The sequence below is a fragment of the Adhaeribacter terrigena genome, assembly GCF_016623615.1.
GTDB lineage: Bacteria > Bacteroidota > Bacteroidia > Cytophagales > Hymenobacteraceae > Adhaeribacter_A > Adhaeribacter_A terrigena.
This window is the reverse complement of sequence record NZ_JAEHFX010000008.1, coordinates 173015-230685: the sequence shown is the minus strand read 5'-3', so window position 1 is coordinate 230685 and position 57671 is coordinate 173015. Positions and strand designations below refer to the sequence as shown.

Sequence of the window (57671 nt, the reverse complement as noted above, 5' to 3'; positions counted from 1 at the left end):
AAACTGTATTTAAAATTCTCACCTGATTTTACGCCGGGAATTTCTACTACCTGTTCTACAATAAACTGACGCACACCGCGCGCATACAAAGCACTTACGTAATCGTGGCCATCGTTAAAAGCGCCTTTTATAGCAAAAAACAACGTGCTGGCCGGCTGGGCAAGTTTGCGGCTATCGGTGAGCAAATGCTGCACCGGCAGATCGTGCACAAATTGCAAAACCGAACCGTGCGTAATAGAGGCAAGCTGCGAAAAAGTAAGCATACAAGTAAGAGAAAACGGATTGTACAAAGATACAAAACGCCGGCCGGTCCGAATATTTTATTGCTGCATTCCTGAAAAACCAAAAAAGCCCCACCGGAAGGCAGGGCTTTTCCCTTAACTGAACTGCTGTTCTATTTCAGAATAACCAGCCGGCGGGTTTCCACCATTTTATCTTTATTCCATAACGTATAGAAATAAATGCCGCCGGCCATGCCAGAGAGATCAATTTCGGTTTTCTTAACAGCTTTTAATTCGGCAGTACCAATCGTTTTTACCGTCTTTCCGATAGCGTTTGTCAGGCGCACTTCATAATCATCGGTGTTATCGAGGTTCAGTTCCAGCTGCACTTTATGCAGGGCCGGGTTCGGGTATACATGCAGCAAAGTTTTTTGTAACTGATCGTCTTTCATACCCGTTGGCGCCGCCGCCACTACCACCGTACCCGACATAGATTGACCGTGAATGGAGCAAAAATAAGAATACGTGCCGGCCGTGGTAAACGTACGGGAGAAAGAAGGGCTGCTGGAAGTGATGGGAGCGGGCGACCAGGCTCCGGTAGCGGATGTCACATCGTGCGTACCGGAAGCCCATTGCCAGGTAACCATATCACCCACATTTATGTTCACCTGTTGGGGCGAGAAGGTATTGGAGCCGCCGGAGCCTACCGTTACAGTTGCATTAGCCGCCTTCAGATTTTCTGCTCCCAGCACCAAAACCAGGAAGCATAATAACGTAAAGATTTTTTTCATAAACTTTTATAATTAAAGGTTAAAATATCTTGTATTATTCTACGGAAGCCAAAAAAAATGAAAGGCCTTATTCGGGTTAATTGCCTGTATATGTGGGCGAACGGGAATTAATGCGGGTTAAACCCGAAAGTGCAAAACCTGAACCGGAAACTGAAGGGCGATACTGGCAAAGGAAACTATTCAGGCAAAAGAACCATTAGTTAACCAACGGGGTATGTAGTACTTTTGCAGGCCTTTTTCCTAGCGTTTACATAAATTTTGAAAACAAATAAATATTACGCGGCAGCTATTGCAGCTTTCGTGATCTGGGGCTTTATTCCGTTCCCGCTCCGCGCCCTTACGCCATACCCCAGCGGCCAGATCCTTTATTTCCGGCTCCTGCTTTCGGTTTTGATTTTACTGCTGCTGGTATTTACCCTGAAAAGAAAAGAAGCCAAAACTACCTGGCTTTTCTACCGGAACAGTTCCCTGCCCGAAAAACGCAAAATGCTGTTACTGACTTTGGCCGGCGGCGCTTTGCTCACCATCAACTGGCTTTTGTTTATTTACGTGATCAACCACATCAGCATACAAACAGCCTCTTTCTCGTATTTGCTGTGCCCTATTCTTACGGCGGTATTGGGTTTTCTTATTCTGAAGGAACCGCTGCGCAAAAACCAGTGGGCGGCTATTAGCCTGAGTTTACTCAGTTGCGGCTTAATTGGCGTGGCCTCGTTTACCAACCTGCTTTTCAGTTTACTCATCGCGGCGAGTTATGCTTTTTACCTCATCTCGCAGCGCGCACTCACCAACCACGATAAAATTGTGCTGCTCACCGCGCAGCTCATTTTAGGCTTTATCATCATCGCGCCTTTTTATAATTACCTGCGCGAAGGCGCCGCTGTTATTCCGGAACTGCAGTTTTTCGGGCCGGTGCTGGCGCTAAGCGTGGTCTTTACGGTTTTGCCGCTTTTCCTGAATTTATTTGCTTTGCAGGAATTAAAATCGGGCACCATCGGCATTCTGATGTACCTCAACCCGATCATTAACTTTTTGCTGGCCTTTCTTTATTTCGGCGAAGAAACCACGGTGCAGCAAGGCCTGGCTTACGCCCTCATCTTTCTCTCTATTATATTATACAACCTGCAGCTGGGGCAAAAAAAAGCGGCCAACCTTTCCTGATATCTTTGGAAAATGTGGCCGCCCAAACCGTGGGGTTGTAGTAAGACAACGTGCTGGTGTAATAAAAAAACGCTATGTTTTCAGCGTGGAAAACTGCTTGCGGCAGATCAGACTGCATGGCGCATATTTTTGATCCAGTAACCGATAGACTTTACCGATTTTACCGGGAGTTTCGAGATCGCAGAGGTTTCGGCCTGCGCGTTGTTTTCATTTACATGTTCAGCGTTTTCGTGCATTAAAGTGGCCATTGCCACGGTACGCCAGCTGCGGAAGTTTGATGAAAATGCCATTTTTTTTCAGGTTAGTTAAGTGAATTTCGTTTTTCTGACTTAACGACCTGTTATTCTAAAAGTTGGCTAAAACGGCTCCTGTAGCGGTTTTTCGAATCTCTTCCCGCTAAAATGCTATGCTTTTCCGCTTAAAAACCAAAGCCCAGCCTGAAACCGGTGCGCACTTTCTGGCCTTCCTGAAAACCGGTATAGAAATCGGCACGCAGAATTTTAAAAATGTGCTCCAGCCCCACGCCCAGCTCCAGGTAATTTTTCGATTCGCGCGTGTGCAGGTAATTCAGGTTCACTACTTCCTGCAATTTCCCTTTCCTGATAAAGGGCAGCTTATTGAGAATAAACCCGTTAAAATGATGGCTGAAATGCCCTTCGAAATACGTGTGCTTGGTGCTGTATAAATAATAATCTAAAAGCTGGAAGCCCCCGAAGTCGCCGGCGTAAATAGTGCGGTTCCCGGTGAAATGCCGGTAATCCATGAGCCACATTTTATCGGAATTCAGATACGTGCCGCCGGTAAACCAGTATTGCGAACTACCCAGCAAACCCAGGTCTACGTTATCGCTCACCAAAGCCGCCACCCGGTCGAAATCTACGTCGGAGCCGAAAACATTTTTAAAGCCTTTGGTATAAGCCACCGCAAACGTAGGGTATTTGGAAGCCAGGTTTATTTTACGGTCCGGCCGGCTGATGTATTGCTGCCCGGGCCGCCAGGTTAACTGCATGCTGGCGGTAAAAGCCTGATTCCTGCCAAAACCGGCATCGGGCAGCTCGGCTACCACCGGCCGGTTGGGCGTAAACTGACGGCTTTCGCGGTCGCTGAACGTATAAGTGGTGGCGTTAAAAAGTTCGTGGCGGTCGGCAAATTCGGCGGTAGCAATAAGATTCAGCCCGTTTATGATCTCCGACTTTTCTTCCAGTTTCACATACCGTTTTTCGTAGAGTTTCAGGTAATTGCGCTCGGCCAGCAAAGTATAAACCGAATTCCAGAACGTGGTGATCGGGTTATTACTATTGAACTGACTCACAAATTTCCCGCCTTCGGCCGTAAACGTGGCGTTTTTGAGCGGCTTATAATACCAGGTCGTTTTCAGGTTGGCATACAATTCTTCGCTGCTGAAACCGTAACGAAACATGGGCGCCACTTCAAAATAACGGCGGTTTTCGAAGCTTTTCCGGTACACAAACCCGGGGTTCAACACCACGCCTTCCACGGTATTATATTGCAGAAAGGAGTGGTATTCCAGCGGCGCCAGCAGCGGATCGGTGCTGAAAGTCTGTTTCGAAAATGAATGGTAATACGTATAACCGCCGAGAAACAAACTCGAAAAGCTGAATTTATTCCGCACCTGATCCACAGAATCTTTATAAGGCTTCGATTCGATAATGGCAACTAAACTATCTTTGGTTTTATAATCCGAAATTTCTTCCTCCGTAAGGGGTATCGGCCGGATATCTTCCCAGTAAACACTGTCTTTCTTATTCGCTTCTTCGGCTACCGAAAGGATCTCGTTGTTAAAATGTTTCTTATCGAAAAGCGGTTCTGGTCCGGTTTTTTGTTTCGTTTTGCGGGTTACTTTTTTGCCCGTTTTCCCTACCGTTTTGGTTTCTTCCGCAGCAGTTTTCAGCTCTTCAGCTATAGCGTTTTCTGAATTTTCTACCGCTTTAGCCGCCAGCACATAAGCAGCCGGCTGCGCCTGGTACTGCGAATAGATCACGTTTACGTAACCGTTGCCTTTAAAACCCAGCCCCGAAAATTGCAAGGTCAGTTTTTTAGAGATCGGCAGCCACACGCCGGAATTTGCGATGGGCGCAAAAACCTGCTTCATATGCGCCGAATCTAAAAACTCGAGCTGGGTATTTTTACTGAGCCCCAGGTCCACGCTATGCAACCGCCAATCGCCGTCTACCAGGTAAATGTAGCCTTTAAAAGCCGGGTCGTTTTTGCGCAGCGGCGTTACTTTAATTTTATGCACAAAGTGACCGTTTTCTTCGGAAGTACCGATAAGCTGATACTTGTAAAACAGGAAGGCGTTGGCAGCAATGGGCGACACAAAACCGCGCGGCGTAAGGCCTTCTACTTTTATTAAATTCTGGTAAAAGTCGAACTCAAAATCGGTAGCCTGGTTAAAACTAACGGTTTTTTTGCTGCCGCTCATTTTAGAAGAAAGCAGTTTTTCGCGGTATTTATCCGGCTGCTTAAAACTCAGCTCCGAAACCGATTCGGAAAGATAAATAATGCCTGGTTTTATATCGGTTACTTTCACCAGGCCCAGCACTTTCTTCGGCACTTCGGTTAGGCGTTGCAGGTTTTTTATATACACCCGGCATTTATAAGCTTCGGTTTCTTTCAGGTGATATTTTCGCTTGCCAATGGCCGCCTTGATCATGGCATAGGCCGGGTCTTTGGTGCCGGCTTTAATCACTACTTCTTTCAGGTTCAGCGCTTCAGACTGCAAACTTACGTTCCGCTCCACTACATTTTCCCCCATCACAATTTGTTGCACCTGGGGCTTGTAACCTATAAACTGAAAAACGATCTCGTAAGTACCCGGCGCTAACTTTAACTGGTAAAAACCCTGTTCGTTGGCCGTAGTTCCGTTGGTAGTGTTGCGCACATAGATATTGGCAAACGGCAGTGCTTCGCCTGTTTCGTTTGTAATGTGGCCTTGTAATACCCCGGCTAAAGCAGAGAACTGAAGGAGCACAAACCCAATCAGAAAAAACAACCTTTTTTGCTTCATATTTTTACTTCTGATTGTCGGTTTTGGTGAACTTAATTAAAATATATTGAGTTAGCGGAGTGCAAAAGTGTAAAAAGTGTAAAGGCTATTTTTATAAAAATACCCAGTATCAGGTATTGTCAGAAACAATATTATTATTCTAGTATATGATTAGTAAAGATTTCATTAACCTTTTTAAAAAAATGCGTATTAATCCTTACAAAACAACAAGGTTAACCAGTTGCACCAATATGCTCACTTCATGTTAAGAGAAATTGAAATGTTTTCACACAATACATAATTTTTCAAACATAATTAGACTTTTTCAATTTATTTTCCAAATGAAACATTGGACAGATAATTATAAGTATTACTTTTGCAAAGATTTAAATATAAGAACTTTACTTATTTACAGCACAATTTTATAATGGACTATTTTAAGCGGTGTTCTGTAAAAAAATATTCAAAACTGATACAACCAAAAGTGCTTATGCGCTGTCTTCGCTTTTAATCTTCCCGGAGTTTCCGGAATGGTTAATCCTTCAGAGCCCTCTCTCACCGGCAAAGAGTATCACGCCACAACATAAAAGCAGATTGCTGCCTTTAAAAGCAGATTCAGAACTGTACGCAAATTATTAATACGTAAATAAAATTCACCCTTAATATGAAACAAATCTTACAATTGAACTTAAAAAATCCGGTAAAATGGGGCTTAGCCATTGCTGGTATTTTATGTTTAGGATTAAGCCAGGCTAACGCCCAGGCAGGTTATCAGTATCAGTCCAGAACGAACGGAGCCTGGAGCGATTACAGAACCTGGCAGCGCTGGCAAGGTACTGGTAATATTACCATTGAACAATTACAGCCCGGCGATCCGGTGCCTGATCATACTGCCAGCTCAATTTCTATTAAAACCGGCCACATCGTAAATGTTGACAATACTACCACTACGGCCGACGAATTAACGGTAGAGGCCGGTGGAACACTGGTAATTGACTACAATCAAAAGCTTACTATTCATAACGGCACTTCTCCTGGCCATGATATGACCGTTTACGGTACTGTTATTTCCAAAGGCAGATCTGCCAATGCAACGGAAAACATTGGCCGCAATAATGCTGCTACGATCTTGTTTGCCGGTTCAGCTGTTTACAAGCACAATCCGGACGTTAAGATAGGAGTTGTTCCAACGGCTACCTGGGATGCTGCCTCTACTGTAGAATTTATTTACTCCGGCACTACCATTGGCGGGGTTGTAGCTCCGGCTAACGGCTTTAATCAAACTTTCGGCCATGTAAAATGGAACACCCCTTCCATCACTTCAAACATTGATCTGGGTGGCCAGCTTACTACTGTTCGCGGTAACTTCGAAGTCTTATCGACTGGTTTTAACGCAGCAAACAATCCAAACTCATTGATCCTAGGCACCAGCGGCACCCACACCCTTACCGTGGATAGAAATATGATCATTTCCAATTCAAGCGATGTGGTTTTTTCTACTCAGGGAGCTCCTGCAACCGGTACCTTAGTGCTTAACCTTGGTGGGAACCTTACCGTTGCTACCACTGCCAAACTAAGAAATAACACCCTTGGCAGCCCGCTAAAAGTTAATTTCAAGGGTAATGGTACATTAAGCACGCCTACGCTTACGAATATGAACTTTGAAGTTACCCCGGCTGCCACTATCACGCTGGCTAATAACTTTGCAATTGCAACCGGACAGAATTTCAATGTTTTTGGCCGTTTGAATACAGGTTTGAATGCAATAAACGGCGGTGGTAATTTCACCCTTGAAAATGGCGGCATTTTAGGCATAGGCCTTGCAGCAGGGATCTCAACTTCAGGAGGCAATATCCAGAACACGGGTTCCAGAACCTTTTCGACTTCCGCTAACTACGTTTACGATCGTCAGAACTTTGCTCAGAACACCGGCGATTTATTACCTGCTACCGTTGCTGGTTTAACCGTTAACAATCCGCTGGGGCTTACTTTAACCAATCCGGTTGCTGTAACCAGAAACCTGACCTTAACCAAAGGCCTTCTCAGAACCGGAACCAATGCACTGACCCTTTCAAGCGGCATTGCTATTTCCAGCGCCGAAAACTCAAGTTATGTGGAAGGCCCGGTAGCTTACGAGATCGCAACGAACGGCCTGCATAATATCACCTTCCCGCTAGGAAGCAACAGCCTGTATCGCCCGGTAAGCCTGAGCTTTAACCAGAGCACTGCTACGCCAACTGTTTATACAGCTACTCTTATGGGCGGGCAGCCTGCCAGCAGAACTATTCCGGAAGAAATTACCCACGTTTCCAAACTGCGTTATTACAACATTTCAAAAGGAACTGGCTCTGCAATTACGAACGGCTACGTTACCTTTACATTTGCGGCCGACGATATGGTAACGGACCCGACAAAACTGGCGCTTGCCAAATCTGATGGAACTGACTGGAAATTCCTGGGTGGTACCGTTAATGGCCAGACTATTCAGTCAACCATTCCGTTCGATTCTTTCAGCGATTTCGCGCTTGCCAATGCCAAGAATGGCCTTAACCCGCTTCCGGTAGCATTAGTAAGCTTCAAAGCTGAAAAAACCAATCAGGCCGTAAACCTGAACTGGGAAACGGCTTCTGAAAAAAACAACGATTTCTTCGCTGTAGAGCGCTCTGCTGATGGCCGCAACTTCGAAACCATCGGACAGGTGAAAGGCACCGGCAACAGCAATGCTTTAATAGCTTATGCTTTTGCTGACAAGAATCCGGTAACTGGTGTTTCTTACTACCGCCTGAAGCAAACCGATTTCGATGGTAAGTTTGAATATTCAAAAATTGTAAGCGTAACCTTCGAAGGCAAACTTAATTCTATTGCGATCACAGCGTTCCCTAACCCGGCAAACAACGTGCTGAACGTGAAAGTAGCTAACCTGACCGAAAAAGCTACTTTAGAAATTACTGACGTAACCGGCCGTAGCTTAAAACAAGTTCAGATCAACGCTGCTGAAACAAATGCTCTGAACGTAGCAATGTTGCCAAAAGGCTTGTATCAGATCCGCGTAATTTCAGAAAATGGTACAACCGTTTCTAAATTCCTGAAGCAGTAAGCTAAAACGCTATACCTTTTTATTAAAAAACCCCGACTTCTAAAGAGGCCGGGGTTTTTACTTTTTAAGCCCGAAAGCATACCGTTTTTACTCCTTTTGAAAAGATACAAATGCAACCTATTCTTTTTTGGTGCTTCACAAGCCAAGCTGTAGAAACCGGGCCCGCAGTTAATATCATTCGCAGTCAGAAGATGACAGCGTTTTCATGCTACAGAAACCTGTTAAAAATCTTTAAAAAAATCGCCCGAAATCATAAAGAACAAGAAAGCTAAAAGCCTGAGATTGCAATTAGAAAGGCACCAGGTGAACGCCGCCAATTAAAACCGGCGCGGTAGAAATGCAAAACGGTAGGCTTTTGAGCCCTAAAACTCCTCATCAATCCCCTTTCTGCTTTGCGTTTTGCCCGGTCACTCTTTAAATTTTCAAATAAATTTTCGTTTCGGGGCATATTATTGCGGCAATTTAAAAAGCAGTCCCTAACTTTGGGCAATTTATACCTATACCACTTATGCCCAGAGATACCAGTATTCGTTCCGTTCTAATTATTGGCTCCGGCCCCATTGTAATCGGCCAGGCCTGCGAATTTGACTATTCCGGCACGCAGGCCGCCCGCTCGCTTCGTGAAGAAGGCATTGAAGTTACGCTCATCAATTCCAACCCGGCCACGATCATGACCGACAGCATTACTGCTGACAACGTGTATCTGAAACCGCTGGAGAAAAAATACATCATCGAGATCCTTGAAAAGCACAAGATCGATGCGGTGCTCCCAACCATGGGCGGACAAACGGCCCTGAACTTAGCCATTGACTGCGAAAATGCCGGTATCTGGAAAAAGTACGGCGTGCGCATTATTGGTGTAGATATTAAAGCCATTGAAACCACCGAAGACCGCGAACAATTCCGCCTGAAAATGCTGGAACTGGGCGTGAACGTTTGTAAAGGCAATACGGCCCGTTCGTTTCTGGAAGGCAAGGAAATTGCGCAGAATATTGGTTTCCCGCTGGTAATTCGCCCTTCTTATACGTTGGGTGGCGCCGGTGGCGGTTTCGTGGAAAAACCTGAAGATTTCGATAAAGCGCTGGCCGCCGGTCTGCACGCTTCGCCAGTACACGAAGTATTGGTTGAGCAAAGCATTTTAGGCTGGAAAGAATACGAACTCGAACTTCTCCGCGACAGCAACCAGAACATCATCATCATCTGTTCCATCGAGAACTTCGACCCGATGGGCATTCATACCGGCGACTCCATTACGGTTGCGCCGGCCATGACCTTACCAGACACCGTTTATCAGAAAATGCGTGACCTGGCCATTAAAATGATGAACGGCATCGGGCAGTTTGCCGGTGGTTGCAACGTGCAGTTCTCGGTAAATCCGGAGGACGACACCATTATTGCCATCGAAATTAATCCACGCGTTTCCCGTTCTTCGGCCCTGGCTTCTAAAGCTACCGGCTACCCGATCGCGAAAATTGCCGCCAAACTGGCTATTGGTTACAACCTCGATGAACTGAAAAATCAGATCACCAAAACCACTTCGGCTTTCTTCGAGCCGGCCCTGGATTACGTGATCGTAAAAATCCCGCGCTGGAACTTCGATAAATTCAAAGGCACGAATAAAACGCTGGGCCTGCAAATGAAATCCGTAGGTGAAGTGATGGGCATTGGCCGTACCTTCCAGGAAGCCTTACAGAAAGCCTGTCAGAGCCTGGAAATTAAGCGGAACGGCATTGGTGCCGACGGCAAGGAAATGACGAATTACGAACAGCTGATCGATAGCATGACCAATGCCAGCTGGAACCGTTTGTTCAGCATTAAAGATGCCATGAAATTCGGCATTCCGACCAATACCATCCGGAAAATAACCAAAATTGACCCGTGGTTCCTGAACCAGATCGAGCAGCTGAACGAAATGGAAAAGGAAATGGGCAAATATACGCTCGATACGCTGCCGGAAGGCATGTTGCGAAAAGCCAAACAACAAGGCTATGCCGACCGCCAGATTGCCCATATTCTGCGCTGCCTGGAAAGCGAGGTTTTCAAAAAACGTCATGAGTTAGGCATTCAGCGGGTTTACAAAATGGTGGACACCTGTGCAGCCGAATTCGAAGCGAAAACGCCTTACTACTACTCTACTTTCGAGGGTGAAAATGAAAGCGTGGTTTCGGATAAGAAAAAGATCATTGTGCTGGGTTCCGGCCCGAATAGGATTGGCCAGGGCATTGAGTTCGATTACAGCTGCGTGCACGGCGTTTTAGCGGCCAAAGAATGCGGCTACGAAACCATCATGATCAACTGTAACCCGGAAACCGTTTCTACCGACTTCGATATTGCGGATAAACTGTACTTTGAGCCGGTTTTCTGGGAACACATTTACGACATCATTCTGCACGAAAAACCGGAAGGCGTAATTGTGCAGCTCGGCGGACAGACCGCTTTGAAACTGGCCGAAAAACTGGACCGTTACGGCATCAAAATCATCGGCACCAGCTTTAAGAGCCTGGATTTAGCGGAAGACCGCGGTTCGTTCTCTACCTTGCTGAAAAACAACAACATTCCGTATCCGCCGTTTGCTTCCGTAACTTCTGCCGAAGAAGCCATTGAGCTTTCCAAGCAACTGCGGTTCCCGCTTTTGGTGCGCCCGAGCTACGTTTTAGGCGGTCAGAGCATGAAAATTGTGATCAACGAGCAGGAACTCGAAGCGCAGGTAGTAGACATTATCAAAGACAATCCGGGCAATAAAGTGCTGCTCGACCATTTCCTGGACCGCGCCATTGAAGCCGAAGCCGATGCGATCTGCGATGGCGAAGACGTGCACATTCTGGGCATTATGGAGCACATCGAGCCGGCCGGTATTCACTCCGGCGATTCTTATGCCGTACTGCCTCCGTTCGACCTTTCGGACAACGTGATGAAGCAAATCGAAGACCATACGAAGAAAATTGCGCTGGCTTTGAATACGGTGGGCGTGATCAACATTCAGTTTGCCATCAAAGACGAAGTGGTTTATGTGATCGAGGCCAACCCGCGGGCTTCGCGTACCATGCCGTTCATTGCCAAAGCTTACCGGGAACCGTACATCAATTACGCTACCAAAATTATGCTGGGCCACGCCAAAGTAAAGGACTTTACGTTCAACCCGCATAAAGAAGGTTACGCTATTAAAGTGCCGGTTTTCTCTTACAGCAAATTCCCGGATATTGAGAAAGAACTTGGTCCGGAAATGAAATCTACCGGCGAAGCGATCTACTTTATTGATGATCTGCAGGATGATTATTTCCAGAAGATCTACGCCGAGCGGAATTTGTATCTGAGTAGATAACCCCACCCCAACCCCCTCCCCTAAAAACCGGGGAGGGGCTTTTATAGCTCTAAAATAATAGCCCGGCTACAAAAGTAACTGGGCTATTATTTTTTAAAGCAAGCTGGAAATTAGCAGAAATCAAAAGCGCCCCTCCTTTTCAAGGAGGGGCTGGGGTGGTTGAACGCTACCCGCTACTTTATCAGGCGTCAGGCGAAGTTACTCCTCCCCTACGTTTAGCTTTTTCGCCAGCACGTGATAAGCGCCTTTGGTTACAATTTTAGCGGAAGCAGGAACACTTTCCGGCAATTTCACTTCGGTGTAGCCATTTTTAGTGGCGCCAATTTCTACCGGTACCATTTCAAACGTGCGGGCGTTTTTCGCTACGAAAATCACGTGTTTACCTTCGGCCTGCACAATGGCATCTTCGGGCAAGGCGGGAACGGTTTGGGCGTTAATTTCTACCAAAGCCGTAACGTACATGCCGGGCAGTAATTCCGGGTCTTCTTTATCCAGATGCGCATGCACGCGGATGGTTTTATCGGCTTCGATGCTGCGGCCCACCAAATAAACGGAAGCGGGAATTTCGTGGCCGGGAAGGTTGGGAAACGTGAGCTTTATTTTCTGGCCCTGCTTTAGTTTGGCAATGTCTTTTTCAAAAACGGTGAGTTCGGCGTGCATATGTTCGGTATTTACCAGCTCAAACAACACGTCCTGCGGGCTTACAAATTTGCCGGTGTTCACCAGCACATTTTTCACGAAACCGTTAATGGGCGAATAAATGCGGATGGTGCTGGAAATGTTGCCGGAAGTAAGCTTGTTGGGGTTGATGTTGAGCAGTGCCAGCTGTTCTTTTAAAGCGGCGGCGCGGTTACGCAATTGCTGATATTCGGCGGTGGTTTGCTGAAAGGTTTTCTTCGAGCTGACGTTTTCTTCGCTAAGTTCTTTTTGACGCGCAAATTCCAGTTCCTGGTAAGCCAGCTTGCTTTTGGCGTCTAAATATTCCTGCTGTAGGGTTACGTATTCGGGGTTTTGCAGTACGGCTAAAATTTGCCCTTTCCGCAGTTTCATACCCTGCAGCAGATCCGTTTCCTTAACAAAACCGCCCAGCGGCGCACTCACGCTGATCAGGTTTTGCGGCGGCACGTCCAGCATGCCGTTCAGGCGGAGCACCGTGCTGATATTTTTCTGTTCCACCTGCCAGAAAGCAATGCCGGAGCTTTTAAACTGCGCATCGGTCAGCGTAACTTCGTTCGGATTTTCCGGGGCAGCAGTGGTTTCGGTTTCGGCGGGTTTCTCTTCTTGGGGGGCGGAATTGCAGCCCGAAAAAAAGCTTAGGAAAAGAAGCAAAAAAACCGGAGCCAAAGCAGCAACTTTTTGAGTTTTCAGGAAAGGTAAAAAACGGTATCGCATAGGGGTAAAAAGTCTAAAGTTGGCCGCAGATAAATTCCAGTTCGGTTATGGTTAAGTTGTAGCGCAGCAAGCGTTCCAGGTAGGTGGTTTGAATTTCGAGGGCCATGCGCGCGCTTTGCAGGTATTCCACGTAGCCGATTTCGCCACTCCGAAAACTTTTTTCGGAAAGCCGCAATACCAGTTCGCTTTGTTTCAGGGCCGATTGTTCGTAATAATTCAGGGCAGTTTTTTCTTTCTCGAAGGCCTGCAAAGCCTGCGTTAATTCGCCCCGGAGCGTATGTTGCTGTTGCACGGCCAGGTTTTCGGCTTGCTTCCGGTGAAATTTGGCGGCCTGCACGCGCGCGGCGTACTGTCGCCACCAAAGCGGCAGCGCAATGCCCGCTGTGATGCCGTCGAAGCGATCGGATCCGGTAAAGGTTTGCTCCACGCCGTTCACGGTCATCGGCCCGCGGAAACTCTGGTTGAAATACCCCACGGTAAGGTCAGGTAGCGCTTTGGCTTTTTCCAGGGAATACAGTTTCTGCTGCACTTCAATTTGCTGCATAGCTAAACTCCAGGCCGGCGTCTGGCGCAAAACGGAAGTATCGGGTACGAACGTTAAAGGGCGTTTGGGTAAAGCTGGAAGTTCAATTTCTATCGGTTCAGAAGTGTTCAAAAGGGCTTGCAAACGCGCCTGCCAGGCAGAAATATCGGCTTCGTTCTGCGGAATCTGCGCCCGGATGTGCATGAGCTGGGTTTCGGCGGAAGCTTTTTCGAGCAAATACGTTTCGCCGGTCTTAAAACGAATTTCCGCGGCGCGGGCAGAAAGCGCATACAAACTGTCCTGCCGCAGCAAAAGCTGGCCGACTTGCTGAAAATAAACCAGCTGGTAGTACGCGTTTTTCACGTCGTAAACCAGTTCCTGCTGCGTGCGCGCCTGCCGCAGTTCGCTTTGTTTTATTTCGGCGCGCGCCAAACCCGCCTGCCGCGCCAGCATGGTCGGGAACGGAATGCTCTGCGAAACATCGAAACGGGTATCGTTCAGCGGCGTATTTACTTGTCCGTATTCTAAGTCGAAACGGGTTTTACCTAAGTCAGAAGAAGCTTTTTTTAACGAACGTTGCGCCTGAATTTCCATTTCGGAAGCGCGTAAGCCGGCATTTTGTTTTTTGGCCAGTTCAATCAGTTCTTCGAGTTTTAAGGGCTTTTTCCCTAGCGTTTTTTGACTTTGGATTTCGATTTGCGCCTGGCTTTGCGTAGCAAAAACGCTAGCGAAAAGCAGTAAAAAACTCAAAGCCACCGGTTTCTTCTTACCGAAATGCATGCGTTCGAACAGGATGTACAAAATAGGCAGTACAATCAAAGTTAAAGCCGTAGCCGAAATAAGTCCGCCAATTACCACGGTGGCCAGCGGTTTCTGCACTTCCGCGCCCGAAGAACCGGAAAGCGCCATCGGCATAAAGCCCAGCGACGCCACCAAGGCCGTCATGAGCACGGGGCGCAAACGGACGGACGTTCCGGTTAAAACTATGCGGTGCAGATCTTTCATGCCGGCAGCTTTAAGTTGATTGAAATAACCTACGAGTACAATTCCGTTCAGAACCGCTACCCCGAATAACGCAATAAAACCCACGCCGGCCGAAATACTGAACGGCATGCCGCGCAGATACAACGCCAAAACGCCGCCAATGGCCGACAACGGAATGGCCGTAAAAATAAGCAAACTGTGCTTGAAAGATTTAAAGGCAAAGAAAAGCAGCACAAAGATCAGCGCCAAGGCCAGCGGAACGGCCACCGCCAGGCGGCTGCTGGCTTCCACCAGGTTCTGGAACTGCCCGCCATAGGTTATATAATAGCCCACCGGCATTTGTATTTTCTGGTTTATGCGTTGCTCAATTTCCTGCACCAGGCTTTGCACATCGCGGTTACGGACGTTAAAACCTACCGTAATCCGGCGTTTGGTATCGTCGCGCTGGATCTGGATCGGGCCTTCTTTAAAGCTAACTTCGGCCACGGCCGTGAGCGGGATCTGGTTACCGTCGGGCAGCGTTACGGTTAAATTCTGCACGTCTTCAATGCGCTGGCGGCTGGCTTCCTCCAACCGCAAAACCAGGTCGAAACGCTTTTCCCCTTCAAAAACCAACCCGGCAATTTTACCCGCAAAAGCGCTTTCTACGGTGGTATTCACGGTTTCTACGGTTAAACCGTAGCGGGCCAGCTGGTCGCGGTTCAGTTTTACCACAATTTGCGGCAAACCGGTAACCTGTTCCACATACAAGTCGGTGGCACCGCTGACTTTCGAAACTTCCTGCCCGATTTTATTCGCCAGGTTAGAAAGTTCATCGAGGTCGTCGCCGTAAATTTTGATCACCACGTCCTGCCGCGCGCCGGTCATCAGTTCATTGAAACGCATCTGGATGGGTTGCTGAAAACCAAAGGAAACGCCCGGCAATTCTTCCAAAGCTTTACTCATTTTGGCGGCCAGTTCTTCGCGGCCGGTAGCCGAGGTCCATTCCGATTTATCTTTCAGCACCACGATCAAATCGCAGGATTCTACGGGCATCGGATCGACGGGAATTTCGGAAGAACCAATTTTGCCTACCACTTCTTTTACTTCCGGAAAATTCTTCAGCAAAATTGCCGCTGCTTTCTGCGCCGTTTCTACCGTCTGCGACAAGGAACTGCCGTTTACCAGCCGGGTTTCCACGGCAAAATCGCCTTCGTCTAAAGTAGGAATAAATTCCCCGCCCATTCTTAAAAACAGCAAAAGCGCTACCGCAAACAAACCGGCGGCCATTCCCAGCACCAGAAATTTGAAACGCAAGGCTTTTTTGATGATGGGGTGATACCAGGTTTGCAGTTTTTCGATAAGCCGGTCGGAAATATTGCGTTTGTGCTCGGTATGTTTGCTCAGGAAAAGCGCCGACGCCATGGGCACGTAGGTAAGCGAAAGCAAAAATGCCCCGATAATGGCAAAAGCCACCGTTTGCGCCATGGGTTTGAACATTTTTCCTTCGATGCCGGTGAGAGACAAAATAGGCAAGTAAACGATCAAAATGATCATCTGGCCGAACGCGGCAAAGTGCATCATTTTCTTCGCCGACTCCGCTACTTCGCCATCCATTTGGGCCTGGGTCAGCTTTTTAACGCCGGTATGGTACTGTTTTTTTATAACAATGCCGTGAATCACGCTTTCCACGATAATGACCGCGCCGTCCACGATCAACCCGAAATCGATCGCGCCCAGACTCATTAAATTGCCGGAAACGCCGAAAACGTTCATCATGGAAATGGCAAACAGCATGGAAAGCGGAATTACCGAAGCTACTACCAAACCCGCCCGCAAATTTCCGAGCATGAGCACCAGCACAAAAACCACGATCAGCGCGCCTTCGGTCAGGTTTTTAATTACGGTCTGAATGGCGTTGTCTACCAGTTTGGTGCGGTCGAGGTAGGGTTCAATGATCAGGCCTTCGGGCAGCGTTTTCTCGATCTCCGCAATACGCATTTTTACTTCCTGAATTACTTTGGAAGAATTCGCGCCTTTCAACATCATCACGATCGCGCCCACCACTTCGCCTTCGTTGTTATAAGTCATCGCGCCGTAGCGCACCGCGTGGCCGAACCGTACTTCACCCACATCGCGGATTAAAACAGGCGTACCGTTCGGCGTATTTTTCACCACCATTTTGCCTACGTCGTCCAGGTTTTGGGCCAGGCCTTCGGTGCGGATAAAATAAGCGTTGGGTTTCTTTTCGATGTAAGCGCCGCCGGTGTTCTGGTTGTTCTGTTCCAGCGCATTATATACATCCGAAATACTTAAGCCCAACGCCCGTAACCGACCCGGATTCAAAGCAACTTCGTACTGTTTCAGATACCCGCCAAAACTGCTTACGTCGGCCACGCCTTTGGTTCCGAGCAATTGCCGCCGCACGATCCAATCCTGAATACTGCGCAGTTCGGTCGGGTTGTATTTGCTTTCGAAGCCTTTTTTCGGCCGAAGAATGTATTGGTAAATCTCGCCGAGGCCGGTGGTTACCGGCGCCAGTTCCGGCGCACCGATTCCCGGTGGGATCTGGGCTTCAGCTTGCTTCAGGCGTTCGTTTATCTGGCTGCGCGCCCAATAAATATCGGTTTCATCAGTAAATACAATGGTTACGATAGAAAGCCCGAAGCGGGAAAAGGAGCGAATCTCAGTAATGCCCGGCACGGTGGCCATGGTAACTTCCACCGGAAACGTAATAAGCCGTTCCACTTCCTGCGCCGCCAGACTCGGGCTCACGGTAATTACCTGCACCTGGTTGTTGGTAATATCCGGTACCGCATCAATCGGCAGTTGCGTAACCGAGTACCCGCCACAGCCGATCAAAGCCGCGATCAGCAGCCCCACGATCAGTTTGTTGCGGATGGAAAAGTCGATGATCTTGTCAATCATGAGGGTATTGATTTATACCGTAAAGGTATATGAAACAGCGGCCGAAGAAAATAACACTAAACATAACAGCCTAATTCAGAATTTGTCTAAACCCGATTAGTGCATCTGTTAGCAGCAAATTTAACCACCCCCGAACCCCTCCCTGGAAAGGAGGGAAGCTACTTTACACGATTCCTGTAGCGACAGGGCTTGACCTGTCCGCACGCATTCTGATCAGGTGATGCCGATTCTCTTTTCATTTGGTTCTGAAAGCAATTCACAGATTCTTGTTCATCATCAAAATCCATAAAATCGTGTTCAGATAATTTGACGCAATAACGTGCGGGCAGGCCAAGGCCAAGCCCTGTCCCTAGGTGGGTTTTACTTTTCCACCCTTAAACCCTACCGTTTTTTTCACGCTTTGCCCAAAAAAGCCCCTCCCTGGTTTTTAGGGGAGGGGTTGGGGTGGGGTAAATTTCTTACCTTTGCCCAAACGCTATATTCTTTTCATTTGAAACTACTGCGCAAACTTCTGGAAAACATGCTGGGCTTTAAGGGCTACCTCCGACTGGTGAGCAAGACCTACATCATTATGGTGGGCGCCGGCCTGATGCAGAAAAAATATCCCGAACTTTTCTTTTTAAAAAAGATCATCCGGCCGGGTTTTACCTGCATCGATATTGGCGCAAATCTGGGTTATTATTCTACTTTCCTTTCCAAACTGGCCGGGCCGAAGGGAACAGTTTTAGCCGTGGAACCCATACCGTTATTTCAGCAGATCTGGACCGATAACGTGAAAGCCAGCGGCGTAGATAATCTAAAATTGTTGCCATATGCTTTGGGAAGCGAGAATACAACGATCCAAATGGGCACGCCGGAACGCAACGGCTTGCTGCATCACGGCATGACCAAAGTGGTAAGCAGCAATGCCCAGGAAAAATACGCGCACTTTTACGACGTAGCCATGAAAGTACCCGACGAACTGTTTTCGGGTTTGCAACGTTTAGATTTTGTGAAGTGCGATGTGGAAGGGTTTGAGTTTCAGGTTTTCAGCAACATGCAGCAAACGCTGGCCCGGCACCTGCCACTTATTCAGACCGAACTGAACGGTGACCACAATCGTGACAGCGTAATTGCGTTATTAGAAAAGCTGGGGTACCAAACCTGTGTCCTTTCGGCAGAAAATGAACTGAAACCCGCCCGTGGCGCAGAAATTGCAAACCACCACGGCGACTTTTATTTCAAACCAGTAAAGCATGCTTAAGTTTATAATAGTAACTTTTTTCATCATTATGTTCATCCGGCTGGTGGCGCCTTTTTTGCTGCGCTGGCTGGTGAAATACCTGTTCAAAAAACACGTAAGTAAAGGCACTTTCGGCGCGCCGCAACATCCTTTCGGCGATTCGCAGCAGCACCGCTACCAAAAGCCAACCGGCAACGTGCGCGTAGATTATATCCCCGAAGAGCACCAGAAACCAAAGAAGGATTTTGACGGCGGACGGTATGTAGATTATGAAGAAGTAAAATAATAGTTCTATCTTTCAGGCGTTTTTATCCGGACGTTTTTGAACAGACATGAACCGTACCTTTTCCTTTAAACACCACCTGTTGCCTCACATCATTGCGGTGCTCTTTTTCTTCGGCCTTTCGGCTACCTATTTTTCACCCATCTTATTCGAAGGCAAAGCGTTGCCGCAGAACGATATTCTGCAGCACCGCGGCAGCTCGCAGGAAGCAACTGCGTTCCGCGAAAAAACCGGCGAAGAAGCCCTCTGGACCAATTCTATGTTCAGCGGCATGCCCACGTACCTCATCAGCACCAAATTCCCCGGCGACCTGATGAAGTTTGCGCACCAGGCCATTACTTTCAACTTGCCGGCCATGGTAGCCAACGTTTTCCTGGCCTTGGTTTGCGCCTATATTCTTTTTGTAGCCTTGGGCATGAGCACCTGGCTTTCTATTGCGGGGGCCATTGCGTTTGCCTTTACTTCCTACAACCTCATTATTCTGGAAGCGGGCCACAACACCAAATCATTAGCCATTGCTTATATTCCGCTGGTACTGGCCGGCCTCATCATTACGTTCCGGAAAGGCCGGCGTAATTTCTGGCTGGGTGCCGCATTTTTTGCCTTCGGTCTGGCCATGCACATCCGCATGAACCACTTGCAGATCACCTATTATTTGTTGCTGATCGTACTGATCTTCGGAATTGTGGAACTCATCTACGCTATAAAAGAAAAGTGGCTGGGCGAATATTTCAAGCGGGTGACAATTCTTGCTTTGGGCGCGATGCTGGCCGTGGGGGTAAGTTTCGGGCGGGTGTATGCTACTTACGAGTATGGCAAATATTCTATCCGCGGAAAATCGGAAATTAAGCCGCTGGAAAATGCCGGTGCTACGGCAACCGGCAGCGGTCTGGACCGCGATTACGCCTTTAACTGGAGCTACGGCGTGGGCGAAACCATTACCCTGTTAATTCCGGATTTTTACGGCGGCGCCAGCACTTACAGCCTGAATGACAAATCGGAAACCTACCAGGCTTTATTGCAGGTGGGTGCTCCCGAAGGCCAGGCCCGCGACATTGTAAAGAACATGCCGATGTACTGGGGCGACCAGCCGTTTACGAGCGGTCCGGTTTACGTGGGTGCTATTATCTGCTTCCTGTTCGTGCTGGGCTTGTTTCTGGTAAATAAAAGGATCCGCTACTGGCTTTTAGCCGCCACCATCCTTTCTATTCTGCTGGCCTGGGGCAAGAATTTCGACGCTTTTAACTATTTCATGTTCGATCATTTCCCGGGTTACAATAAATTCCGGGCGGTTTCCATGGCCTTGGTTATTGCGCAGGTAACGATTCCGTTATTGGGTATTCTGGCGCTTTATGAAGTGCTTTATGGCCGCAATAAAAACGTAGATTATACCAAAGCGGTGCTTTATTCGGCAGGCATTACGGCCGGGTTTGCGCTGCTGGCCATGATCGTGGGCAGCATGAGCGACTTTATTGCGCCGGCTGATGCCCAGCTGCAAAGTTCCGGTTTCCCGGTTCAGGTTATTAATGCTTTGCGCGAAGACCGGGCCGGTATGATGCGCGGCGATACTTTCCGGACCATTATTTTTATTTTACTGGCCGCCGGGGTGCTTTATTTCTACCTGAAAGGCAAACTTTCGGCTACCGTGGCTTCGCTGGTGGTGGGCGCTTTAATTTTAATTGACCTTTGGAGCCTGGATAAACGCTACCTGAAACACGATGCTTTCCAGCGTCAGATCATGGAAACGCATTTTCAGCCAAGCCCGGCCGATCAGCAGATCCTGCAGGATAAAGACTTGAGTTACCGCGTGATCAATCTGCAGAATCCGTTCAACGATGCGCGCACGTCTTATTTCCATAAATCGATCGGCGGCTACCACGGAGCCAAGCTGCGCCGCTACCAGGACCTGATAGACCGGCACATTTCGCAGAACAATTTTAAGGTGCTGAACATGCTGAACACGCGCTACTTTATTACTGGCGATCCGAAAATGCCGGTGCAGCGCAACCCGGAAGCCTTGGGCAATGCCTGGTTTGTAAGCTCCGTGAAGCCGGTAAACAACCCCGACGAAGAAATTGCCGCCCTGAAAGATTTCGATCCGAAAACGGAAGCCGTGGTAGATATTTCAAAATTCCCGGTAACCAACCGCAGCTTTAACGCCGCCGGCTCTACCGTAAAACTGACTTCGTATTCACCAAACGAACTGACTTACGACGTAAATGCGGCACAGAACGGCCTGATCGTTTTCTCGGAAATTTTCTACCAGGATGGCTGGAACGCATACATCGACGGTAAACTCACGCCGCACCTGCGGGCCAATTATGTACTGCGCGCGCTGGAAGTTCCGGCCGGTCAGCATAAAGTAGAATTTAAATTTGAGCCGAAGGAATATACCATTGGCAATACCCTAACGCTTATTTCTTCCATCTTGCTTTACGCGGTAATTATCGGTGCCATTGTGTTTGCCGTAAAAACCAAGCCGGAAGAAAACCAGCCCATCGTGTAAAAAATGCTATGCTTTTTAAGTTAAAAACCGGTTGGCAGAAGCCGGCCGGTTTTTTCTTTTGCCTGGCAACTATTTCCGGGTTTTTCACCCCGAAAGCATAGCGTTTTTAGCAGTACCTGCCAGATTAAATTAGATTGCCACGGTAATATTATTGTGTCATCATTATAGCGTCATCCCGAGCTCGTCGAGGGATCTAACGCGCACCGCACCTGCCCGAAAACTAATTATAAATCTGGAGCAACAGGAATTCCTTGCCGCGCTCGAATTCCATAGCAGTACCCGTAAGTTTCTTCGACAAGCTCAGATTGACCCACTTTAAAATTTAATATTGGTTTAGACTTTTTCACCCGAAAACCCTACCGTTTTTATGACTGTTTCAGCGCAAGTGCTTTCAGATTTTTTCCGGAGAACGCCGCCGGTGCCGGTACAAAAACTGGAAAGCGAACTGCTGCATGGGAAACAGATTGAACTTTACGTGCGGCGCGAAGACCTGCTGCATCCGGATGTTTCGGGCAATAAATGGCGCAAGCTGAAACACAATTTGCTGGCCGCCGCCGAACAGCATTTTGAAACCTTGCTCACCTTTGGCGGCGCTTTTTCGAATCACATTGCGGCGGTGGCAGCTGCCGGCAAACTTTTCGGCTTTAAAACCATTGGCCTGATTCGCGGTGAAGAACATCTGCCTTTGAACCATACTTTGCAGCAAGCTACCGAAAACGGCATGCAATTGCATTACCAGGACCGGGAAACTTACCGCCGGAAAAATGAGCCGGATCTTCAAGCCCGCCTAAAACAGCAATTCGGCCATGCTTATCTTATACCGGAAGGCGGCACGAACGCGCTTGCTTTAAAAGGCTGCACGGAAATAATTTCGGAAATAAAAGTAGATTTTGACGTGCTGTGCTGCGCCGCCGGAACCGGGGGCACGGCGGCTGGTTTGCTTTGCGGTTTAAACGGCTCGAAAGCATTGCTGGCTTTTTCCGCGCTGAAAGGCGATTTTCTGCAACAGGAAATTGATGCGTTCACGCAGATCTGCTCCGGCAGAACGTACCGGAACTGGCATTTGCAGACTGCTTATCACTTCGGTGGTTATGCCAAAACCAAACCCGAGCTTTTTGCTTTTATCCAGGAGTTTGAACAGCAATTCCAGATCCCGCTGGAGCCGGTATACACCGCTAAAATGTTCTTCGGTTTGTTTGAATTGATCAGACAGAATCATTTCCCGGCGGGCACTAAAATTATGGCGCTTCATACAGGAGGCTTACAGGGGAATGCAGGCTTTAAGAAGGAATTTAATTTTTAGTTTTTGGGTTAAAAAAGATAGCGTTTTGCGAAAGAATTTCCTGCGCTGCCCACTCTTTATTTGTTTCTGCGTAATCAGCATTTAAAAACTATCCATGTTCCTTTACCGCCTCATCCGTACCTTTTTGCCGCTGCTTTTACTGGTTTTGCTGGCCGTTTTTCTCTGGAAAAAATTCCGGCCGGAATCGCTGTTTAAGTCTGAGGAAAAAGTAACCGTTTCGCACCACACCGTACTTACTAAAGTAGAAGCGCTGGGCAAAATGGAACTGGTACGCTACAACTTTAAAGACGTGGTAGAATACAAAAAAGGCATCATGTTTCTGCCCGATTCGCGCAGCGTTTTAATCGTGTCCGGCGAAGCGGTAGGCTGCATCGATCTGCGCAAACTCACCGAACAGGACCTGGTTTTTTCCGGCGATTCGCTGCTGACTGTTTACCTGCCCAAGCCCGAGATCTGCTACTCCAAAGTAAACCACGAAAAATCGAAGATCCTGCTCATGGAAAACACCTATTTCCGGGATGCGGAACTGGTAGACGAAGCCTATAAATACGCCGAAAAAAATATTGCCCGCACCGCCAATCATTCCGGTATTCTGCGCCAGACGGAAGCAAACGCGCACAAGATCCTGAAGCCGCTGCTGGAAAATTCTTCGGGCCGGAAAGTAATTATCAGAAAGCAGTCTGAAAAAATGCAGGTGCCTACCATCCAAAAGCGCTGAAAGTCAGGAATGGGAACGGTTACTGTTAAAATTTCCGGGCTTTAATTTCCCTTCCCTTCCAGTTCTTTTAAAGCATCCTGAATCAGGTCGGTTTCGTAGCCTTTGGTTTGCAGGAAATAGGTAATTTTTTGCTTGCGCGCAAAGGGGTTGCTTTCTTTTTCGGTGCGCATTTTCTTTTCGGTTAAATGCAGCAGATTTTCCCAATACACTTCCGGATCAATTTCTTTCATCCCTTTTTTAATGCAGTAATCGGAAATGCGTTTCCCTTTTAAACCCTGCAGGATTTTGCGCCGGCCCCATTTTTTTAAGCCGTATTTTCCGCGCACATACGAAGCCGCATAACGCTCTTCGTCGATCATTTTTTCGGCGCAAAGCTTCACGATCAGCTCTTCCACGTCGTCGGGCTCCAGGCCGTAGGTATAGAGTTTATCGCGCACTTCCTGCTGCGTGCGTTCCTGGTAAGCGCAGTAGGCGGCGGCTTTGAGCAGGGCTTCTTTGGGCGTGTAAGTTTTATTTTTCTTCGGCTGTTGCACTTTTTGGGGTTAAAAAGATAGCGTTTTTACGCGGCTTATTCAGAACAAAATTCTACGGCCAAACATTCGATTCCACAGCCCGGAATCCGGTTTATTTTCAGTTGCCGTTATAGCGTTGCGCCGGCAAAAAACGGTAGGATCCGGGGCGAAAAAAGTGCCGGTTAAGTTAATCGTCCTGCTTTATTTCGCCGCTCAGAATTTTACGCAGCACTTCGGCCAGCGGCTCATATTCCTGGAAACCCTGCGTGAGCAGATACAGCTTTTCTTCGTGCTCTACCACTATCGCCGGGAAACCGGTAATTACCCAGTTCTTGGCCAGTTCGAAATCGCTTTGGGCCTGTTCGCGGTATTTTTTCTGCTGAAATTTCAGGCGAAAAACGTCTTCGGGCAAGCCAATTTCTCGGCATAACGGAAAATACGTTTCAACTTCGTTCAGGTCATGGCCTTGCACGTAATGCAGCTGCTGGATTTCGTGCGCCAGGTGAATTTGCTGATCGGAAGCCTGTTCCTGCAGAATCTTCAGCGCAATGGCCGGCGGCAGCGAATTGCTCACGTAAGTTTCGGAAGTTAAAATGCCGTTCACGTACGGTTCGCCAAACTTTACGCCCGAAACCTGCTCTACGCTCGGCACCGAACGTTTGATGTAAGTAGCCATTTCCCGGATCGGGCCCACGCGTTCGCCGGTGATCATGCCGCCGTTTACCACTTCAAAATTGAACTGATTCTGAAATCCGGCGTGAAGCTTTTGCATGACCGGGGCAAACCCAAAGCACCAGCCGCAAAGCGCGTCGTAAATATAAAAGAGAGTAGGTTTCTGCATAAAAAACAGGTTTGAAAGGGCCCAAATTTAATCATTAAAAACGGGAAAGCGTTTGCGGCAGTGGAAATTACAGATCGGCCGGGCCACAGCCATTTTCACGTTTTTAGCATCCAATTTCCGGCGCAGAAGTTTCCGGTTATCCTGTAATTGGTTCGGTTCGCAAAAAAAATTGGACAATTTTAAAAGAAACGGGATTTTAATTAAAACTCTGGCACTATATATCCGTTTATATATCCGACTGAAAAGTAACAGGTTAGCGTGCTTTCTCCATAAAAAAAGGACTTTTACTTGCCGCCGGCCGAATTGTTTCACTAAATTAAATTAAGAAAATGGCATCAACCAGAAGAACTCAAACCAACATTGTTCCGGAAGCTGTATCTAAAGTAGTAAGCAAAGTTGTGCGGAAAGTAACGAAAGCAGCAGACGGCATGACCGGTAAAAAATCTGCAAGTTCGGCCTCTACCGCTAAATCCGGAACCAAAAAAGCCAGCACCACAACTGCTAAAACCAAAACGGCTGCAACCAAAACCCCTGCTACCAAAACGGCAACCACCAAAAAAGCAAGCACGGCAAAAGCAAGCGCTGCTAAAACGCCGGCTACCAAAACTGCTTCGGCTGGTAAAACAACTACAGCGCCTAAAAAGGCAGCTACCGGTACCACCCCCAAAAAAGCAACCGCGGCAAAAGCAACTAAACCGGCCGGCACGACCAAAAGTGCAGCTACCAAAACCACCACCACGGCCAAAAAAACCAGCTCTGCCAAATCTACCGGCGCAAGCAAACCAGCCGCTAAAAAAACTACCGGCACCACTACCAGCCGGGCTACCGGCACCATGGCCAAAAAAGCAAGCAGCAGCGGCGCCACAACCCGAAAAACCGGGGGCACCACCGCTTCTACCAAAAAAGCTGCCTCTTCTGCAGGCAGTAAAAAAACGGCAGCTAAGTAGTTTTTACTACTCCAACTTCCGATCCATGAAAGCCGGGCTCCAGGAGTCTGGCTTTTTTTTATAAACCGGCCCGAAACCCAACTCTAAGGCCCGTTTTTCGTTTCAGCAAATATTCAAAATCACCTAACTTAACAGCGTAAAAACCTAAATCCTATGACAAAAGGAAAAGACAAAAAAGAGCATAAAGAAATTGCCGATGTAATTGCCGATGCCGTAGGCGATGCTGCCCGCGACACTACCAAAAAACTGGTAAAAACGGTAGAGAAAAAAGCCGAAAAACTGGTTAAAAACGTGGTACCTGGTTTAGGCGAAGAAAAGAAAACCACTAAAAAAGCATCGGCTAAAAGCGGCGATAAAAAAGAAACCTCAGAGAAAAAAAGTAGCAAAAAAGATTCTGATAAAGATAAAAAAGCAGGCAAATAGATTTTAAAGCCGCATACAAATCTATAAGAAATGTGGCTTTTACCATAAAACTAAACAAAGCCCCGGAGTTTGCTCCGGGGCTTTGTTTGTAAACGCTATGCTTTACCCTGGCAAAACTCTGGCCGCAAAATTGCACTTATTCTATTGCAAAACGTTTTAGTAAAAGCAGATACAAAATTCTGTACCTCCACCGTTTTTTAAGAAAGGCAACGCTATGAATAAGATCTTCACCCAATATGTAACCGCATTGTTCATCGGTTTTTCGGCGCTTGCGTTTTTCCCGGAAAATGCAAAAGCGCAAACCTATAAAAGCCCTGCTAAAACCCGCGGCGCCCGCGATATTGTAAAAGAAATAATTGACGTGGTAGGCTTAACGCCCCGGTTTGAAATGCGCGAAGCCGAAATTGATAACGCCGCCGCTGTGATCATGAACGGTCGCCGCTATATTCTCTACAATACCCGTTTCCTGAACCAGGTGAACTCCGCTTCCCGCACCGACTGGGCAGCAGTAAGTATTCTGGCGCACGAAATTGGTCACCATTTAAACGGGCACACGCTGCTGAAAGGCGGCAGCAACCCAACCGATGAACTGGAAGCGGATGAATTTTCGGGCTTTGTACTACGGAAAATGGGCGCTTCTTTAACCGATGCCCAGGCAGCTATGGCCGTGCTTTCCGATGAATATGAAACCCCTACGCACCCCGGCCGAAAATCGCGTTTAACAGCTATCAGCAACGGTTGGCGCAATGCCAACAGCCAGATGCTGGCCGGCAACAATTCCGTATCTGATAAACCAGTAGCCATTGCCACCCAAAAGCGCACCCCGCAGCTTATTACCAGCGAAGAGGTGGAGCCAACCTTAGACAGCCGTTTTATCCTGACCAAAGTAACGTTTAAAAATGCCCCGCGCGAAGAGTTTTACATTACCACGTACGGCAATTTAGTACGGGTAAAAAACAAGCAACTCGAAATAATCGGCAAGCTGGCGCAGACCAATAACGAGCAATTCCCGTTCGTTTTTAAAAGCGATAAAATAGACCCGCTTTTTGTAAGCAAAACCGGTAAAATCTATAACCGCAACGGCAAAGAGTTAGGCTGGCTTTCCTGAAATAAACGGTAGGGTTTCAGCCTCCAAAACTAAAAAGCTGCATTTTATGGTGCAGCTTTTTTTGTGTTCATTCAGGCAATTTCACCGGTCTTTCAGGAATTTTACCGGCAGCCAGCTCCAGCAAAACATCGTAATACCGCCGCTTCAGGATCTTCGCTTTCAGCCAGGCATAAAAACTGATGGATTGAATATCTTCCTGTTCCGGAGGTAAAAACTCCAGCTCTTTTTCAATCAGTTCTACAAAATAAGGCTGTTCCAGCAGATACGGATCTTCTATCAGTTTTTTCAGCAATTGCAGGTACCCGCGCACGTTGTGGTAAGCTTCCTGCGCCAGTAAAGTTTTAAAACTGCGCTCCATGATCCGTACTTTATTCATGGCCAGTTCCGGGTTTTGCAATTCCAGCTGCAAAATGAGTTCACCCATATTCTTTTTCAAGACCCACTCCTTGCCCATTTTAGTTTCGCAGAATTTATCGGAGTGCGGCAAACGCATCAGGATCAGGTTAGCTTTTTTGTAGTTTTCCTGCGCGAAATACAAAAAGCTCAAGCCAAATTGCGCCGTAAGCTGGTCGCGGATGCTGAGCAGATTTCCCTGCTTTTCGATCAGCTCCTGCATCAGTTCCGAAGCTTCTTCCAATTGCTCTAAAAAAGCCAGGTTTGCCGTTTTTAAAAAAACGTAGCGCGGGTAAAATTGCAGCATTAGGCTCTTGGTATTGGTTTTCAGTTCGGCATAAATTTGCTCCAGGTAAGCGTTGCTCTGGCTGAATTTGCGGTTCCGGTAAAGTACGTGCGCGATCATGTAAAGCAGGTTCAGTTTATAGTGCAGCTGCGCTTTGGTAAAACCGCTTTGCTCTTCCAGTTGCTGGAACTGCGCAATAATATACGGCTCGAACTGGTAAAAATCTTTCCGGGCCAGCACCGCGCTGCGGGCAATGGTCATGAGTTTATAAAAAATAGAAGGCCGCCGGCCCGCCACTTCGGTGAGCTGAAAATCAGAAAGCACTTTTTGAATGATCGCATCGAAATGCAGGTCGCGGCCCTGCGCGCGCACCTGGGTGAGTTGCTCGCGGATCAGGCTGGCCGCAATGTTGGCGCGCTCTTCTTCGTCGGCCGCCAGCTTGTTTTCGTTGCGCTTCTGAATGATCTGGTGCAGGTTATCGGCAAATCCGCTGTCGGCTTGTTCTATCTGCAGGTTGTAAATATTATTCAGCAGATCGAATTTTTCGTTTTCCTGAGCCAGCTTTTCGGCTTTGCGCAGCAGGTTCCAGGCCAGGCGGTCGGCGCGGGCCTCAAACAAATACGAAGCCAGCGAAACCATGCCCATAACCGACGAAACGGAAGTACTATCTTCTTCCATGCGTTTAAGCAAAATGAAGTCCGAAAGCTGGCGCATGAGGCGCTTGCGAAGCGCGTAGTAAGCCATGCTGTTTTCGGCTTCCGGGTAAATTTTACGCTGTAATTCCGCCGGTTTTAACTTTTTAATTTGCTGCAAAGCCTGAAACAAAGCCACATCCTTACGGTCATTGTGTCGCTGCTGGCGCTTCATAAAATCCAAAAACTCCCTTTTCTGATCAGGAGTCAACGTATCGATGGTAATTTTGAGATCATCCATATAGAAAAAGCCAGGCAGGTAAAATAAACTACCAATATAAATAAAATTTTCTTTCCGGAAACATCTTATTTACAAACCAATATTCTACTGATTTTCAATGATTTAAAACTCAAAAACCCTACTCCCCAAAGTCTTATTTTCCTGATTTGTGGTTTTACTTTCCCTTATACCGCGCCGTATCTTTATCCGGAAACATTACAAAACGGTATCATTTAAATGCATAAAACTATGAAAAAATCTCTACTACTAAGTTTATGTTTGCTGGCATCTTTAATTGCCGCCGCGCAAGACGTGATCACCAAAAAAGACGGTCAGGAAATTCCCGCTAAAATCCTGGAACTTACGCCCGACCTGGTTATTTACAAACGCGCCGATAATCCGGAAGGGCCAACTATTTCGGTTTACAAGCACGAAGTGTTTATGATAAAATATGCCAACGGTGTGAAAGATATTTTAACGCCGCAGCCGCAAGCCAAACCCCTGCCAGTTGCGCCGCGGCCGGCGCCGAAAGAAGTAAAAGTGGCAGACCCGCCGCAACCCGAAGAACCGGCTCCTTACCAGATGAAACTGAACGGTCCGCGCTTTGGCGTAACCTACATTACCGAAGGCAAACTAACCAGGCGCCTGGCCGAGGAATTTGATGCTACCAGCCCCGTTATTTCGCAATTTGGCTGGCAGTTCGAAACCCAGATCTTTAACATTGAGGGCGGCCCGACCGGACTGGTAGAATTTATTCCGCTTATCGGCGGCTTAGACCAGGGGGCATTTTTACCAAGCGCCAGCCTCATGTTCGGTCTGCGCGGCGAATCGGGTATGGAGCTTGGTTTCGGACCAAACATATCGCCTGCCGGCACGGGCGTTGTACTGGCACTGGGTACTTCTTTCACCTCGGGCAACGTGCATTTTCCGGTAAATTTTGCAGTAGTTCCGTCTAAAGATGGAGCAAGATTCAGCCTTATGTTCGGCTTTAACTACCGGAAAAGATGAGCGGCGGGCCGGCACTTTTTAAGCCGTTTTTCATAGCGTTTTGAAACATTTCAGCGGCATTGAAAGATGTTTATCAGGTTCGTTATCTGGAAAAATTTGCTTTTTTTTAACCGCCGAAACATTTAATAAACGGTGCAATTACCTTATCTTGGCCGGGCAATTAATCGCCAGTCAAATCATCTAACGCATGAAAAAAATATTGCTGCTTACCCTTACCATTTTTGGTTCTTTTTTCGCTTCTGCCCAGGATACCTTAATTAAAAAAAGCGGCGAAGAAATATTGGTAAAAGTGCTGGAAATTACCCCCGACCTCGTAAAATACAAACGTTTTGATAACCCGGAAGGCCCGGTAATTTCAACCCGGAAAAGCGATCTTTTTCTGCTGCGTTATGCCAATGGCGCCAAAGAAGTTTTTAATGAACCGGCGTCAGGCGCCAAACCAATTCGCCAGGCGCCCGCTGAACCGCTCTATATTGCCCCGCACCCTGATGAACTGGCGCCGGAACAAATAAAGCTGAACGGCCCGCGCATTGGTTTAACCCTGATTGCCGAAGGCGAACTGAGCCGCAAACTGGACCGCGAATTTGAAGCCAGCCGCCTTTTAACGCAGTTTGGCTGGCAATTCGAAACGCAGATCTTTATGAGCGACCGCGGCACTTCCGGTTTGCTCGAACTTATTCCCCTGATCGGCGGTCTGGAGCAAGGGTTATTTTTACCGAGCATCAGCGGCATTATTGGTTTAAGAGGTAAATCAGGTTTTGAAGTTGGCGTTGGCCCGAACGTATCGCTGGCCGGAGCCGGACTGGTTTTTGCCACCGGGGCCACCATAAAATCTGGCAATATGAATTATCCGCTGAACTTTGCTTTTGTACCTTCTAAAGAAGGCGCACGCTACAGTTTCATGGTTGGGTTTAACTACAGAAAGAAAAATCAATGAAATTAAGATTCCTTTTCCTGAGCCTCCTTTGGTTTACTGCCTCCGGCCTTGCCTTGGGGCAGGATAAATTACTGGACCGGAACGGCAACGAATACCTGGTAAAAGTGCTGGAAATAACCCCGGATTCTGTTATTTACAAGCCTTTTCCGGATTCCGCCTCTATCAACACATACGTTATACCCAAAGCTGCGGTGTTTATGATCACCTATCAGAACGGGGTTAAAGATGTATTTCTGGAAAACCTGCCGGAACCCGAAGTGCAGGCTGTCGCGCTGGACAAAGATGCCCTTTATAACCTCGGAAAAACGGATGCAATAAAATATTTTAAACCAAGAGGCGCTTACTGGGGCACGCTGGGAGCAACGTTGCTTTATCCACCGGTCGGGCTGGGCGTAGGCGCTGTAATTGCCGCCACCCCTCCTTCCCGCCACAACATGGAAACCAACAACGTTACATTGCTGGATAACCCCCATTACACCGAAGGCTATAAACAGCAGGCCAAAAAGAAAAAACTGGGGAAAGCAGCTGCCGGCTTAGGCACAGCCGTAGGGATTTATGCTGCTTTTTTTATTTTAATTATTGCAGCCTTCGTACAATAAAGGTAAAAAACGCTACCCTTTTTGAGCTGAAAACTAAAAAAGCTGCCTGGCAAACCGGGCAGCTTTTTTTGCTCTGATCCTTTACCGGCGTAACTGTTACCGGCGACGGGTAGATCTTTTCTTAGCCGGATAGCGGCGGGAAGAATACTTCTTTTTAGAATAATATTTTTTGCTCGAACTGTTGGAAGGTCCGTATTTAACCGGTTTGCTAGCTTCAACCGCTAACTGTTCCTGGTACTTGCGCGGCACTAAAAGATCGCGTTCAGCTTGCTCGGCAGGCGAAAGGCTGGCTTCAAGCTTTTGAGGATCGTGGTTTGGGGATTCAGTTTTGGAAGCTTCGCTGCCATTTCCCTGCGAAAACCCTGGTGTAAAGGCCAGCATGAAAAGCAGCGAAAAAAGGTAAAATGCTTTCATTATCTGATAATAATTTGGTTAACGGATTCAAAATTAAACTTTTCGAATGAAAATTGCACTAAAAAATTACTTTTTTTTCCTTTTACCCCCTTTATTGCGCCGTTAACCCGCTTTTAAGGCCCTTTTAGGTAGTTGATTGTTTCAGAAAAGCACAACTTGTTCAATCATCTTCTACCGGGAAACGTATAAAAAAAGCCGCCCGGTTTTCCTTAATCCCGGGCAGGCTAATATCTATTGTAAACTAAAAAGAAAGGAAAAACGCTATGCCAAGAGGAGATAAATCTGCCTATACCGATAAACAAAAGCGGCAGGCCGAACACATTGAAGAAAGTTACGAGAAAAAAGGCTTAAACCATGAAGAAGCCGAAAAACGCGCCTGGGCCACGGTAAACAAACACGACCACGGCGGCAAAAAAAGCGGCTCCGGTCGCAAAAGCGCTTAATTTTTTAAGTAACGTCACAAGAACAGCTACATTTATAAAACAAAAAGCCGGCTCTTTGCTCAGAGCCGGCTTTTTCATGCCTGTTATTCAATATGTCAGCGGTTACTGCTAAGAAGATTATCCATACCACGGGCGGCAGCGGCGGCGGCTAAACCACCCAAAAAGTACCAGGCCACCGTCATGACTTTGGTTTGGGTGGTGCGGCCACTTGGCGCCGTGCCCAAACCCATTGGCCCGGGAAGCACCACGCCCCCTAACCCACCGGCCAACCCAAGCAGGGAGCCGCGAAGCCAGGCATTTCTATTGCTGCCCACCAGGCTGTAGTACAAAGCATTGGCCACAATATCGCCAACCATGGTTATACCGAACAATTTTTCTTCGGCAGGTGGTTCGGCGTTGGCGGCGCGCATGGTTTGGGCAATTGCCCGCATGCCCAGCAGATCCATCCGGGGCGCATCCGGGTGCAGGCGGCGCATGGTTTCGTGCACCAGCGTCAGGGCACAGGCACCTGCCAGGCCACCGGCCAGTGATATCAGCACGCGGTTACTGGCAGCGCCGGTACTCTTTTTCCGTTTATTCTTTTTCATAGTAAGTTTTTTATGGCTGGGTAAATAAGTGCAGGAATAATAATTCTTATCTCTGGCTGTTCCCTGGCTGTAAAACCCGATCGGAACCTGCTCTAATAACGCGCCGGCGGCATTCAGGTTTTCGGAGCCGGTTTTTCATCTTTGCCGAAAGGAATCAAACTGATGTCGCCGCTCCGCTCAAAGAAAGCATCCTTCACATTTGTCAGGTCTTGCATTTTACTTTTCCGGCAAGCTTCGTACAGATCGTTCAGGCTTATCTTTTCCTGTTCCATTTTATTCCAGAGCAGGTTGCCATCTTTAATAAGCTGCGTTTCCCTTCCCTTCACATATTTCCCGAAGCCCTTTATATGAAACGAAGTCATGGCCAGCAGCCAGTGAAAACCGACAAGCAAAAGGGCTGTGAAAAGAGTGGCAAAAAACGGCGAATTACCGGTAATGGCGCGGCTTAAAATGGAACCCAAAATAATGGCCAGAACAAGATCCAGTGCGGTACTTTTGCTGAAAATCCGCCGGTCGCCGTAACGCACCATAAACAGCGTTAACAAAAACACAAGAATACCGCGCACCCCCATTTGCCACCATAAAATGTCCTTAGAATCCGGACCGATCAACGTGTTCAAAAAATCGAGCATAGAAATTACCAGATTTGAGAATTGTACCGAAGGTTTAAAATTAATGCTTCCGGCCGCAGACCCGCGGAAGAAAACGCTAGGCTTTTAGCGCGAAAAACTCTTTAAAGTTATAAGCTGCCACTTATCTCTGATCGCATAATTGAGGGTAAACCCATGGAAACATGCCAGCTACAGAAGTTTAAAAAGTTTGAAATTTTACTTTAACGAAACATTTTGGTAACCTGATACCCAATAAATTACGTAAGTAAGCCTAAAGTTTTAAAAAAATAATACATTACAATATTAGTATATTCATGGAGAAGGCCACTTTTGCAGCGGGTTGTTTTTGGGGGGTAGAAGCCATTTTCCGCCAATTAGACGGGGTAAAAGCTACCTGCGTTGGTTATATAGGGGGCATAACCGAAAACCCTACCTACGAAGAGATTTGTTCAGATAAAACTGAGCACGCCGAAGCAGTAGAGATTACCTATGATCCGGCACGCATTTCTTATCAGGATCTGCTTGACGTTTTCTGGCAACAGCATAACCCTACCACCCTCAATCGTCAGGGGCCGGATATTGGCGCACAATACCGTTCAGCCATATTTTACCACAACCAGGCGCAGAAAGAAGCCGCCCAGATATCCAAAGCTTTGCTTCAGCAATCCGAAATTTACCGGAACCAGCCTATTGTAACCGAGATTTCGGCGGCCGGGGTATTTTATAAAGCCGAAGAGTACCACCAGCAATACCTGGAAAAAAGAGGCTTTACGAATTGCATAAACGTACTTACCAAATAAATGAAGCCCGGGCTCGACTATTAAAGCAGGCGCAACCATAAATACAAGAAAGCCCGGCGCTGTAATAGCGCCGGGCTTTCTTATGTAAGTTAATTCCTGAAAAGCTTATCGCTTAAGTCTGCCGGCAATGCCGCTGAAGTTCATTTTTGAACGCTTCGATAAATAACCGGCGCCTAAAACCAGCAAAGCACCGCCAATTACTTTTTGCGTAGTGCTAAGGCTATTCACTTTTTTAATTGCCATATCACTATATTGCTTTATTTTTTCCGGAATTTGACCGTTGCCTAACATGCCGGTTAAAGCTTCCATATTAAAAGCATTGCTTTTATTAGAAGCAGAAGCAGCATTTTGCGCTGAAGACTGAGCCTGGTTTGGCTTGTTCGTTTTATTTTCCATAATTTTTGAAAGTTAAAGGATGAAAATTAGCCGGCCTTTTTAAGCTAAATTTTGCAGTAAGCCCGGAATGCTATACCGCTATTTTACAGGTTTAGGTTGCAATTATTTTTCATTTTTCTAATACTGAGTTTTTCGCCTCAAAGTGCTACCGTTTTTTCTAAATAGTACACCTGATTCGAAACGACTAGCCGAACCTGCGCGCCGGGCTTGCGTAAATTGCTCTTACGGCAACGCACTCAAAGCCAAGCCGATGTTTAACTTTACTGATTACAACTATGAAAAATCATAAGAACGAAAGTGGCGAACGCGGTCACCGGAATCATTTAGAAGGCGAAGGAACAAAATCAGACCGTCAGGGTGGCGGGCCAGGCGAACGCAGCAGCATGGCCGGCGAACAGGGCGCTAAAGCCGAAGAAACGAACACGGGCATCCGCTCGCATACCAGCGCCGGCGATGTGCATGGCGCCGGCAGTTTAAAAGATGGTTCCAGCAACGACCAGACGCCGGAAGAACGCGGCACCGGGCTGCACCTCGGCGACGATTACCGCATACATAAAGTAACAGGTGAGCAGGATGAAACCGTGCGTCGCCAGACCGGAACCACCAACCACGAAGGTGGTAAATCCGATGGTTCGGGTGGCGGTAAAAGCAGCGGTGGTGCCGGGCACGGGTCGCAGGAACATAAACATGCTCCATCTACATACAACGACCCGCACAGAGGCAATAACCCTTCTGCCTGGGTAAAAAACAACGCTAAAGGCAGCAGTGGCAGCAGCGGCACTTCCGGAAACCCGGAAGATTATGAAGGCTACGAAGGCGGCACGCCTCCCGCAAAACTAAAAAGCGGCGGCGACCATCAGCACGGCGGCGAATTCCCGCCAAGAACCCGCCAGAACCCGAATGAAGAAGGCAGTTCGGCGGGAAGCCACTAAACGTAGATTAAACCACTAACCGTTATAGATTAAACTTTCAATTAAAAAAGTCCCGGAATTTCATACCAGAAGTTCCGGGACTTTTTTGTGCTTAAATCCTAACGTTTTCCCGGTTCCGGTGGGGCCACTTCGGTTTTACGTTTGTGCTTATCGTAGAAATAAAATATCAGGAAGGCGGTAATTCCAATGGCGGAAAGCCAGATAAGGCCGGTGGTAAGGCTTTTTGAATCGTTGCCGATGAAGGCGATAAGGGTAATAAGCGGCACGACTCCGGCGGTGGTTGCTCCTAAAAATTTCCAGAAACCCAGGCCCGTAGAACCGGCTACAAAGCTGATCGCATCATTAGAGATAACCGGAATTACGCGCGCAATGGCAACGGCCCAATAACCGTAGCGGTCTACCTGCGCTTCCACTTTTGTAGCCGCTTTCACGCCCAGTAATTTGTGCACCAGCGCCACTCCGGCCCAACGCCCAACGCCGTAGCCGATTATAGAAGCCAGCATGATGCCCGAAAAAGCAATTAAACTACCCCAAACCGGACCGTAAACCAGGATGGTAATAATGATGATAGCCAGCACATTTACCACCACCATAAACATCTGCACGATCATAAAAAGAATGATGACCAGCGGCCCCCAATAGCCAAATTGTTCTACCCAGGCTGATATTTTCTGCTGGTCGCCGGTCTTCAGCACCGACCAGGCTTCGCTTAGAAAACCGGCAAAGGGCGGCCAGAAAAAGTAAAGCGCAAACACGGTTCCTACTACGCCAAGCGTAATGTATAAAGGCAGTTTGCTCGATTTTTCTTTATTTTCAGGTTTCAAAACAGAATTGGTTTGTTACGGGAGAAGATCGCAGCATTTTACGGGTTTTTGACCAGAAAAGGATACCATTTTTTATTTCCGGCCTGGTTTTATTTGGTTTGCTGCAGCATTTGCAGGCTGGCTCTGGTTTTACGATAACGTTTCTTTTCCAGACGAAAATCTGGCGGCGGCGATAGATTAGTAAAATATTGGAGGCCGTCGGCGCGTAACGTTGCAGATGCAGTTTCGAAATTGTCGTCGGAGAGTTTTACCAGCAGGCGCGCAAACGCATGGTCAGCCAGTTTATAGTGCCCTAATTCCGCCCGATAACCGGTATCGAGATCGTAGTCTTGCAGGTTCGGCAAACTTTCCGGCAGGTTCTGTAATGAAAGCTGGTAATCTTGCAGGGCAGTCGCAAAACTTATGGCAAACAAGCTTTCGGCTTCGGGCGTGGGAATTTCGAAATGGAGCGGTTCCAGGATCCCGATCTTGGGCACAAACCGGAAAACCGCCGCCAAGATCCGCGCCGAAATGCCCGGCTCATCGTTTTTCCGGCTAAACAATTCGTTAAAACTGCTTTTGCGTAGCAGATGCGCTACTTCCTGGTCGGCAGCGCTGCCTTCATTTTTCATAGCATCTTTATCTACCCACTCCCAGCCAATTTTGGTGACCTGCGGCAAAACTGCTTTCACCGCAATTTTGAAAACGAACGCTGCCAGCGGCACATACACAAAAGTTTGTTTCAATTTTAGCCCGTAGGTTTTATAAAAAGCACGTTCCAGTACTTCCCCGGCTACTTTAAAGCCAATAAAATCGCGGTAAGCCTGAGGCGCATAATTACCGCGCGCCGCCTGCAACACATCAAACCCGAATTCCATACGCATATGTGCCACCGGATCTTCTTCGTAAGTAACCACTTCGCCAAAGTATTTGCGGGTTTCAGGGTAAATCAGCGGTACGCTTCGGTTGGTTCCTAGTTTATGCCCCTGAATATCGCCGTGGTAATGCGCCAGCGCGCCCAAAGCAAAAGCCAGTTCGTTGCGGTTCGTTGCTTCGGAAATAAGGTTTTGGGTAAAATCACCGGTTCGTACGTAATGCACTAAGTCGGTAAAAAAGCGGCTTCCAAAGGGATAATACCCCATATCGGGCATAATGGCGCCGCCGTAAGCATACGCGTGCGCATCTTTTAGTTCCTGGAGCGTTGCGCCCGGAAACCGCTTTTCCAGGACCGGTACCAGTTCTTTTTCCCAGGCGGCATCGATCATGGCCTGGTGCGTAAGGATGGAATAAGCCCGCAATTCTGTGCAGGAAGCCTGCAGCAAAAACAGCAAAAAGCAGAGGGTAATTTTTAGGTACAAAGCAATTTCGTTTGTACTGCTGCTTACGAAATTGCTGCAAGTCTGTTTTTAACCCCGTACCGGCAGTTTTGAAAGCTAAATCCTTACCGTTTAGAAGTAGTTTTTCAAGCTAAAAGCATAGCGTTTTCAGATCTTATAAACATCGGCCTGCACCCCGTTATCGCTGAGTTTACGTTTATCGGTGGGGCTATCGAACACAATTAACACGTGGTTATCGTCGTAAAGCGCCATGCCTTCTGCTTTATCCTGGCCGGAAGTTTCGCCTGAACCGTGCGGCACGTCAAATAAGCGCTCGAGTTCTTTCCGGTGCACAATAGCCGCTTCTTGCTGCTTCATTGCATCTTTCCAGCGGTAAACCGAAATGGTGCCATCCAGATCCATAGTTGGGCCCGCCAGAATGAGCAGATCGTTTTTCACTACCCGCAGTTCCCTGATTCCCATGCCTTCCAGGTGTAAAAAATGTTTTTTATAGAATTTACCGTCTTCGCCGATCGGTTTCAGCTTGAATTGTTCCGACTTCGATTCCTCAATCTCCACTTCCAGGATCATAGCCCAGCCCCGCAAAACCGGACCGCGCAAACCGATGTAGATTTTCTCTTTACTCAGGGCTAAACCTTCAATATCGAAGCCATTGTCTTTGCCCGGGATCTGCATAAAAGGCTTCAAATGGATATCGGAAGCCAGCACCTGCATGAGTTTGTTTTTCTCGCCGGAGCTTACCAGCTGCGAAGCGTGCAGTTTTACGTTCGGAATATCGGGATGGGCACAGGATTTATGCAGCTCGAATTCGCCGGTTTCGCGGTTTCTGATCATCGGAATCCGCGCCAGCAAATACCGGCTCGGATCATCTTTCACTTTCGCCAAGCGCTTAATCTGCTTTTCCGGTGGATCAGATTTTTTTGGTTTTTTCCGTGCCAGGCTGTGCGAGCCTACCAGCCACAAATAATGATCATCGAACCCTAAACCTTCCACATCAATTTCGCAGTCAGCGCCGCCGGGTAATTCCAGGTATTTTTTCAGATCGAAAGACTGATGCTTGCCGAAGGTTTGTTTATCGGTTTTCGTCAGCCGCTCTAAACTGCTTCTTTCATCGCAGGCGATCCAAAGACTATCTTCCAGAATAATGGCCGTGGAAAGCCCGTCGCGCACGTGCTTGCCGGCGGCATTGATGCTGTATTTCCCGTTGAATTCGAGATTGAGGTGTTTTTTCATAGGTTGCATTCTACAAAAGCCGGTTTGGCTTTTTGAGTGTAATTGCATACCGTTTTTGCAGCATTTGGGTTGTTGCGCTCCTCGCCTTGAAAGACGTGACAAGGCAGGGCTATAGTTTAGGGTTTAGGTCCTTTACCTGAAAAAAATAATTTTCACGGTTTCAACCCGTACGCCCCGGCTGCCTTTAAAACGCTATCGTTTTAGACCCAAAAAGTCAGGGCAAAAAAATACCTCCCGGAATGGCAGTACCAGGAGGCATTTCAGTAAAAGAAAGCTGATGATGTTTAATCTGAAACCATTTTCAAATTTTCACATCTTCAAATTTCCAAATCTGTTAAATATGAATGGCGCGGTTTTCCGTAGCGGCTAAACACGCTTCTTTCATGGCTTCGGTATAGGTTGGGTGCGCGTGACTCATGCGGGCAATGTCTTCGGCAGAAGCCCGGAATTCCATGGCTACAACCGCTTCCGCAATTAAGTCTGCAATCCGCGGCCCGATCATGTGCACGCCCAGAATTTCGTCGGTGGTTTTATCGGCTAATACTTTCACGAAACCATCGGTATCCATGGAAGCTTTGGCGCGGCCGGAGGCTTTGAACGGGAACGAACCGGTTTTGTAGGCGCGGCCTTGTTCTTTCAGTTGTTCTTCGGTAAAACCAACGCCAGCTACTTCCGGCCAGGTATAAACCACGCCCGGGATCAGGTTGTAATTGATGTGCGGTTTCTGGCCAGCCATGTATTCTGCCACCAGCACGCCTTCTTCTTCGGCTTTGTGGGCAAGCATCGCACCACGCACCACGTCGCCAATGGCGAAAATACCCGGTACGTTGGTTTCCAGGTGATCGTTCACGGCAATCATACCGCGTTCGCCCATCTGTACACCGGCTGCTTCCAGGTTCAGGCCTTCGGTGTAAGGTTTACGACCGATGGAAACCAGGCAGTAATCGCCTTCGAAGGTAACCGTTTCGCCTTTGGTATTTTCAGCGGTTACTTTCACGTTCTGGCCATCGTTGGTAGCGCCGGTTACTTTGTGCTGGAAGAAGAATTCGAAGCCTAAAGTCTTTTTCAAAACGCGCTGTAGTTCTTTACCCAAAGCACGGTCCATGGTCGGAATGATGGAATCCAGGAACTCTACTACCGTGATTTTAGAACCTAAGCGGGCATACACCGAACCTAGTTCCAGCCCGATAACGCCACCACCAATGATGATCATGTGCTTCGGAGCTTCTTTCAAAGTTAAAGCTTCGGTGGAAGTAATGATGCGTTCTTTATCTACCGGCAGGAAAGGCAGCACGGTAGGCTTGGAACCGGTAGCGATAATTACTTTCTCGGTTTCAATTTCCTGGGCTTCGCCGGCTTCCGGCATTACTTTGATCTTGTTTTTGCTTACGAAAGAACCCAGACCGTTATAAACATCGATCTTGTTTTTCTTCATTAAATAAGCAATCCCGTCGTTGTTCGATTTAATAACGCCGCTTTTGCGGTTGATCATCTGCCCCAGGTTTACTTTCAGGTTATCCAGCTCGATGCCGTGCTCTTTAAAGGTATGCGAAGCGTTGTGGAAATGCTCCGAAGAATCTAAAAGCGCTTTGGAAGGAATACAACCTACGTTTAAGCAGGTACCACCCAGCACCGAATATTTTTCGATTATCGCGGTTTTCATTCCCAGCTGGGCGCAACGAATTGCCGCCACGTAGCCACCAGGTCCGGAACCGATTACAGTTACATCGTATTTCATTTTTTTACTTTTTAAAAGATTACTCTTTTTAAATATTTATCTGATAACTCCCCCTTTGAAGGGGGCAAGGGGGATGTTTCCGCGTGCTAAATCTGCAAGAGTAAACACCCCTGTGGTCCCCTCAAGGGGACAGTATCTGTAAAAATAAGAGGAGGAAATTCAGCGAACCTTCTTCCCTCCTCTTTCTAAACATTTCTAACTTACACGCCTAATAATAAACGCATTGGATCTTCCAGCAATTCTTTCACGCGTACCAGGAAGCTTACCGACTCACGGCCATCGATAATGCGGTGGTCGTAAGAAAGCGCCAGGTACATCATTGGGCGAATTTCAACCTGGCCGTCGATGGCAACCGGGCGTTGGATGATGTTGTGCATACCCAGAATAGCTGATTGTGGCGCGTTGATGATCGGTGTAGACATCATGGAACCGAAGATACCGCCGTTGGTGATGGTGAAAGTACCGCCGGTCATTTCTTCGATGCTTAATTTACCATCGCGGGCTTTTTTGGCAAGGCGCACCACCTCTTTTTCGATACCGTCCAGACTTAAGCTTTCGGCGTTGCGGATAACCGGAACTACCAGGCCTTTTGGCGAAGAAACGGCAATGGAAATATCGGCATAATCGTTATAAACGATCTCGCCGTTATCGATCATCGCGTTTACAGCCGGCCATTCCTGTAAGGCAACGGTACAAGCTTTGGTGAAGAACGACATGAAGCCTAAACCAACTTCGTGTTTTTCCTTGAACTTGTCTTTGAACTTGTTGCGGATGTCCATGATCGGCTTCATATCTACCTCGTTGAAAGTAGTAAGCATGGCCGTTTCACTTTTCACCTGTACCAAACGACGCGCTACGGTTTTCCGCAGGCTGGTCATTTTTTCGCGGCGCTGGTTACGCGCTCCTGCCTGGGCAGCTGGCGCAGCAGCCGGAGCCGATGTTGCAGCAGCAGGTTTCGCAGCAGCGGCCGGAGCAGCTTGCGCTGGTTTGGCTTGCGCGCCCATGGCATCTTCTTTGGTAATTCTACCGTCTCGGCCGGAGCCTTGAACGTCAGCAGCGTTAATGCCTTTTTCCGATAGAATTTTTCCGGCTGCCGGGGAAGGCGTTCCGGAAGCGTACGTTGCCGCACCGGAAGTAGCCGCCGCCATTGGCTGGGTTTGCGCCGGAGATGCCGGAGCACTTGGGGCAGCCGTTACGCCCGCCTGAGCACCCGAAGTTTCAATTTTGCAGATAACTGCACCAATCTCGATCGTAGAACCTTCCGGCGCTACAATTCTTAAAATACCGGCGGCTTCAGCTGGAAGTTCGAAAGTTGCTTTATCTGATTCCAGTTCGCAAAGAACCTCGTCCATGGCTACCTGGTCGCCGTCGTTTTTCAGCCATTTGGAAATGGTAACTTCGGTGATCGATTCGCCCACGGCTGGGATTTTTATTTCTTTCACGCCACCGCCAGTTGCTGGAGCCGAAGCGGGAGTTTGTGGCTGGTTTTGCGCACCCGTAGATGGCGTTGCTTCCGCTACCGGCGTGCTTTGCGGATCGGAAATCGTTTTCGTTTCAGTTGGAGCCTGGCTTGGAGCAGCAGCAGTTGCGCCTTCGCCTTCAATGCGACAAAGGATTCCGCCAATTTCTACCGTATCGCCTTCCTGCGCTACAATTCTTAAAATACCGGCGGCTTCGGCTGGCAGCTCAAAAGTCGCTTTGTCCGATTCAAGTTCGCAGATGATCTCGTCCATGGCAACCTGGTCGCCGTCTTTTTTTAGCCACTTGGCTATGGTTACTTCGGTAATGGATTCGCCGACAACCGGTACTTTTACTTCTAATGACATATATTTTGCTTTAGAATTAATTCGTTTCTTTTTGCTGAAAGCCTTCCGAAAACGCTACACTTTTTGAGGTAAAAACCATAGCGTTTTCCAAAGGTATTTTTCTGTTTTTTATGTCGCAAGTTTGAGCGCAGCGGTAACTTGTGATTTTCATTCTCCGGAAGTTTGCAACTTCCGTGTTTGTGGTTTTCCGCAAGTTACAAACTTGCTTTTATTTAAAGGTCCAAGTTACCGTTACGCTCAAACTTAAACCATAGGCAGCTAATTAAAGCGTAAAGGCGCGTTCTACAATTTCGCGTTGCTCTTTCTGGTGCACTTTATTGTAGCCGGTTGCCGGAGAAGAACTTGCCTTACGCGAGATTCCATCTACTACTTCGCTGCGCATGGCGTTGAGGATGTACATCCAGGCGCCCATGTTTTGCGGTTCTTCCTGTACCCAATAAACTTTTGCGTTTTTATACTTGCTGAGTTCAGCGGCCAGTTGCGTTTTCGGGAACGGGTGAAGCTGCTCCATGCGGATGATGGCTACGTCTTTGCGCTTGGTTTTCTGTTGCTCTTCCAATAAATCGAAGTACACTTTTCCGGTGCAAAGCAATACCGTTTTCACCGATTTTGCAGTAGCGTATTCATCGCCGATCACTTCGCGGAAACTGCCTTTGGTAAACTCTTCAATTTTAGAAGAAACCAGCGGATGACGCAGCAACGATTTCGGCGACATGTTTACGCATGGCTTGCGGAAAGGCAAGGCCAGCTGGCGACGCAGCATATGGAAGAAGTTAGCCGGCGTGGTGATGTTCGTTACGAAAATATTGTATTCGGCAGCAAGTTGCAGGAAGCGTTCCGGGCGGGCATTGGAGTGTTCCGGCCCTTGGCCTTCGTAGCCGTGCGGCAACAGCATTACCACCCCGTTCATGCGCTGCCACTTCGATTCGGTAGAAGTAATGAACTGGTCGATCATAACCTGCGCGCCGTTGGCGAAATCACCGAACTGGGCTTCCCAGATAACCAGGGCGTTCGGGTTGGCCATGGCATAACCGAATTCAAAACCTAAAACGCCGTACTCGGAAAGCAGGGAGTTGTAGATATGAAGTTGCGCTTGTTTTTCGGCGATGTTGTTCAGGCTGGTATATGGGGCGCTGGAATTGGCATCGTGGAAAACGGCGTGGCGGTGCGAAAACGTTCCGCGCTGCACATCCTGGCCGCTTAAGCGAACAATTTTATTTTCCAGCAGAATAGAACCGTAGGCTAATAATTCCGCAGCTGCCCAGTTCAGGGTTTTGCTGCCGAAGAACATATCCTGGCGCTCTTTCAAGAGTTTCTCGATCTGCTTCAGCGGTTTATAACCTTCCGGAACTACCGTTAAGGCTTTACCAACCTGATCGATCACTTCCTGCGAAACGCCCGTTTCCGGCGATTTCTCGAAGTCTTCGGGTTTGGAGCGGCGCAGTTCCTGCCACTCTTTTTCCATGCTCTGGTAGTTGTACGGCAGCGGTTTTTGCTTTACCATATCCAGGCGAGCCTGAAGCATATCGCGGAACTCCTTGTCCATTTCCTGGGCTAGTTTCGCATCGATCTCGCCGCGATTGATCAGGATCTCGTTGTAAACTTCGCGCGGGTTCTTGTGGCGGGAAATCAGGTTGTATAGGGCCGGTTGCGTGAACTTCGGCTCATCGGCTTCGTTGTGGCCGTGGCGGCGGTAGCACACCATGTCCACGAAAATATCGGCGTGGAACATCTGGCGGTATTCGGTGGCCAAACGCACGGCAAAAACCACCGCTTCCGGATCGTCGCCGTTTACGTGCAGCACCGGCGCGTCGATGATTTTGGCTAAATCGGTTGAATAAATAGACGAGCGGGCATCTTCGAAATCGGTGGTGAAACCAACCTGGTTGTTGATCACAAAGTGCAGCGTACCGCCGGTTTTGTAACCTTCCAGCTGGCTCATCTGCGTTACTTCGTAGCCAATTCCCTGGCCGGCAACCGCAGCATCGCCGTGGATCAGGATCGGCAGGATCTTGTTGTAATCTTTGCCGTACATGGTATCCAGTTTCGCGCGAACGAAACCTTCCACCACCGGGTTCACCGCCTCTAAGTGCGATGGGTTCGGAGCCAGTTTCAGATTAACTTTATTGCCGGAAGTGGTTTCAACTTCGCTCGAAAAGCCCATATGGTACTTCACGTCGCCATCGCCCATGGTCAGATCCGGAACGGCGGTGCCTTCAAATTCGGAGAAGATCTGCTCGTAGGTTTTGCCCATGGTGTTGGCCAGCACGTTCAAACGACCGCGGTGCGCCATCCCGATTACCACTTCCTGAACGCCCAGTTCGGCACCTTTCTGAATGATCGCATCCAAAGCCGGAATGGTGGTTTCGCCACCTTCCAGAGAGAAGCGTTTCTGGCCTAAGAATTTAGTGTGCAGGAAATTTTCGAATACAACGGCTTCGTTCAGCTTGGAAAGAATGCGTTTTTTGTATTCGATGCCCGGGTTAAATTTTAAGGAGTCTTTTTCAATTTTTTCCTGGATCCAGTTTAGCACTTTCGGGTCGCGGATATACATATATTCGAAACCGATAGTGCGTTCGTAGATCTTCTGCAACGAAGAAACAATATCTTTTAGCGTTGCCGCCCCGATGCCAATTAAATTACCTGCCTGAAAAGTGGTATTTAAGTCTGCATCTGTAAGGCCGAAATCTGACAGCTCGAGCATGGCCTGACGGTCTTTCCGCTCGCGAACCGGGTTGGTTTTAGCGCGCAGATGGCCGCGTGAACGGTACGCCTGAATAAGCTGGAAAACTTTAATTTCTTTGTCGGAAATGCCCGGCGCGCCGGCCGCTGCCGCTGGCTTAGCTGCTACACCCGCTTCCTGACCGTTCTCGGCCGGATAAGTTTGCGAAAACTCGAAACCTTCAAAGAATTTACGCCAGCCGAAATCTACGGCTTCCGGGTCCTGCTGATACGCTTTATACAGCTCATCGATGTAGGCTCCGTGCGCATTGGCGATATATGAATATTGGTCCATGCTGGATTGAATAAGTAGTGATTACAGGCAAAGATACTAATTACCTATATTAGTTTAAAATACATATTCGCATTCACGAATAAACCTGTATTTCAACATATTAAAAACATAGCTGGTTCTAATTTCAACTCAAAAATATAATTCTGCGGAGTTAAGCCTAAACGCGCGGCGATCCGGTTTCAGGAACATAGAACAAGCCGGGCCGGAATCGGTTTGAATATAAAAATAAAAAGGTGCCAGGCACAAATACCTGGCACCTTTTGTAAACTTCCGGGTTCAAACGACCTCTTAAAAAGCAATTCAGAAAAACTTCCGAAAATATTTTGAAGTGAGAAAACGGTAGGGTTTAAGACTAAAAAACCCGGAACCTTAAATATTGATGGCGCGGCGCTTTAAATGCTGAAACTCTTCTTCGGTTAAAATGCCTTTCTCGCGCATTTGCACCAACCGCTCAATGGTATCCAGATCCTGGTGTACCGGGTTGGTATTTGGAGCCGAACGGTCGTAGAATTTGCGTTCGTCGAAATATTCGTGTTTATAAAAATCGGCGGGAATGGGCAGGTTGCTTTGCTCAGTTACCGGTGCCGGCTGCCTGTTCGGGTTGATCATGGTTTCGCGCAGCAGGCGTTCGTATTCCGGCACCACCGCGCCGCCGGCGTAAAGCGGGTAGCGCGGCAAAGTCATCTGGTCGAGGTGGTTTACGTACACTTTATCGCCGTCTTCCTGCAAACGCGCCGACCCAATGGGCACCAGCAAATGATGATCCGGATTATCATGGATCAGGCTGCTGTCGATATCCACATCCAGGTAACGGACTTTCATCAGCGTTTCATCCACGATCAGGTCATCCACGACGCCTAGTTTGCGGCCGTCGGCGCCATACACTTCCCAGCCGCGCACGTCGAGGTTATCTTTAGCTACTTTAAAATTTTTCAGGGATTTGAGCGGCGAAAGTGTTGCGCCCGGGTCGCCGGAGAAGTTGGTATTATCGGTATAATGCGTGGTCATGGTTTCGATTTTTCGTATGTTCGGGATTCGTATTATTCGATTTTTTTCTGATGCCTCTTAAGCAGTTTTTCAGCCTGAAACCCTAGCGTTTTTTGACTAAAACTGCTTTCATTTTAAACTGCTAAAGGAAAATTCAGGCAAAAGTTCAGGTGCGGTAGATCGGTCCTTCGTGGGTAAGGAGCATGCCTACGGGTGCTTTTTCCAGCGATCTGTCCTGTTCGTATTGGGTAGTATCCTGGAAGAAGAATTTGTAAACCGCCCAGCCAATTAAAGCCAGCAGAATTAGCAAAAGCAGCCAGCCCCAGCCGGATTTTTTTTTGCGTTCAATGTTGATCTCAGCCATAGTTTTAGGTTGTATGAAGAAGCTATGCCGCGGTTTTGGGTTTAAAAACGGTAGGGTTTGCGGCTAAAAAAGTACTGTTTCTACGGGTGAAAGGCGAAGGGGTTTTTTATCGATTTGAAGATTCGAAAATTTAAAGATTTGCAAATGCACCGGTTTAAGAAATTCTGAAGATAAAATAATTGGCTCCTGTTTCCGATTGGCAAAATCCGTTTATACCTTTATCATGGAATTGGTTTTCAGGGATAACTTTAATTTTTAGAAAGCAGTATCGGAAAATCATTTTAAAATATTCAAATTTCAAAATCTTCAAATTGTAAACATGCGCCGTCAGCCCCTTCGTTTTGGACTTTATAACTGGTTTCCGGAGCACGGTTATACCTATATACACCCGGCCAACCGCCGTGATTTTGAAGACATAGAGCCGGCCGGAAAAGTGTTTGAGCTGCTGGAAACCGCCAATGGCTGGCTTTTATTGCGCTACCAGGACCGGCAGTACAAAGTAAGGCCAGAGCTTTTCGTGGAAACAGACCGCCCGCCTTTCCGCTACGGCGATTGGGTGCGCGTAGTAAACCAACCCGAATTCCCGAAATACCCCGCCGAAATAAACGATGTACTCTGGAACGAACGCGAAGGCAAAGCTTATTACGCTTTAGTAATGCGAAAACGGAAGCTACCCGGCATTTTCGGCGAAGAAGACCTGGAGAAAGTTTAGATTAGATACAAGTATCAGGACATAAGATTTAAGACAACCAAAAAAGTCAGGTATTTATGCCTGACTTTTTTAGTTTAAAACTATATTATTTTCACGACTTTTTAAGCTTGAAAACATATCGTTTTTCTTCGCATTCCCGATTAACTCCGCCCGCTGAATTACAGAAGCGATGACCGGGGTAACAATTCGCTTAAACCTCGTATAAAACCCCATACCGAACGTCTTAAAATTTCTGACCTGTGGAGTACAAAGACTATTACAAGATTCTGGAAGTTTCTAAAACCGCTACGAAAGACGAGATCAGGAAATCGTATAAGAAGCTGGCGCGCAAATACCACCCGGATGTAAACCCGAATAACAAGGAAGCGGAGGAAAAATTCAAAGCCGTTTCGGAAGCCTACGAGGTTTTAAGCGACGAGGAAAAACGCAAGAAATACGACCAGCTGGGCGCCGACTGGAAGCGTTACGAACAAGCCGGCGGCGGTCCGGGAGGTTTCGACTGGAGCCAGTACGCAGGCGCGGGCGGACCAGGCGGCGGCCGTTACACGCATTTCGAAGGTGATTTTGGAGGCACCGATTTCTCCGACTTCTTCAGCTCGATCTTTGGCGGTATGGGTGGCGGACAAGCTCGCGGCGGCCGCCGGAGCTCCATGGCTTTTAAAGGCCAGGATTTCACCGCCGAATTGCAGATGCCTTTGGAGGAAGCGTACCGCGGCGGCAGTAAAACCCTGACCGTGAACGGCAGAAACCTGCGCATCAACATCAAGCCAGGCGTGGCCGACGGGCAAACCATCCGGCTGAAAGGCCAGGGCGGCCCGGGCATGAACGGTGCCGAAAACGGCGATCTGTACATTACCTTCCGCATTGCCCCAGACCCGAAGTACACCCGCAAAGGCAACGATCTTTATGTGGATGCCCCGGTTAGCGTGTATAAAGCAGCTTTGGGCGGCGAAGAAGTAGTGGATACGCTCGGCGGCAAGATCAGAATTAAAATTCAGCCCGAAACCCAGAACGGCAAAATGCTGCGCTTAAAAGGCAAGGGGTTTCCGGTGTATAACCACCCCGGCCAGCACGGCGACCTCTACATAAAAACGGTACTGCATTTGCCCGAAAAACTCACCGATAAAGAAAAAGAGCTCTTCCGGCAACTGGCTGAACTACGAGCTTGATTGCTGATTGTTAATTGTTAACTGTTAGTTGACTTTTTTCCTGTAAAAGCATAGCGTTTTGCCATCTGACAATGCCCGCCGCCTATTTCTAATTTTGAATTTCTAATTTCTAATTAAAGGGACCATGAACTACATCGCCATAGAGGAATTTTGTTCGCACCACGGCGTTCAGGTTACGCTCATCCGGGAATTTGCCGATTTCGGGCTGGTGCATTTGCAGGAACAGGAACAAAAAGCCGTGCTGCCCGCCGAAGAAATCGAGAAACTGGAACGCCTGCTCCGGCTACATTCCGAACTGGGCATAAACAAAGAAGGCCTGGAAATTATTCTCAACATGCGCGACCAACTTCTGAACCTGAACTCCGAACTGGAAACGATCCGCTACCGCCTGCAGCAAATGGAAAAAGAGCAGGATCTGAAGTTGTTTGGATTGGGAGATAATGTGAACGATCTGGAAGGGGAAGTGTAAAATACAAAAGCACAGCCTAATAGCTATGCTTTTGTATTAAAATAGCAGTTCATTTAAACGCTGAGCTTTACTTGCAAATCGGTTTTAGAGGCTTCGTTTTTGCCAGTTAGCATGAACAAAGTACCGGCGATCAGGAAAAAGGCAGCTTCAATTACCAGCCATTGCGTTCCGAAAGCGCCTAAACTGCCTTCCGCGAAAATAGTAATGGTCCGCGAGAAAGCGTAAAAACCCCAGAGCAGCATTAAAAACGCCAGGCCTTTGCGCGGTTCTTTCAGCATGAGATAGATCAATGAAATTACCAGCGTCATCCCTACCCCGCCGTAAACGCCGCGAATAGAACTGTAAGCATCGGTGTTTTCTAATTTTACCTGCACCAGATCCATAACCGCCTGCGGACTGAAGAACGCCATGACACTTACCGATAATAAACTCAAAGCCGAAAGCAGGATAAATCCTTTGGCGGCCAGCAGCATTGTTTTTTGCTTTTTCATAGTTTGTCTGTTTTAAAGTACATCGCAAATTTCCTGCAAACGGCAGTTGTAAACATTGACGAAAATCAAGATTTCTTCACCTTCAGAATTTCCGGCAATAACGTTTCGGCAAAATTTTCAGCCTGAAATATGCTGGGAAAAACGATAGGGTTTAGCACTTAAAAAGTCGGGACAATATTCTCTTAAAACCTGCCATGTTACTGGAGATCGGTAAATTATCTGCACGAAATCGCTTTTCTTTGCCACAGTCAAATTAAAGTTTGCGTCTTTTACTTACCGGCTTTAAAACGCTATTGCCTTCTATGAAAAAACTGCTGCTTGTTTTCCTGTTGCTTTTTCCGCTGGTTTCGATGAGCCAGAGCGCTTTCGTGAAAACGATTGACGGGATGCATTTTGGCAGGAACACGCGGATTTTTCAGACCAACGACCAGGGAATTGCGGTCTTTTCCTTAGACAGCCTGAAACTTTACAAATTCAACAGCTGCGGCAATCCGGATTGGGCGAAGCAATATAAAATTCCGATCGGTTTTTATGCCGGCAGCGCTATTAAAACCCGAAACGGCGGTTTTGCGCTCCTCAACCGCATTCCAAGCGCCAATCTTTACCATTCGGTGGTTACGTTATTAGATGCGAACGGCGCCATAATCTGGAGCAGATCGTTGGAAGACCCGGATTATATTCAGTACCCATACACCATCAGCGAAGACAGCAACGGCAATTTTGTGGTGCTGGCCAATGCTTCGCCCCTAAACCAGCAGGGCTTTTTCAACACCATAACCAAACTTGATGCGAACGGCAATTTTCTCTGGACCAAGTTCTACAGTTTCGGACCGATCTGGGGCGGGGCCATTGTAACTTCCGACGGCGGAATTCTGGCGCGCATTGGCAGCACGCTGTTTAAAATCGACCAAACCGGCAACCTGGAGTGGGCCAGCGGTTTCGGGAATACTACTAGTTATTTGGCACCCGTGGAAGTAAGCGACGGCTATATTTTCACCGGGCTTAACAGCGCTCTGAACACAGTAACGTTTTACAAGATCAGCAAAACGGGGCAACTGCAACTAGGCGGCCGGAAGGTTACGGAATTTACCGGCAATCCGCCGCAGCTGTACAAAAAAAGCAACGGAAATTTCGCGGCCGTTTTCAATAAAACCAATACCTTCGGCTTTAGTTACGCTACCATCATCGAGTTCGACAAAGACCTGAACATTGTAAGGCAAAGTACGCTCGATAACGGTAAAGCCGGGGTTATTCTCCAAGGTTACCACGTGGGTTTTTCCGACGAAAACCATACCCTTTTAACCGGCCTCACCATTGCCAACGCGGCGGGCTCCAAACTATTCTTTGCCAAAACCGACCCTCTTTTTCACACCGGCTGCGACACCACTTTTGCCATCAACATCACCACCGAACCGGTAAACCCGCCTTTTTCGCCGAGCTCCAGTGTAAGTTCGCACACGTTTAGCGTGGTGAACAAATCGTTTCCGGTAAAGAATATTCCGGCCATAACTTCCACGCATTGCAGCAGTTTTGCGCCAGCCAGAATCAACATTCATGCTGACAGTATTTTATGCGCCAATTCGCCGCTGGCTTTACGCGACCGGTCGGGTTTGGTGCTCGATTCTTATTTGTGGAGCACCGGCGACACCACGGCTACCATTGCGGTAAACCAATCCGGAAAATACTGGCTGCGGGCTACCACCAACTGCGGCGCACAAACCGTTTCCGATACCGTAATGGTTACCCAAATCGCGTTTCCGCAACCAACCTTAACCCATGACACGGCGCTTTGCCAGAACTCCGAAGTGCTGATAAACGCCACCTTGCCGGGAGCCGTTTACCGCTGGCACGACGGCTCCACCAACGCCATTTACCGCGCCACTAAACCCGGAATCTACCACGTAGATGTAACTTACCAAACCTGCACCAAACGTTTCAGCGGGAAAATTGGCGATCACGAAAAACTGCTGCTGCCCAACATTTTCACGCCCAATAACGACGGCCGTAACGAAACCTTTGCGCCCATGGAAATGTGCGGCGTTGGTTCCGGAAAACTGAAAATCTACAACCGCTGGGGCCAGCTTCTTTACGAAACTTCCGAAATTAATAAAGGCTGGAACGGTAGGGTAAACGGCCAAAAAACTGCCGACGGGGTTTATTTCTATTTACTGGAATACGCCAACTTCCGGAACGAACAAAAAATGAAAAAAGGCTGGGTGGAATTGGTGGGTGGTTGAGGTGGAAAACGATAGGGTTTTGAGGGGAAAAAGTCAGTTTATTTAGCTCCTAATGAAAAATTAATAATCTCTCCTGTTTCTTTATCGAAAGTGGCAACTTCCCCTAAATAACAACAATCCAGATATACATATACAAGGTGGTCCACCTCTTTAATATTGGTAATTTGGTAACCACAAGGACTTGCCGGAAAGACACTTATTTTATACTTTTTAATATACTTACAAATTTTAAACAAGTAATCATCTGGATCTAATCCGGGCTCACAATTACAACTATTGAGCGTTTTTTCGTCGCGCCCCACAGTTTGTACTTTGCATTTTTTATTAAGATAAGCTTCAAAGAGTTCAGTGCTTTGTAAAACTTTATAAAATTCTTTCCGTGGCAATCTGCTCCTTAAATGAGGCGTACGAAAATCTACAAACATCAATTTCGCAATCTCATATTTTTGAATCAGTTCTCCTTCGCAAACCTTCCAAGCATATTCATAATGCGCTGGCGAACCATTGTTTACCATACATTTACAAAACTCTTTACCTAATATTTCTATTTCAGAAAGAGGCCTGATTGCTTCTTTATGTTTTGCTGAAACTAGTTTTCTATCTTGCAAAAAGTCAGTGAATTTTACTAAATAATAGATGCCGCCCAATATTCCGAAAACTAAAATAAAGCTTACCAGAATTTTCTTCTTCATAATAAAAATAACCTGACTTCTATTTTAAAACTCTCATCCCGCAAGTTTAGCGCTGTGCAAATTGTGGGTTTCAATTTGCGCAGTTTGCAACTAACCTTGACTGCAAAGCAACTTTCAAGACCAGCTATAAAAACGATATGGTTTTGCCATTAAAAAGTCACAAGTCGCTACTGCGCTTAAATTTGCGATAGGAAGCTTGCTAAAAGGCTAGCGGTTTTATCAGGTTACTCCCCATCCACATAATCCTGCAGGTACGCATATTTCTCGGTCAGCTTGCCGTTTTTGGTAATCGTGGCCCGCGCAATGGTGCCATCGTCTTCGTCCAGCAAATACGGGAAAACGTTATCAATTAACTGGCGGCCGAAATCGCGGGAAGCGTTGCGGGGAAGTTCGCAGGGCAGGTTATCTACGGCCATCACGGTAATATTCCCTTGCTTGTTGTAAGGCGGCTCGAGGTGCGTGGTCCAGGGGTTGTAATCAAAAGCCGGTTCCTCGATGGTGCTGGAGCGTTTGGTGGTAGGAATGGAGCCATCAATGTCGCAGGTTACGTCGGCAATGGTGTTGATCCGGAAATCCGGTTCCTTCATATCTTCTTCGGTGAAGAGCTTCGGGGCTTTCGGGTTCCAGTAGGCGCAGGCAATCAGCAGATCGGTTACCTTGGTAAATTTTTCGAAAGTGCTTTTGTATTCTTCCGGGTGCGTGTAAAAATCGGGGCTGTCCCAGACTTTGCCATCTATGCGGGCATTATAATCGGAAGAATGCAGCTGGGCGTAAACCGGTTCGTTGAAATCGTTGTAAAGAAAGTTAAATACGCTCACTTTTTTTATGCCCATCATATCGAGCACTTCCATGGCACCGTGCGCCACTCTTCCGCCGCCGGTTACCGCAATTTTGATCGGCGGAAGCGCTTTCACTTTAAAAAATTCTTCCTGCATGTCTTCCATATCCAGGCACTGGTAAGCAGGCTTCAGATCGAATAAGCTCCATTTTTTGCCGTAGGTCAGAATGCCGTTATAAGCGCCCACAATGCCCGCCCAATACCCGAAAGCCACAATGCGGTTGCCGTTTTTATCGGTGAGCGTTTCGTAATCTACCAGGCAGATATTTTTCTGCAGAATGGCCTGCAACAGCTTCCGGTTATAAGGCTGTTTTTTAATGGTATGCGAAAAGAACAGGTAGGTTTTATTCGGAATTAACTGATCTACCGGAACTTCCTTTACACCCATAATGATGTCGCAATCGGAAAGATCTTCCTGCAGTTTTACACCCAATTGGGTAAATTCTTCGTCCTTAAAACAACGGATCGAACTGGGCTGCACCGCAATTTCTACCTCCGGATAAGCTTGCAGGGTTTCTGCACATTTTTTAGGGGTAAGCGGCACGCGTTTATCAACTGGGATTTTGCCTTCTTTAACGATACCGATTTTATGTTTTGTCATTTTAAGGTACGAATTGATTGGAAGTTCGGGGTAAATTTAAGAAAAATTTCACCCCACCCCAGCCCTCTCTTAAAAACAGGGGCGGGAGTTTTTCTTCGCAGCTGTAATCCGTGAACTAAAGCAGACGCCAATGAAGATTTGTCTGAACACGATTTTTGGGATTAGATTGATTTACAGGATTGTCTGAATTTGGATTCGTCAGATGAAAGGATTTATGGATTTCACGCCGGAGTTTCAACCAACCCCAAACCCTCCTTGCTAAGGAGGGTTTGGGGTTGGTGCTGTAAATCGACTTTTTGAGTCTGAAAGCATAGCATTTTCCAGGAGCAGAAAAACCCAAAGGTAGCAGTGTAGCAGTTCCCCTCCTGGTCAGGAGGGGTTGGGGTGGTTGTTTTCACGATATCGTCAGCGCAACGTTTCCTGAAACAGTTTATCTGATAAAAAGCCAGCTACGCAGTGAAACTGACAACATTTCCTGTGAGAGCGGCCTCCGCCCTTTCCGACTTTTGCGCAGCAAAATTGCGTAAGCAAAGAAAGGGTGCAGCCGCGAACGCAGAAATCGGAGATTCAGCGTAGCTAAACGAAGCCGCCCGGCTTGAGGGAGAAAGTTTAATCAAGAATTGAGAATTATGAATTAAGATTTGAAGGCAACTATGAAAACGGTATGCTTTTTAGGTTAAAAAGTCAAAAACGCGGCCTTATAAGTACGCTTGGCTAACGCTCGGGATGACGCAATAATGCTATGCTTTCAGGCTGAAAAAACTCCTGAGAACCCCAAACCTTCTCCTCCAAAAATGACAAAAATCAACTTTCCCGAAATTCCGGAAGCCCATTATTAAATAAAAATAATTACCCGTACTTTTGCCTTGGAAATCAGTACCGTTTTTAAACGCTAATTAACTGACTTCTACATCATAATCGCTTTTTCCTTAAATATTCATTTTATGATATTCAAAACCAAACCTGCCGACGTGTTCAAAGAGCGCCATAACGGCCCTGACAAGCAGCAGATGCAGGAAATGCTGAAAACCATCGGCACCGATTCATTAGACACCCTGATCGACGAAACCATTCCGCCGGCCATTCGCCTGAAAAACCCGCTCAACATTCCGGCTGGCTTAACGGAGCGTGATTTCCTGCGGAAATTCAGTGCGATCGCCAAGCAAAATAAAGTTTTCAAATCGTACATCGGTTTAGGCTACCACGATACCATTATTCCCCCGGTTATTCAGCGCAACATTCTGGAAAACCCGGGCTGGTACACGGCTTATACCCCTTACCAGGCCGAAATTGCGCAAGGCCGTTTAGAAGCTTTGATCAATTACCAGACCATGGTAATGGACCTGACCGGCATGGAGATCGCCAACGCCTCTTTATTAGATGAAGGCACTGCTGCTGCCGAAGCCATGGCTATGCTGCACGCCAACCGCAAAGGTGCCCGTAAAAATGCTGAGCGTTTCTTTGTATCCAACCAGATGCTGCCGCAAACCATCGACGTACTGATGAGCCGCGCCACGCCAATTGGCATTGAACTGGTAATCGGCGATCACCGCGAAGCCAACCTGAACGACGAAACGTTATTCGGTGCTATTCTGCAGTACCCGGCTGCCGACGGGGAAGTTTTTGATTACACTTCCTTTATTTCGGAAGCCCACAAAAACGATATGTACGTAGCCGTAGCTGCGGATATTTTAAGCTTAACCCTGCTTACTTCGCCGGGCGAAATGGGCGCAGACGTAGCCGTTGGTACAACGCAACGTTTCGGCGTACCAATGGGCTTTGGGGGACCGCACGCCGGTTATTTTGCTACGAAAGAAGCTTTCAAACGCGTAATTCCGGGCCGTATCATTGGCCAGTCTATCGATGCGCAAGGTAAAAAAGCGTACCGTATGGCGCTGCAAACCCGCGAGCAGCACATCCGTCGCGAAAAAGCTACTTCCAACATCTGTACTGCGCAGGTTCTTTTAGCCGTAATTTCCGGTATGTATGCGACTTATCACGGTCCGCGCCGCCTGAAATACATTGGTCTGAACACGCACGCCATGGCGCAGATGATCGATGAGCAACTGAAAGGCTTAGGTTTTGAGCAGCTGAACGAAAATTATTTCGATACGCTGAACATTAAAGCCGAAAGTGCGGAAATGGTAACTGCGATCCGTAAAGAAGCGGAAGCTGCCCAGATCAACTTCCGTTATTTCGGCGAAAACCAGATCGGTATTTCCCTGCACCAGAACATGGATGTGGAAGAAGCAAAAGAGATCGTGGAAGTATTCGCGAAAGTTGCCGGTAAAAAAGCCGATGTTTCGAAATTAGCCATTGCCGAAGAAACCAATATTACCTGGCCGGAAGCTTTAATTCGTAAGTCTGAGTATTTAACGGCTGATGTGTTTAATGCGCACCATTCGGAACACCAGATCCTGCGCTACATGAAGCATCTCGAAAACAAAGATTTCTCTCTGACGCACGGCATGATCCCATTGGGAAGCTGCACCATGAAACTGAACGCCACTGCCGAAATGACGCCGGTTACCTGGGCTGAAATTGGCGGCTTGCACCCATTCGCACCAGCCGACCAAACCAAAGGTTACCAGCAGATCTTCTCTGACCTGGAAGCCTGGTTATGCGCGGCTACCGGTTTCGATGCAGTTTCTTTACAGCCAAATTCAGGCGCGCAAGGCGAATACGCCGGTTTAATGGTAATCCGCGCGTACCACGAAGCCAACGGAGATACTCACCGCAACATTTCCCTGATCCCATCTTCAGCGCACGGTACGAACCCGGCTTCTGCAGTTATGGCGGGCATGAAAGTGGTGATCGTGAAATGCGATGAGAAAGGAAACATCGACGTAGCCGATCTGAAATCGAAAGCGGAACAACACAAAAACGAACTGAGCTGCTTAATGGTAACGTATCCGTCGACCCACGGCGTTTACGAAGAAAGCATCATCGAAATTTGCCAGATCATTCACGACAACGGCGGCCGCGTGTATATGGACGGTGCCAATATGAATGCCCAGGTTGGTTTAACGTCGCCGGCTAACATTGGCGCGGACGTTTGCCACCTGAACCTGCACAAAACCTTCTGTATTCCTCACGGTGGTGGCGGACCAGGTGTTGGCCCGATTGGTGTAGTAAAAGACTTAGCGCCTTATTTGCCAGGCCATGCCGTGGTAGATATGGGTCGTAAAAAAGCAATTCATGCAGTTTCGGCGGCGCCTTGGGGTTCTGCTTCTATCCTGCCAATTTCGTACGCGTACATTGCCATGATGGGTGGCGAAGGTTTGACCGAAGCTACCAAAGTTGCCATCCTGAATGCGAACTACATCAAAGCGAAATTAGAGCCGCATTACCCGGTACTTTATGTAGGCAAGAACGGCCGTTGCGCCCACGAAATGATTCTGGATTGCCGTGCGTTCAAGAAATTCGGCGTTGAGGTTGAAGACATTGCCAAGCGTTTGATGGACTATGGTTACCACGCGCCCACCGTTTCGTTCCCGGTAGCAGGCACGCTCATGATCGAACCAACCGAATCGGAAGCCAAAGAAGAACTGGACCGTTTCTGTGATGCGATG

At 47.8% G+C, this 57671-nt stretch carries 46 protein-coding genes (2 of these 46 running past the window's edge); 22 read left to right on the top strand and 24 right to left on the bottom strand.

Annotated features, from left to right (window positions below; genetic code table 11):
* A protein-coding gene (locus I5M27_RS15355) for a bifunctional UDP-N-acetylmuramoyl-tripeptide:D-alanyl-D-alanine ligase/alanine racemase (protein ID WP_200507211.1) crosses the window boundary here: on the bottom strand, positions 1–263 show its 5' end (the start). Its footprint begins 2221 nt before the window's first position; the window shows 263 of its 2484 coding nt (coding positions 1–263); it begins with the start codon at positions 261–263; its stop codon lies beyond the left edge, outside the window.
* A gap of 131 nt (positions 264–394) precedes the next feature.
* On the bottom strand, positions 395–1012 hold the full coding sequence (locus I5M27_RS15350; RefSeq protein ID WP_200507210.1) for a T9SS type A sorting domain-containing protein: 618 nt from the start codon (positions 1010–1012) through the stop codon (positions 395–397).
* 258 nt (positions 1013–1270) lie between these two features.
* Here I5M27_RS15350 and I5M27_RS15345 point away from each other — a divergent pair, with 258 nt between their 5' ends.
* Positions 1271–2173, top strand: coding sequence for an EamA family transporter (locus tag I5M27_RS15345; protein WP_200507209.1), 903 nt, complete (start codon positions 1271–1273; stop codon positions 2171–2173).
* A gap of 107 nt (positions 2174–2280) precedes the next feature.
* Here the strand turns inward: I5M27_RS15345 and I5M27_RS15340 are convergent, their stop codons facing one another.
* Positions 2281–2463, bottom strand: a complete 183-nt coding sequence (locus tag I5M27_RS15340) for a hypothetical protein (protein ID WP_200507208.1) — start codon at positions 2461–2463, stop codon at positions 2281–2283.
* Between the two features lie 128 nt (positions 2464–2591).
* Positions 2592–5201 carry a DUF5686 and carboxypeptidase regulatory-like domain-containing protein gene (locus I5M27_RS15335; protein WP_200507207.1) on the bottom strand — a complete coding sequence of 870 codons (2610 nt, stop codon included), beginning with the start codon at positions 5199–5201 and terminating at the stop codon, positions 2592–2594.
* Between the two features lie 643 nt (positions 5202–5844).
* Between I5M27_RS15335 and I5M27_RS15330 the strand changes: the two genes are divergently transcribed.
* Positions 5845–8277 (top strand): T9SS type A sorting domain-containing protein, encoded by a 2433-nt coding sequence (locus tag I5M27_RS15330; protein ID WP_200507206.1) that lies wholly within the window; start codon positions 5845–5847, stop codon positions 8275–8277.
* Positions 8278–8785: 508 nt separating this feature from the next.
* Positions 8786–11599: a carbamoyl-phosphate synthase large subunit gene (gene carB, locus I5M27_RS15325; RefSeq protein ID WP_200507205.1), complete on the top strand. Its 2814-nt coding sequence runs from the start codon at positions 8786–8788 to the stop codon at positions 11597–11599.
* 198 nt (positions 11600–11797) lie between these two features.
* On the opposite strand, the gene I5M27_RS15320 is transcribed toward carB, so the two are convergent.
* Positions 11798–12991 carry an efflux RND transporter periplasmic adaptor subunit gene (locus tag I5M27_RS15320; RefSeq protein ID WP_200507204.1) on the bottom strand — a complete coding sequence of 398 codons (1194 nt, stop codon included), beginning with the start codon at positions 12989–12991 and terminating at the stop codon, positions 11798–11800.
* 13 nt (positions 12992–13004) lie between these two features.
* Positions 13005–17405 (bottom strand): CusA/CzcA family heavy metal efflux RND transporter, encoded by a 4401-nt coding sequence (locus tag I5M27_RS15315; protein WP_200507203.1) that lies wholly within the window; start codon positions 17403–17405, stop codon positions 13005–13007.
* Positions 17406–17895: 490 nt separating this feature from the next.
* Here I5M27_RS15315 and I5M27_RS15310 point away from each other — a divergent pair, with 490 nt between their 5' ends.
* From I5M27_RS15310 to I5M27_RS15290, 5 genes are all read left to right on the top strand, one after another.
* Positions 17896–18648 carry an FkbM family methyltransferase gene (locus I5M27_RS15310; RefSeq protein WP_200507202.1) on the top strand — a complete coding sequence of 251 codons (753 nt, stop codon included), beginning with the start codon at positions 17896–17898 and terminating at the stop codon, positions 18646–18648.
* Entirely contained in the window at positions 18641–18913 is a 273-nt protein-coding gene (locus I5M27_RS15305) for a DUF4834 family protein (RefSeq protein WP_200507201.1), read from the top strand. The genes I5M27_RS15310 and I5M27_RS15305 overlap by 8 nt, the downstream gene beginning before the upstream one ends.
* Before the next feature lie 46 nt (positions 18914–18959).
* Positions 18960–21416: a YfhO family protein gene (locus I5M27_RS15300; RefSeq protein WP_200507200.1), complete on the top strand. Its 2457-nt coding sequence runs from the start codon at positions 18960–18962 to the stop codon at positions 21414–21416.
* Between the two features lie 367 nt (positions 21417–21783).
* The gene (locus tag I5M27_RS15295; RefSeq protein ID WP_200507199.1) at positions 21784–22719 is read left to right on the top strand and encodes a 1-aminocyclopropane-1-carboxylate deaminase/D-cysteine desulfhydrase; all 936 of its coding nucleotides are present in this window, start codon (positions 21784–21786) and stop codon (positions 22717–22719) included.
* A gap of 94 nt (positions 22720–22813) precedes the next feature.
* Positions 22814–23437, top strand: coding sequence for a DUF4230 domain-containing protein (locus I5M27_RS15290; protein WP_200507198.1), 624 nt, complete (start codon positions 22814–22816; stop codon positions 23435–23437).
* A gap of 41 nt (positions 23438–23478) precedes the next feature.
* Here I5M27_RS15290 and I5M27_RS15285 read toward each other — a convergent pair whose 3' ends face one another.
* Entirely contained in the window at positions 23479–23970 is a 492-nt protein-coding gene (locus tag I5M27_RS15285) for a regulatory protein RecX (protein ID WP_200507197.1), read from the bottom strand.
* A 166-nt stretch (positions 23971–24136) separates the two neighbouring features.
* Positions 24137–24790 (bottom strand): DsbA family protein, encoded by a 654-nt coding sequence (locus I5M27_RS15280; RefSeq protein ID WP_200507196.1) that lies wholly within the window; start codon positions 24788–24790, stop codon positions 24137–24139.
* Positions 24791–25119: 329 nt separating this feature from the next.
* Between I5M27_RS15280 and I5M27_RS15275 the strand changes: the two genes are divergently transcribed.
* The 3 genes from I5M27_RS15275 to I5M27_RS15265 all read left to right on the top strand — a co-directional run bounded on the left by I5M27_RS15275 (position 25120) and on the right by I5M27_RS15265 (position 27268).
* The gene (locus tag I5M27_RS15275) at positions 25120–25737 is read left to right on the top strand and encodes a hypothetical protein (protein ID WP_200507195.1); all 618 of its coding nucleotides are present in this window, start codon (positions 25120–25122) and stop codon (positions 25735–25737) included.
* A 153-nt stretch (positions 25738–25890) separates the two neighbouring features.
* Positions 25891–26160, top strand: a complete 270-nt coding sequence (locus tag I5M27_RS15270; RefSeq protein ID WP_200507194.1) for a hypothetical protein — start codon at positions 25891–25893, stop codon at positions 26158–26160.
* A gap of 214 nt (positions 26161–26374) precedes the next feature.
* Complete coding sequence (locus I5M27_RS15265; protein ID WP_200507193.1) at positions 26375–27268, top strand: M48 family metalloprotease; 894 nt, start codon at positions 26375–26377, stop codon at positions 27266–27268.
* A gap of 67 nt (positions 27269–27335) precedes the next feature.
* On the opposite strand, the gene I5M27_RS15260 is transcribed toward I5M27_RS15265, so the two are convergent.
* A complete protein-coding gene (locus tag I5M27_RS15260; protein ID WP_200507192.1) occupies positions 27336–28880 on the bottom strand; it encodes a hypothetical protein in 1545 nt (514 codons plus the stop codon).
* Between the two features lie 228 nt (positions 28881–29108).
* Here I5M27_RS15260 and I5M27_RS15255 point away from each other — a divergent pair, with 228 nt between their 5' ends.
* From I5M27_RS15255 to I5M27_RS15245, 3 genes are all read left to right on the top strand, one after another.
* On the top strand, positions 29109–29867 hold the full coding sequence (locus I5M27_RS15255; RefSeq protein WP_200507191.1) for a hypothetical protein: 759 nt from the start codon (positions 29109–29111) through the stop codon (positions 29865–29867).
* A 187-nt stretch (positions 29868–30054) separates the two neighbouring features.
* A complete protein-coding gene (locus I5M27_RS15250) occupies positions 30055–30804 on the top strand; it encodes a hypothetical protein (RefSeq protein ID WP_200507190.1) in 750 nt (249 codons plus the stop codon).
* On the top strand, positions 30801–31403 hold the full coding sequence (locus I5M27_RS15245) for a hypothetical protein (RefSeq protein ID WP_200507189.1): 603 nt from the start codon (positions 30801–30803) through the stop codon (positions 31401–31403). The genes I5M27_RS15250 and I5M27_RS15245 overlap by 4 nt, the downstream gene beginning before the upstream one ends.
* 96 nt (positions 31404–31499) lie before the next feature.
* On the opposite strand, the gene I5M27_RS15240 is transcribed toward I5M27_RS15245, so the two are convergent.
* Positions 31500–31817: a hypothetical protein gene (locus tag I5M27_RS15240; RefSeq protein ID WP_200507188.1), complete on the bottom strand. Its 318-nt coding sequence runs from the start codon at positions 31815–31817 to the stop codon at positions 31500–31502.
* A 263-nt stretch (positions 31818–32080) separates the two neighbouring features.
* Here I5M27_RS15240 and I5M27_RS15235 point away from each other — a divergent pair, with 263 nt between their 5' ends.
* The gene (locus I5M27_RS15235; protein ID WP_200507187.1) at positions 32081–32260 is read left to right on the top strand and encodes a hypothetical protein; all 180 of its coding nucleotides are present in this window, start codon (positions 32081–32083) and stop codon (positions 32258–32260) included.
* A gap of 95 nt (positions 32261–32355) precedes the next feature.
* On the opposite strand, the gene I5M27_RS15230 is transcribed toward I5M27_RS15235, so the two are convergent.
* Positions 32356–32847 carry a hypothetical protein gene (locus I5M27_RS15230; RefSeq protein ID WP_200507186.1) on the bottom strand — a complete coding sequence of 164 codons (492 nt, stop codon included), beginning with the start codon at positions 32845–32847 and terminating at the stop codon, positions 32356–32358.
* Positions 32848–32960: 113 nt separating this feature from the next.
* A complete protein-coding gene (locus I5M27_RS15225) occupies positions 32961–33479 on the bottom strand; it encodes a DUF421 domain-containing protein (protein WP_200507185.1) in 519 nt (172 codons plus the stop codon).
* 293 nt (positions 33480–33772) lie between these two features.
* Between I5M27_RS15225 and msrA the strand changes: the two genes are divergently transcribed.
* Positions 33773–34258 carry a peptide-methionine (S)-S-oxide reductase MsrA gene (msrA, locus tag I5M27_RS15220; protein ID WP_200507184.1) on the top strand — a complete coding sequence of 162 codons (486 nt, stop codon included), beginning with the start codon at positions 33773–33775 and terminating at the stop codon, positions 34256–34258.
* Positions 34259–34363: 105 nt separating this feature from the next.
* Here msrA and I5M27_RS15215 read toward each other — a convergent pair whose 3' ends face one another.
* Entirely contained in the window at positions 34364–34654 is a 291-nt protein-coding gene (locus I5M27_RS15215) for a hypothetical protein (protein ID WP_200507183.1), read from the bottom strand.
* Positions 34655–34929: 275 nt separating this feature from the next.
* On the opposite strand from I5M27_RS15215, the gene I5M27_RS15210 reads away from it, so the two are divergent.
* Positions 34930–35586: a hypothetical protein gene (locus I5M27_RS15210; protein ID WP_200507182.1), complete on the top strand. Its 657-nt coding sequence runs from the start codon at positions 34930–34932 to the stop codon at positions 35584–35586.
* 98 nt (positions 35587–35684) lie between these two features.
* Here the strand turns inward: I5M27_RS15210 and I5M27_RS15205 are convergent, their stop codons facing one another.
* The 8 genes from I5M27_RS15205 to I5M27_RS15170 form a co-directional block, all read right to left on the bottom strand.
* Positions 35685–36410: a TVP38/TMEM64 family protein gene (locus I5M27_RS15205; RefSeq protein ID WP_200507181.1), complete on the bottom strand. Its 726-nt coding sequence runs from the start codon at positions 36408–36410 to the stop codon at positions 35685–35687.
* An 89-nt stretch (positions 36411–36499) separates the two neighbouring features.
* Entirely contained in the window at positions 36500–37747 is a 1248-nt protein-coding gene (locus I5M27_RS15200; RefSeq protein WP_200507180.1) for a zinc dependent phospholipase C family protein, read from the bottom strand.
* 126 nt (positions 37748–37873) lie between these two features.
* A complete protein-coding gene (locus tag I5M27_RS15195; RefSeq protein ID WP_200507179.1) occupies positions 37874–38959 on the bottom strand; it encodes a DUF3616 domain-containing protein in 1086 nt (361 codons plus the stop codon).
* 334 nt (positions 38960–39293) lie between these two features.
* Positions 39294–40697 (bottom strand): dihydrolipoyl dehydrogenase, encoded by a 1404-nt coding sequence (gene lpdA, locus I5M27_RS15190; protein WP_200507178.1) that lies wholly within the window; start codon positions 40695–40697, stop codon positions 39294–39296.
* 200 nt (positions 40698–40897) lie between these two features.
* Positions 40898–42523 (bottom strand): 2-oxoglutarate dehydrogenase complex dihydrolipoyllysine-residue succinyltransferase, encoded by a 1626-nt coding sequence (gene odhB / locus I5M27_RS15185; RefSeq protein ID WP_200507177.1) that lies wholly within the window; start codon positions 42521–42523, stop codon positions 40898–40900.
* Between the two features lie 262 nt (positions 42524–42785).
* Positions 42786–45539 (bottom strand): 2-oxoglutarate dehydrogenase E1 component, encoded by a 2754-nt coding sequence (locus I5M27_RS15180; RefSeq protein ID WP_200507176.1) that lies wholly within the window; start codon positions 45537–45539, stop codon positions 42786–42788.
* A gap of 369 nt (positions 45540–45908) precedes the next feature.
* Positions 45909–46547, bottom strand: a complete 639-nt coding sequence (locus I5M27_RS15175; protein ID WP_200507175.1) for a PRC-barrel domain-containing protein — start codon at positions 46545–46547, stop codon at positions 45909–45911.
* Between the two features lie 145 nt (positions 46548–46692).
* Positions 46693–46890, bottom strand: coding sequence for a hypothetical protein (locus tag I5M27_RS15170; protein WP_200507174.1), 198 nt, complete (start codon positions 46888–46890; stop codon positions 46693–46695).
* Between the two features lie 319 nt (positions 46891–47209).
* Here I5M27_RS15170 and I5M27_RS15165 point away from each other — a divergent pair, with 319 nt between their 5' ends.
* The 3 genes from I5M27_RS15165 to I5M27_RS15155 all read left to right on the top strand — a co-directional run bounded on the left by I5M27_RS15165 (position 47210) and on the right by I5M27_RS15155 (position 49240).
* Positions 47210–47602, top strand: a complete 393-nt coding sequence (locus tag I5M27_RS15165) for a DUF6960 family protein (RefSeq protein WP_200507173.1) — start codon at positions 47210–47212, stop codon at positions 47600–47602.
* 239 nt (positions 47603–47841) lie between these two features.
* Entirely contained in the window at positions 47842–48771 is a 930-nt protein-coding gene (locus I5M27_RS15160) for a DnaJ C-terminal domain-containing protein (RefSeq protein ID WP_200507172.1), read from the top strand.
* A gap of 124 nt (positions 48772–48895) precedes the next feature.
* Positions 48896–49240 carry a chaperone modulator CbpM gene (locus I5M27_RS15155; protein WP_200507171.1) on the top strand — a complete coding sequence of 115 codons (345 nt, stop codon included), beginning with the start codon at positions 48896–48898 and terminating at the stop codon, positions 49238–49240.
* Between the two features lie 53 nt (positions 49241–49293).
* Here the strand turns inward: I5M27_RS15155 and I5M27_RS15150 are convergent, their stop codons facing one another.
* Positions 49294–49731 (bottom strand): DUF4345 domain-containing protein, encoded by a 438-nt coding sequence (locus I5M27_RS15150; protein ID WP_200507170.1) that lies wholly within the window; start codon positions 49729–49731, stop codon positions 49294–49296.
* Between the two features lie 302 nt (positions 49732–50033).
* On the opposite strand from I5M27_RS15150, the gene I5M27_RS15145 reads away from it, so the two are divergent.
* The gene (locus I5M27_RS15145) at positions 50034–51968 is read left to right on the top strand and encodes a gliding motility-associated C-terminal domain-containing protein (RefSeq protein ID WP_200507169.1); all 1935 of its coding nucleotides are present in this window, start codon (positions 50034–50036) and stop codon (positions 51966–51968) included.
* 38 nt (positions 51969–52006) lie between these two features.
* Here I5M27_RS15145 and I5M27_RS15140 read toward each other — a convergent pair whose 3' ends face one another.
* Both I5M27_RS15140 and I5M27_RS15135 read right to left on the bottom strand, forming a co-directional pair.
* Entirely contained in the window at positions 52007–52660 is a 654-nt protein-coding gene (locus tag I5M27_RS15140) for a hypothetical protein (RefSeq protein ID WP_200507168.1), read from the bottom strand.
* Between the two features lie 224 nt (positions 52661–52884).
* A complete protein-coding gene (locus tag I5M27_RS15135; protein ID WP_200507167.1) occupies positions 52885–54099 on the bottom strand; it encodes an NAD(P)-dependent oxidoreductase in 1215 nt (404 codons plus the stop codon).
* Between the two features lie 944 nt (positions 54100–55043).
* On the opposite strand from I5M27_RS15135, the gene gcvP reads away from it, so the two are divergent.
* Positions 55044–57671: the 5' portion of an aminomethyl-transferring glycine dehydrogenase gene (gcvP, locus tag I5M27_RS15130; protein WP_200507166.1), read on the top strand. 294 nt of this gene lie beyond the right edge of the window; 2628 of the gene's 2922 nt are visible here — the first part of the coding sequence; the start codon lies at positions 55044–55046; its stop codon lies off the right edge, out of view.

Bases quoted from the DNA above. Each gene is read 5' to 3' on its own strand.
- I5M27_RS15350 (WP_200507210.1), bottom strand. From the start codon at position 1,012: ATGAAAAAAATCTTTACGTTATTATGCTTCCTGGTTTTGGTGCTGGGA.
- I5M27_RS15340 (WP_200507208.1), bottom strand. From the start codon at position 2,463: ATGGCATTTTCATCAAACTTCCGCAGCTGGCGTACCGTGGCAATGGCC.
- I5M27_RS15335 (WP_200507207.1), bottom strand. From the start codon at position 5,201: ATGAAGCAAAAAAGGTTGTTTTTTCTGATTGGGTTTGTGCTCCTTCAG.
- I5M27_RS15330 (WP_200507206.1), top strand. From the start codon at position 5,845: ATGAAACAAATCTTACAATTGAACTTAAAAAATCCGGTAAAATGGGGC.
- carB (WP_200507205.1), top strand. From the start codon at position 8,786: ATGCCCAGAGATACCAGTATTCGTTCCGTTCTAATTATTGGCTCCGGC.
- I5M27_RS15320 (WP_200507204.1), bottom strand. From the start codon at position 12,991: ATGCGATACCGTTTTTTACCTTTCCTGAAAACTCAAAAAGTTGCTGCT.
- I5M27_RS15315 (WP_200507203.1), bottom strand. From the start codon at position 17,405: ATGATTGACAAGATCATCGACTTTTCCATCCGCAACAAACTGATCGTG.
- I5M27_RS15305 (WP_200507201.1), top strand. From the start codon at position 18,641: ATGCTTAAGTTTATAATAGTAACTTTTTTCATCATTATGTTCATCCGG.
- I5M27_RS15300 (WP_200507200.1), top strand. From the start codon at position 18,960: ATGAACCGTACCTTTTCCTTTAAACACCACCTGTTGCCTCACATCATT.
- I5M27_RS15295 (WP_200507199.1), top strand. From the start codon at position 21,784: ATGACTGTTTCAGCGCAAGTGCTTTCAGATTTTTTCCGGAGAACGCCG.
- I5M27_RS15290 (WP_200507198.1), top strand. From the start codon at position 22,814: ATGTTCCTTTACCGCCTCATCCGTACCTTTTTGCCGCTGCTTTTACTG.
- I5M27_RS15280 (WP_200507196.1), bottom strand. From the start codon at position 24,790: ATGCAGAAACCTACTCTCTTTTATATTTACGACGCGCTTTGCGGCTGG.
- I5M27_RS15275 (WP_200507195.1), top strand. From the start codon at position 25,120: ATGGCATCAACCAGAAGAACTCAAACCAACATTGTTCCGGAAGCTGTA.
- I5M27_RS15270 (WP_200507194.1), top strand. From the start codon at position 25,891: ATGACAAAAGGAAAAGACAAAAAAGAGCATAAAGAAATTGCCGATGTA.
- I5M27_RS15265 (WP_200507193.1), top strand. From the start codon at position 26,375: ATGAATAAGATCTTCACCCAATATGTAACCGCATTGTTCATCGGTTTT.
- I5M27_RS15260 (WP_200507192.1), bottom strand. From the start codon at position 28,880: ATGGATGATCTCAAAATTACCATCGATACGTTGACTCCTGATCAGAAA.
- I5M27_RS15255 (WP_200507191.1), top strand. From the start codon at position 29,109: ATGAAAAAATCTCTACTACTAAGTTTATGTTTGCTGGCATCTTTAATT.
- I5M27_RS15250 (WP_200507190.1), top strand. From the start codon at position 30,055: ATGAAAAAAATATTGCTGCTTACCCTTACCATTTTTGGTTCTTTTTTC.
- I5M27_RS15245 (WP_200507189.1), top strand. From the start codon at position 30,801: ATGAAATTAAGATTCCTTTTCCTGAGCCTCCTTTGGTTTACTGCCTCC.
- I5M27_RS15240 (WP_200507188.1), bottom strand. From the start codon at position 31,817: ATGAAAGCATTTTACCTTTTTTCGCTGCTTTTCATGCTGGCCTTTACA.
- I5M27_RS15235 (WP_200507187.1), top strand. From the start codon at position 32,081: ATGCCAAGAGGAGATAAATCTGCCTATACCGATAAACAAAAGCGGCAG.
- I5M27_RS15230 (WP_200507186.1), bottom strand. From the start codon at position 32,847: ATGAAAAAGAATAAACGGAAAAAGAGTACCGGCGCTGCCAGTAACCGC.
- I5M27_RS15225 (WP_200507185.1), bottom strand. From the start codon at position 33,479: ATGCTCGATTTTTTGAACACGTTGATCGGTCCGGATTCTAAGGACATT.
- msrA (WP_200507184.1), top strand. From the start codon at position 33,773: ATGGAGAAGGCCACTTTTGCAGCGGGTTGTTTTTGGGGGGTAGAAGCC.
- I5M27_RS15215 (WP_200507183.1), bottom strand. From the start codon at position 34,654: ATGGAAAATAAAACGAACAAGCCAAACCAGGCTCAGTCTTCAGCGCAA.
- I5M27_RS15210 (WP_200507182.1), top strand. From the start codon at position 34,930: ATGAAAAATCATAAGAACGAAAGTGGCGAACGCGGTCACCGGAATCAT.
- I5M27_RS15195 (WP_200507179.1), bottom strand. From the start codon at position 38,959: ATGAAAAAACACCTCAATCTCGAATTCAACGGGAAATACAGCATCAAT.
- lpdA (WP_200507178.1), bottom strand. From the start codon at position 40,697: ATGAAATACGATGTAACTGTAATCGGTTCCGGACCTGGTGGCTACGTG.
- odhB (WP_200507177.1), bottom strand. From the start codon at position 42,523: ATGTCATTAGAAGTAAAAGTACCGGTTGTCGGCGAATCCATTACCGAA.
- I5M27_RS15180 (WP_200507176.1), bottom strand. From the start codon at position 45,539: ATGGACCAATATTCATATATCGCCAATGCGCACGGAGCCTACATCGAT.
- I5M27_RS15175 (WP_200507175.1), bottom strand. From the start codon at position 46,547: ATGACCACGCATTATACCGATAATACCAACTTCTCCGGCGACCCGGGC.
- I5M27_RS15170 (WP_200507174.1), bottom strand. From the start codon at position 46,890: ATGGCTGAGATCAACATTGAACGCAAAAAAAAATCCGGCTGGGGCTGG.
- I5M27_RS15165 (WP_200507173.1), top strand. From the start codon at position 47,210: ATGCGCCGTCAGCCCCTTCGTTTTGGACTTTATAACTGGTTTCCGGAG.
- I5M27_RS15155 (WP_200507171.1), top strand. From the start codon at position 48,896: ATGAACTACATCGCCATAGAGGAATTTTGTTCGCACCACGGCGTTCAG.
- I5M27_RS15150 (WP_200507170.1), bottom strand. From the start codon at position 49,731: ATGAAAAAGCAAAAAACAATGCTGCTGGCCGCCAAAGGATTTATCCTG.
- I5M27_RS15145 (WP_200507169.1), top strand. From the start codon at position 50,034: ATGAAAAAACTGCTGCTTGTTTTCCTGTTGCTTTTTCCGCTGGTTTCG.
- I5M27_RS15140 (WP_200507168.1), bottom strand. From the start codon at position 52,660: ATGAAGAAGAAAATTCTGGTAAGCTTTATTTTAGTTTTCGGAATATTG.
- I5M27_RS15135 (WP_200507167.1), bottom strand. From the start codon at position 54,099: ATGACAAAACATAAAATCGGTATCGTTAAAGAAGGCAAAATCCCAGTT.